Annotated in this window: 45 protein-coding genes (2 of these 45 cut by a window edge); 20 read left to right on the top strand and 25 right to left on the bottom strand. The window is 44.9% G+C overall.

The window, feature by feature from the left end:
- Positions 1-1,861: the 5' portion of a methyl-accepting chemotaxis protein gene (locus J4N37_RS18780; RefSeq protein ID WP_038886693.1), read on the bottom strand. Its footprint begins 56 nt before the window's first position; only the first 1,861 of its 1,917 coding nucleotides appear in the window; it begins with the start codon at positions 1,859-1,861; the stop codon falls past the left edge of the window.
- A 319-nt stretch (positions 1,862-2,180) separates the two neighbouring features.
- Here J4N37_RS18780 and J4N37_RS18785 point away from each other — a divergent pair, with 319 nt between their 5' ends.
- Genes J4N37_RS18785 through J4N37_RS18810 form a run of 6 tightly spaced genes read left to right on the top strand, consistent with a single transcriptional unit; the run spans position 2,181 to position 9,311 of the window.
- Positions 2,181-3,137, top strand: coding sequence for an AAA family ATPase (locus J4N37_RS18785; RefSeq protein WP_005432145.1), 957 nt, complete (start codon positions 2,181-2,183; stop codon positions 3,135-3,137).
- A 14-nt stretch (positions 3,138-3,151) separates the two neighbouring features.
- Entirely contained in the window at positions 3,152-4,078 is a 927-nt protein-coding gene (locus J4N37_RS18790; protein WP_252043094.1) for a DUF58 domain-containing protein, read from the top strand.
- Between the two features lie 43 nt (positions 4,079-4,121).
- Complete coding sequence (locus J4N37_RS18795; protein WP_020197346.1) at positions 4,122-4,598, top strand: DUF4381 domain-containing protein; 477 nt, start codon at positions 4,122-4,124, stop codon at positions 4,596-4,598.
- Positions 4,591-5,595, top strand: a complete 1,005-nt coding sequence (locus J4N37_RS18800) for a vWA domain-containing protein (RefSeq protein ID WP_252043095.1) — start codon at positions 4,591-4,593, stop codon at positions 5,593-5,595. The genes J4N37_RS18795 and J4N37_RS18800 overlap by 8 nt, the downstream gene beginning before the upstream one ends.
- On the top strand, positions 5,588-7,660 hold the full coding sequence (locus J4N37_RS18805) for a vWA domain-containing protein (RefSeq protein ID WP_252043097.1): 2,073 nt from the start codon (positions 5,588-5,590) through the stop codon (positions 7,658-7,660). Before J4N37_RS18800 ends, J4N37_RS18805 begins: the two co-directional genes overlap by 8 nt.
- 4 nt (positions 7,661-7,664) lie before the next feature.
- Complete coding sequence (locus J4N37_RS18810) at positions 7,665-9,311, top strand: BatD family protein (RefSeq protein WP_252043098.1); 1,647 nt, start codon at positions 7,665-7,667, stop codon at positions 9,309-9,311.
- 185 nt (positions 9,312-9,496) lie between these two features.
- On the opposite strand, the gene J4N37_RS18815 is transcribed toward J4N37_RS18810, so the two are convergent.
- The 5 genes from J4N37_RS18815 to J4N37_RS18835 form a co-directional block, all read right to left on the bottom strand.
- A complete protein-coding gene (locus J4N37_RS18815; protein ID WP_029561057.1) occupies positions 9,497-11,572 on the bottom strand; it encodes a sensor domain-containing diguanylate cyclase in 2,076 nt (691 codons plus the stop codon).
- Between the two features lie 377 nt (positions 11,573-11,949).
- A complete protein-coding gene (pstB, locus tag J4N37_RS18820) occupies positions 11,950-12,699 on the bottom strand; it encodes a phosphate ABC transporter ATP-binding protein PstB (protein WP_010451074.1) in 750 nt (249 codons plus the stop codon).
- A gap of 60 nt (positions 12,700-12,759) precedes the next feature.
- Entirely contained in the window at positions 12,760-13,623 is an 864-nt protein-coding gene (gene pstA / locus J4N37_RS18825) for a phosphate ABC transporter permease PstA (protein ID WP_005441059.1), read from the bottom strand.
- Between the two features lie 22 nt (positions 13,624-13,645).
- The gene (gene pstC / locus J4N37_RS18830; protein ID WP_009704934.1) at positions 13,646-14,578 is read right to left on the bottom strand and encodes a phosphate ABC transporter permease subunit PstC; all 933 of its coding nucleotides are present in this window, start codon (positions 14,576-14,578) and stop codon (positions 13,646-13,648) included.
- 98 nt (positions 14,579-14,676) lie between these two features.
- Complete coding sequence (locus tag J4N37_RS18835) at positions 14,677-15,498, bottom strand: phosphate ABC transporter substrate-binding protein (RefSeq protein ID WP_010451068.1); 822 nt, start codon at positions 15,496-15,498, stop codon at positions 14,677-14,679.
- Positions 15,499-15,831: 333 nt separating this feature from the next.
- Between J4N37_RS18835 and J4N37_RS18840 the strand changes: the two genes are divergently transcribed.
- Positions 15,832-17,475: a methyl-accepting chemotaxis protein gene (locus tag J4N37_RS18840; protein ID WP_252043099.1), complete on the top strand. Its 1,644-nt coding sequence runs from the start codon at positions 15,832-15,834 to the stop codon at positions 17,473-17,475.
- Between the two features lie 92 nt (positions 17,476-17,567).
- Here the strand turns inward: J4N37_RS18840 and J4N37_RS18845 are convergent, their stop codons facing one another.
- The 6 genes from J4N37_RS18845 to J4N37_RS18870 form a co-directional block, all read right to left on the bottom strand.
- Positions 17,568-18,137, bottom strand: coding sequence for an Lcl C-terminal domain-containing protein (locus tag J4N37_RS18845; RefSeq protein ID WP_045391094.1), 570 nt, complete (start codon positions 18,135-18,137; stop codon positions 17,568-17,570).
- Position 18,138: 1 nt separating this feature from the next.
- On the bottom strand, positions 18,139-19,572 hold the full coding sequence (locus J4N37_RS18850) for an Lcl domain-containing protein (protein WP_252043100.1): 1,434 nt from the start codon (positions 19,570-19,572) through the stop codon (positions 18,139-18,141).
- A 25-nt stretch (positions 19,573-19,597) separates the two neighbouring features.
- Entirely contained in the window at positions 19,598-21,850 is a 2,253-nt protein-coding gene (locus tag J4N37_RS18855; protein WP_252043101.1) for a proprotein convertase P-domain-containing protein, read from the bottom strand.
- Positions 21,851-21,859: 9 nt separating this feature from the next.
- Complete coding sequence (locus tag J4N37_RS18860) at positions 21,860-24,001, bottom strand: TonB-dependent hemoglobin/transferrin/lactoferrin family receptor (protein ID WP_252043103.1); 2,142 nt, start codon at positions 23,999-24,001, stop codon at positions 21,860-21,862.
- Positions 24,002-26,014, bottom strand: coding sequence for a prolyl oligopeptidase family serine peptidase (locus J4N37_RS18865; protein WP_252043104.1), 2,013 nt, complete (start codon positions 26,012-26,014; stop codon positions 24,002-24,004).
- A gap of 743 nt (positions 26,015-26,757) precedes the next feature.
- Positions 26,758-28,101, bottom strand: coding sequence for a DEAD/DEAH box helicase (locus J4N37_RS18870; RefSeq protein WP_010451048.1), 1,344 nt, complete (start codon positions 28,099-28,101; stop codon positions 26,758-26,760).
- A 422-nt stretch (positions 28,102-28,523) separates the two neighbouring features.
- Here J4N37_RS18870 and J4N37_RS18875 point away from each other — a divergent pair, with 422 nt between their 5' ends.
- Complete coding sequence (locus J4N37_RS18875; protein ID WP_010451046.1) at positions 28,524-28,778, top strand: Lpp/OprI family alanine-zipper lipoprotein; 255 nt, start codon at positions 28,524-28,526, stop codon at positions 28,776-28,778.
- A 26-nt stretch (positions 28,779-28,804) separates the two neighbouring features.
- Here J4N37_RS18875 and J4N37_RS18880 read toward each other — a convergent pair whose 3' ends face one another.
- Genes J4N37_RS18880 through J4N37_RS18895 form a run of 4 tightly spaced genes read right to left on the bottom strand, consistent with a single transcriptional unit; the run spans position 28,805 to position 32,920 of the window.
- Positions 28,805-29,731 carry a L,D-transpeptidase family protein gene (locus J4N37_RS18880; protein WP_082038777.1) on the bottom strand — a complete coding sequence of 309 codons (927 nt, stop codon included), beginning with the start codon at positions 29,729-29,731 and terminating at the stop codon, positions 28,805-28,807.
- 6 nt (positions 29,732-29,737) lie between these two features.
- Positions 29,738-31,153, bottom strand: a complete 1,416-nt coding sequence (phrB, locus tag J4N37_RS18885; protein ID WP_252043105.1) for a deoxyribodipyrimidine photo-lyase — start codon at positions 31,151-31,153, stop codon at positions 29,738-29,740.
- A 23-nt stretch (positions 31,154-31,176) separates the two neighbouring features.
- Positions 31,177-31,980 (bottom strand): MerR family transcriptional regulator, encoded by an 804-nt coding sequence (locus J4N37_RS18890; RefSeq protein ID WP_252043106.1) that lies wholly within the window; start codon positions 31,978-31,980, stop codon positions 31,177-31,179.
- Positions 31,970-32,920: a YbgA family protein gene (locus J4N37_RS18895; RefSeq protein WP_010451039.1), complete on the bottom strand. Its 951-nt coding sequence runs from the start codon at positions 32,918-32,920 to the stop codon at positions 31,970-31,972. The genes J4N37_RS18890 and J4N37_RS18895 overlap by 11 nt, the downstream gene beginning before the upstream one ends.
- A 397-nt stretch (positions 32,921-33,317) precedes the next feature.
- Between J4N37_RS18895 and deoD the strand changes: the two genes are divergently transcribed.
- The 4 genes from deoD to J4N37_RS18915 all read left to right on the top strand — a co-directional run bounded on the left by deoD (position 33,318) and on the right by J4N37_RS18915 (position 38,767).
- Complete coding sequence (gene deoD / locus J4N37_RS18900; RefSeq protein WP_005375140.1) at positions 33,318-34,028, top strand: purine-nucleoside phosphorylase; 711 nt, start codon at positions 33,318-33,320, stop codon at positions 34,026-34,028.
- A gap of 68 nt (positions 34,029-34,096) precedes the next feature.
- Positions 34,097-35,566: a hypothetical protein gene (locus tag J4N37_RS18905; RefSeq protein WP_010451034.1), complete on the top strand. Its 1,470-nt coding sequence runs from the start codon at positions 34,097-34,099 to the stop codon at positions 35,564-35,566.
- A 150-nt stretch (positions 35,567-35,716) separates the two neighbouring features.
- Positions 35,717-37,183 (top strand): tetratricopeptide repeat protein, encoded by a 1,467-nt coding sequence (locus J4N37_RS18910; protein WP_045391355.1) that lies wholly within the window; start codon positions 35,717-35,719, stop codon positions 37,181-37,183.
- The gene (locus tag J4N37_RS18915; RefSeq protein ID WP_045391071.1) at positions 37,184-38,767 is read left to right on the top strand and encodes a diguanylate cyclase; all 1,584 of its coding nucleotides are present in this window, start codon (positions 37,184-37,186) and stop codon (positions 38,765-38,767) included. It abuts the gene before it with no gap.
- Positions 38,768-38,871: 104 nt separating this feature from the next.
- Here J4N37_RS18915 and J4N37_RS18920 read toward each other — a convergent pair whose 3' ends face one another.
- Positions 38,872-39,762 (bottom strand): DMT family transporter, encoded by an 891-nt coding sequence (locus J4N37_RS18920; protein ID WP_005432205.1) that lies wholly within the window; start codon positions 39,760-39,762, stop codon positions 38,872-38,874.
- Between the two features lie 146 nt (positions 39,763-39,908).
- Between J4N37_RS18920 and J4N37_RS18925 the strand changes: the two genes are divergently transcribed.
- From J4N37_RS18925 to J4N37_RS18945, 5 genes are all read left to right on the top strand, one after another.
- Entirely contained in the window at positions 39,909-40,295 is a 387-nt protein-coding gene (locus J4N37_RS18925; RefSeq protein ID WP_252043107.1) for a DUF3302 domain-containing protein, read from the top strand.
- The gene (locus J4N37_RS18930) at positions 40,295-41,425 is read left to right on the top strand and encodes an HlyD family secretion protein (protein ID WP_038891523.1); all 1,131 of its coding nucleotides are present in this window, start codon (positions 40,295-40,297) and stop codon (positions 41,423-41,425) included. Before J4N37_RS18925 ends, J4N37_RS18930 begins: the two co-directional genes overlap by 1 nt.
- A gap of 310 nt (positions 41,426-41,735) precedes the next feature.
- Positions 41,736-42,284 (top strand): ECF-type riboflavin transporter substrate-binding protein, encoded by a 549-nt coding sequence (locus J4N37_RS18935; RefSeq protein WP_005432209.1) that lies wholly within the window; start codon positions 41,736-41,738, stop codon positions 42,282-42,284.
- Between the two features lie 6 nt (positions 42,285-42,290).
- A complete protein-coding gene (locus J4N37_RS18940; protein WP_252043109.1) occupies positions 42,291-44,072 on the top strand; it encodes an ABC transporter ATP-binding protein in 1,782 nt (593 codons plus the stop codon).
- Complete coding sequence (locus J4N37_RS18945; protein WP_252043110.1) at positions 44,069-44,908, top strand: energy-coupling factor transporter transmembrane component T family protein; 840 nt, start codon at positions 44,069-44,071, stop codon at positions 44,906-44,908. Before J4N37_RS18940 ends, J4N37_RS18945 begins: the two co-directional genes overlap by 4 nt.
- A 104-nt stretch (positions 44,909-45,012) precedes the next feature.
- Here J4N37_RS18945 and J4N37_RS18950 read toward each other — a convergent pair whose 3' ends face one another.
- From J4N37_RS18950 to napG, 3 genes are all read right to left on the bottom strand, one after another.
- Complete coding sequence (locus J4N37_RS18950; RefSeq protein ID WP_252043111.1) at positions 45,013-46,194, bottom strand: MFS transporter; 1,182 nt, start codon at positions 46,192-46,194, stop codon at positions 45,013-45,015.
- A 165-nt stretch (positions 46,195-46,359) separates the two neighbouring features.
- Complete coding sequence (gene napH, locus J4N37_RS18955) at positions 46,360-47,214, bottom strand: quinol dehydrogenase ferredoxin subunit NapH (protein ID WP_143693737.1); 855 nt, start codon at positions 47,212-47,214, stop codon at positions 46,360-46,362.
- Positions 47,214-47,984: a ferredoxin-type protein NapG gene (gene napG, locus J4N37_RS18960; RefSeq protein WP_010451011.1), complete on the bottom strand. Its 771-nt coding sequence runs from the start codon at positions 47,982-47,984 to the stop codon at positions 47,214-47,216. The genes napH and napG overlap by 1 nt, the downstream gene beginning before the upstream one ends.
- Before the next feature lie 405 nt (positions 47,985-48,389).
- Here napG and J4N37_RS18965 point away from each other — a divergent pair, with 405 nt between their 5' ends.
- On the top strand, positions 48,390-48,890 hold the full coding sequence (locus J4N37_RS18965; RefSeq protein WP_071234176.1) for a GNAT family N-acetyltransferase: 501 nt from the start codon (positions 48,390-48,392) through the stop codon (positions 48,888-48,890).
- A 59-nt stretch (positions 48,891-48,949) separates the two neighbouring features.
- Here J4N37_RS18965 and J4N37_RS18970 read toward each other — a convergent pair whose 3' ends face one another.
- Positions 48,950-49,933 (bottom strand): phosphotransferase, encoded by a 984-nt coding sequence (locus J4N37_RS18970; RefSeq protein WP_252043281.1) that lies wholly within the window; start codon positions 49,931-49,933, stop codon positions 48,950-48,952.
- On the bottom strand, positions 49,933-50,208 hold the full coding sequence (locus tag J4N37_RS18975; protein ID WP_252043112.1) for a GNAT family N-acetyltransferase: 276 nt from the start codon (positions 50,206-50,208) through the stop codon (positions 49,933-49,935). The genes J4N37_RS18970 and J4N37_RS18975 overlap by 1 nt, the downstream gene beginning before the upstream one ends.
- 127 nt (positions 50,209-50,335) lie before the next feature.
- Between J4N37_RS18975 and J4N37_RS18980 the strand changes: the two genes are divergently transcribed.
- The gene (locus tag J4N37_RS18980) at positions 50,336-51,079 is read left to right on the top strand and encodes a flagellar brake protein (RefSeq protein ID WP_038887458.1); all 744 of its coding nucleotides are present in this window, start codon (positions 50,336-50,338) and stop codon (positions 51,077-51,079) included.
- 47 nt (positions 51,080-51,126) lie between these two features.
- On the opposite strand, the gene J4N37_RS18985 is transcribed toward J4N37_RS18980, so the two are convergent.
- From J4N37_RS18985 to J4N37_RS18995, 3 genes are all read right to left on the bottom strand, one after another.
- Complete coding sequence (locus J4N37_RS18985; RefSeq protein WP_252043113.1) at positions 51,127-52,722, bottom strand: methyl-accepting chemotaxis protein; 1,596 nt, start codon at positions 52,720-52,722, stop codon at positions 51,127-51,129.
- A 272-nt stretch (positions 52,723-52,994) separates the two neighbouring features.
- Positions 52,995-54,623 (bottom strand): methyl-accepting chemotaxis protein, encoded by a 1,629-nt coding sequence (locus J4N37_RS18990; protein ID WP_045391040.1) that lies wholly within the window; start codon positions 54,621-54,623, stop codon positions 52,995-52,997.
- A gap of 225 nt (positions 54,624-54,848) precedes the next feature.
- The gene (locus J4N37_RS18995) at positions 54,849-57,209 is read right to left on the bottom strand and encodes a Lon protease family protein (RefSeq protein WP_010450984.1); all 2,361 of its coding nucleotides are present in this window, start codon (positions 57,207-57,209) and stop codon (positions 54,849-54,851) included.
- A gap of 197 nt (positions 57,210-57,406) precedes the next feature.
- Here J4N37_RS18995 and J4N37_RS19000 point away from each other — a divergent pair, with 197 nt between their 5' ends.
- Positions 57,407-57,671, top strand: partial view of a hypothetical protein gene (locus tag J4N37_RS19000; protein ID WP_045391037.1) — the 5' portion only. It continues 233 nt past the right edge of the window; only the first 265 of its 498 coding nucleotides appear in the window; the start codon lies at positions 57,407-57,409; its stop codon lies beyond the right edge, outside the window.

A 57,671-nucleotide genomic window follows, 5' to 3' on the forward strand; every position in this document is an offset into this window, starting at 1 on the left:
CCTGACTAGCATTAGCAAGCTCTTCAGCGGTTGTTGTCGTCGCTTCATTAATTGCGTTTATCTCTTCGATATTTTGATTGATCGTATGAACAACTGTTGATTGTTCTTCGGTTGCCGTTGCTACTTGCGTGTTTCGGTCTGAAATATCTGCAATACGCTCAGAAATATTCATCAGCACTTCAACAGCTTCATCTGTCGATGCTACACCTTCAAACGTTACTGCTTTACCAGCTTCCATTGCGGTTACCGCATCTTGCGCGTCGCTCTGAAGTTGATTGATCATCTTCTGAATTTCTTCTGTCGAGTCAGCTGTACGTGAAGCTAGGTTTCGAACCTCATCAGCTACTACTGCAAAACCACGACCTTGCTCACCAGCTCGCGCCGCTTCAATCGCTGCGTTAAGTGCAAGTAAGTTAGTTTGCTCAGAGATATCACGAATTACATCAAGGATAGAACCAATATCCTTTGTGGTCGTTGCAAGTTGAGCCACAACCATGCTTGTAGTCTCTACGTCACCAGCTAGGCGGCTGATTACTTCTTTTGCCTGAGTAACTACTTGTCTACCAGTTTGGGTATTGTCAGATGCTTGATTAGCTGTGTCCGCGGCCGTCGCAGCATTGGATGCAATCTCACTGATCGTCGCACCCATCTGGTTAATAGCAGTTACAACTTGGATCGTTTGATCTCGCTGTTCTTGGCTATTATCATGAGTCGTCGTCGCTTTATGAGAGACGCCTTCAGCCGCTTCACTCAGTGAGTTGCTTGTCAAAGACACTTCTTTCATCGTTGCATGGATTTTCTCAATAAAGCCATTAAAGCCTTTTGACAACTGGGCTATCTCATCATTGCCTTTGATCTCGATACGTTGGGCCAAATCACCTTCGCCTTGTCCCAGATCGGTAAATCGGTCTGCAATCAATTTAATTGGATTCGTAATGCTATTCGCTAGCAACACACCCATAGCAATAAAGATTAGCGCCACAATTGCCGTCGTCAACATCATTTTTTGACCAGTTGCATTTAGATCAGCGAACACTTCATTAACCGGTACAACACCAACAACAAACCAGTCCATTGAAGGTACATACAAGCTAGACACAAACATCTCTTGACCTTCAAATTCGGTCGTTACAAGATTGAAATTACCTTTGTTTAGCAGTTGAGACGCCTGACTACCGAATAGTTGATTAATAGAAGACTTGTTTTTACCTTGCTGACGATGAATTTGGATATCGCCTTTACTGTTTGTAAGGAACACATAGCCAGTATCTTCAATTTTGAAACCATTCAGCAGTGACACCATATCATCCATTGACTTAGATAAACCTGACATCGAAGTACCGGAAAGATCCTGATAGTTCGCGAACATTTTTACTTCGCCATTTGCCTCTTGGAATACACTTACCGACGTTTCTTGGCCAGATGAAGTAAAACCAAAGAACCACCCGTCTTGTGAACGGTTTAGTTGACGTAAGAAACCATTTTGGTTCCAGTAGTATGCTGTATCACGGTTCGCAACCGATGCATCATTCAGCTTATATTGAGATTTCACATTGTTTAACTGCTGAACTAATTTCGATTCAACTTGTGAGTTGCGATCAGTCGTCGAAACCGCTTCAACTACAAACTCATTCGTAGCCAATTGCTTGGCTGCCTGTTGCATCTGAACAACTTCACGGTCTATTTCCGTGTTAATTTGTTGCAACATTGCTGGCAATTCAATATCAATAAGTCGATGACTTAAAACTTCTTTGGCATGACGTTGTGCCATCACACCAACAATAATTGTAGAGGCAAGTACAGCAAATGTAATACCAAGTACAACCTTTTGTTTAATACTCAATGAACTAAATTTAAGCATTTATGGACCTTCAATAGAATCACTCATTATGTGCTGATATTTTATAAAATCAGCTATGGGGGACTGCCTTTACAAGCAAATATTCACGCAGGTTATATCGACATCACAGCAGAGAACTAGAGGTTTTTCTCACATTTTTTTGAAATTGCTGTGCAACTCAATATTTAGTGACAAAAGACACAACTACCAAGCGGTTGCAATTATTATATGCATCCCAATATTGGAAAGATAAATTGTGTGTCCAGGCCGGAACTTTTCTCGACAATCCAAGGACAAATACACACAACAAGAATCATATGGATACCAGAGAGTCCAAAAAATGCACAAAACAAACTTCGAAACTCTTCAAAGCTACTTAGAGTCTCAGATCATTGGTCAGCATGATCTCGTTAAACAGCTTCTCATTGCTCTACTTGCCGATGGGCATATCTTGGTTGAAGGTCCTCCAGGATTGGCTAAGACCCGTGCGGTGAAATCTCTATCGGATTGTGTAGAAGGTGATTTCCACCGTATTCAGTTCACACCAGACCTACTGCCAGCCGATTTGACGGGTACCGATATCTTCCGTCCAGAAACCGGCGAATTTACCTTCCAGTCTGGTCCTATTTTCAACTCACTGATCCTTGCTGATGAGATCAACCGTGCGCCAGCTAAAGTGCAAGCCGCGATGCTTGAAGCCATGGCTGAGAAGCAAGTGACAGCGGGACGAAACACATACGCACTCCCAGAGCTATTTTTGGTGATGGCGACTCAAAACCCAATTGAGCAAGAAGGTACTTACCCGCTGCCAGAAGCGCAGCTTGACCGTTTCTTGCTGCACCTTGATGTGGATTATCCAGATGCGGAACACGAGTTGGCTATCTTGCGCATCAACCGTGGTGAGGCAAAAGGCGAAGCGACGATTGAGCGTCCAAGCTTGAGCCAAGAAGACATTTTCACCGCTCGCAAAGAAGTGCTCAACATTCACATGGCAGACGCGATTGAGCAATACATCGTTCGTCTTGTGATGGCCACTCGACAACCAAGCGATTACGACTCAGAGCTTGCGAAATGGCTATCTATGGGTGTAAGCCCGCGTGCAACGATTGCCCTTGACCGTTGTGCTCGTGCTCATGCGTGGTTGGCAGGTCGTGACTTCGTTTCACCAGAAGATGTTCAAGCCATGGCTTACCCTGTGCTACGTCACCGTCTGCTGCTTAGCTACCACGCTCAGGCAGAAGGCATTACAGCAAATCAGGTTATCGACAAGCTTCTTAACCTTGTAGGTAGCGCATAACGTAGGTAGGTGACATGTCTGCATCATATGCATTGCCACCTCATGCGAATGGGGTGACATTAACCCTTGAAGAGCTGCTTCAATATCGCACTCAATCGGTTCGTTGGTTGCCACCAGCCCAGAGTATTTGGTCTCAAATGAGCGGTAACCATACCAGTCGTCAAAAAGGGCGCGGTATGGACTTCATGGAAGTGCGCCAATACCAAGCGGGTGATGATATTCGCAGCATCGATTGGCGAGTCACGGCTCGAACGGGAAAAGCGCACACCAAGTTGTTTGCTGAAGACAAAGAGCAAGCGGTGATCTTATACATCGACTTGAGCCCAAGCATGCACTTTGGATCGCAATATGTATTGAAGTCGGTTCAACTGGCGCATTTCGCTAGCGTCTTGATTTGGCTGACATTAGCCAAGAAAGACCGCATCGGCGCGGTGATAGATGATGGTTCCCAGTGTATTGAGCTCCGCCCTTCTTCTCTTCAAAAGCAAGGGCTGAGAATCCTTGACGCGATAGTGAATACTCACAATCAATTACTTGCGAATCAACAAGCTGACAGCACACGCACATTGCCTTATATGAGCGCAATTGAAACGCTACACAACCTGATGCCGAAAGGGAGTGAGCTCATTCTACTGAGCGACTTTGCTCAAGTGGAAGAGAAAGAGCTGGTTCAACTGCGTCGGTTAAAGCAACACAACAGCGTTCGTGCGGTTCAATTCTATGATCCCTTAGAGCGAGGCGAAACCGACTTCCGAGGCCAAGCGAAAGCATCCGATGGTCATCGAAGTCAGTGGTTCAACTTCGGCTCTAAAGGGGAACGTCAGGAATTGGAGTCTCACTTCGTTAAGCATCAGCAAGCCATCAAGCAGCAGTGTCATTCGATGGCAATTCCATTTAACAGTCTGTCGAGCGGGTTACCGCTGGTTCTGCAGTTAAGCTAATCAAAGCAACAACATACAAATCATTCAAGCAGTAGTAATAATAATGACAACGAATAATCAAAGCCTAAACCTTGAACCTTTAATCCTACCGAATGCACCTGATTGGTTCCCACTAGCTTGGGGATGGTGGGCTGTTCTGGGCGGTGTAGTTCTATCTATCTTAATCGTCGTACTGTACTTAAGATGGCGTACAAAGCGTCTTGTTGCTAAGAAGACCGCATTGAAATTGTTGACCAATCCGATCACACCACACACACCGTCTTCTGCATTAGAGGTTCTTCGTCAAGCGGCTTTGAGTTACTTCCCTCGTGAAGAAATCGCGCCATTAACAGGCTCTGCTTGGTACGAGTTTCTTGATAGCTACACCAAAGAAACTCGATTTGTCGACAAACAACAACAGTGGCAAGCGGCGCTGTATCAAAAGTCTGGTCAAGAGCAGCATCAAGCCTTAATTGATGATTGCGCTTTCTGGATTGAAACCGCATTGCCACCAAAGAAAAAGGCAAAAACTCGTGACTGAGGCAACTCTCGTTTCGAGCCTCTCTCAGTGGTTGAACATTGAGTTTGTCTGGTGGTGGGCGTTGTTGTTACTGCCCCTACCTTGGCTGATTTATAAGTTCTTCCCTGAAGAGGCTCAGCAAGCTGAAATTAAGCTGGCGTACCTGCCAGACAACAAACACAGCAGCAAACCAAAACAGGTCGTCCAAAAATTCCTGTCTATTGGCGTATGGGCTCTATTAGTTGTCGCTTGTGCTCGCCCAGTTTGGTACGGCGATCCGGTTGAGTTCCAACCGAAATACCGCGACATGATGTTAGTGGTCGACTTATCTGGCTCTATGCAGAAAGAAGACATGAACGACAACGGTGAATACATAGACCGTCTAACCGCCGTCAAAAGAGTCTTATCTGATTTCGTAGAAAAACGCCAAGGCGACCGCTTAGGTGTGGTTCTATTTGGTGATCATGCTTATCTACAAACGCCGCTGACCGCTGACCGTAAAACCGTGATGCAACAGATCAATCAAACCGTCATTGGCTTGGTTGGCCAGCGCACCGCAATTGGAGATGGTATCGGCTTAGGCACCAAAACCTTTGTAGACAGTGACGCACCACAACGTGTGATGATCTTGCTCAGCGATGGTAGCAATACAGCTGGTGTCCTTGATCCGCTTGAAGCCGCTGAAATCGCTAAAAAATACAACGCAACCATCTACACCGTAGGTGTGGGCGCTGGTGAAATGATGGTGAAAGACTTCTTCATGACTCGCAAAGTCAATACCGCCTCAGATCTTGATGAGCAAACGCTGACCAAGATTGCAGAGATGACAGGTGGTAAATACTTCCGAGCACGTGATGCTAAAGAACTTGAAACGATCTACGACACCATTAATCAACTAGAGCCAGTTTCTAGCGATACGCAAACTTGGCGTCCTCAGTCGGAATGGTTCCCTTACCCACTAGGTGCTGCACTTGTGCTTTCCGTGTTCCTGTTTGTTCTAAGGAGAAAACATGGCTGAGTTTACTTTCCTAAATCCTTATTGGTTGTTGGGTTTGCTCGTCATTCCTGTCGTTCTTGCGATTAACAGCCAATACAGAACCAAAAAGTCATCGTTGATTGCGCCCCATTTAGCCAAAATGCTCGGTCATTCAGTGAATACCAAGCACTACTTCGCCATTTGGGGATTAGCATGGGCTATCGCTTGTATTGCTCTAGCAGGCCCAAGTTGGCAATCCAACACTCGCCCAAGCTTTGAACTAAGCCAAAACCGAGTGTTAGTTCTGGATATGTCGCGCTCTATGTACGCAACGGATGTGAAGCCAAATCGCCTGTCACAAACCCGCTATAAAGCGTTAGATTTATTGCCGAAATGGAAAGAAGGCTCAACAGGTTTGGTCGCGTACGCGGGCGATGCTTATACGTTAAGTCCACTGACGACAGATTCCAGTACACTCGCTGGCATCATCGAAAACTTATCCCCTGAGTTAATGCCTTATCAAGGCTCCAACTTACCATCAGCGATTGAAACCGCGCTTGGTCAGTTTACTCAAGCGGGTGTCAATCAAGGTGACATCGTCGTGCTGGCAGATGATTTGGATGACTCTGAATTGTCTCGCTCATTAGCGCTATTAAACGGTAAAGACATTCGTGTGTCAGTGCTTGCTATCGGCACATCAACTGGCGCACCAATTGCTCTTCCGGATGGTTCTTTGATGAAGAGTCGACAAGGCAACACCGTGGTAGCGAAGACTAACCTGAAAAACTTACAGAAGTTAGCCAAAGAGACCGGCGGATTATTTGTGCCAATTCAACACAATAACCGTGATGTTGAGAACATTGCCGCGTTTACTAATAACGCGAGTAACAACCTTGCCGCCAAGCAAAGTAACGACGTGAAAACCGACTCTCGCTTGAATGGTGGTTTCTGGTTGTTACCTCTGCTGTTGATTCCTGCAGCCCTACTCTTCCGACGCGGCATGATTTGGGTACTGGTCGCGGCCGTATTACCGATGAGTTGGACACCGAAAGCAGAAGCCAATGCGTTCTTGAATCAAAACCAACAAGGCGAACAGCTTTATCAACAAGGTGAATACGAAAAAGCCCAAAGTACCTTTACTGATCCTAACTGGAAAGGTGCAGCAAGCTACCAAGCTGGGGATTACGAAAGCGCGATCGAAGCATTCTCCAATAATCCAAGCCTTGATGGCCGTTACAACTTAGCGAACGCACTTGCCAAGAACGGGCAGCTTGAGGATGCGGCAGAGCTCTATAAAAACGTAATTCAAGAAAAGCCTGACTTTGAAGCTGCGAAAAAGAACCTGTCGGTTGTAGAGGAGAAACTGAAGCAACAGCAGCAACAGCAGCAACAGCAGCAACAGCAGCAACAGCAGCAACAGCAGCAACAGCAGCAACAGCAGCAACAGCAGCAACAGCAGCAACAGCAGCAACAGCAGCAACAGCAGCAACAGCAGCAACAGCAGCAACAGCAGCAACAGCAGCAACAGCAGCAACAGCAGCAACAGCAGCAACAGCAGCAACAGCAGCAACAGCAGCAACAGCAGCAACAGCAGCAACAGCAGCAACAGCAGCAACAGCAGCAACAGCAGCAACAGCAGCAACAGCAGCAACAGCAGCAACAGCAGCAACAGCAGCAACAGCAGCAACAGCAGCAACAGCAGCAACAGCAGCAACAGCAGCAACAGCAGCAACAGCAGCAACAGCAGCAACAGCAGCAACAGCAGCAACAGCAGCAACAGCAGCAACAGCAGCAACAAAAGTCTCAGAGTGATGCTAAACAAGAGCAAGGGCAGCAGTCACAAAACCAGCAAGAACCTGAAAATAAAAAAGAAAACCAGAAAGCTGAGCGACAAAAAGCCAAGCAAGAGGAAGAGAAACAGGGCGAGCAAAAAGGCGAACCTATGCAGGCTCAAGCTCAGCCAGAGAAAACGCCTCAGGATGATCCTGAGTTCCGTCGCTTAGAAGCAGTAGAAAGCGCGCGTGACCCTAGTTTCTTGATTCGAGCTCAAATGCAGCTTCAAGCTCAACAAAAACAACGTCCACAACAATCTAATAAGGAGTGGTAAGTCCATGATGAAAAAAGGCGCAAAACTGGTCTTTGTTCTGATGGCCAGCCTACTGACTAGCTTTTCGGTTTTTGCACAAACCCTACAAGCTAGCGTAAACAAAACTCAGGTGGCGAAGAACGAAGTGATCAACCTAAGGATCATGGCAGATACCGAGCTTGGCTCAGATGCGATTGACTTCGATGCATTGAAACAGGACTTCTTTTTAGGACAACCTCGCTACGGCCGTTCAAGTAATAACATTAACGGCCACAAAACCGTTCGCACAGAATGGAGCATCTCGATTGCCCCGATGAAAGAAGGCGTCGTCACCATACCGAGCTTTTCTGCAGATGGGATGAAAACTGAGCCAATTAAGCTTCGTGTGACAAAAGACAAAGGTGAGCCAAACCTCGACGATTTGTTTAGCTTCAACATGAGCGTGGATAGCCACACTTTGTACCCACAGCAGTCAGCAACACTTCGCATGCAGTTGGCGATCAAAGTAGACCCTCGTCGTTTGGATAATCCACAAGTCGTGCCGCCAAGCATTGAAGGGATGAAAATTGAGCCAGCCAGCGATATGAAGCAGGCACAACGCATCATTGATGGCTTAGAAGTAACGGTCGTAGAACAAGCTTTCCGCATTACAGCGGAGCAACCTGGCACCTACACGCTAAATGGTCCTAAATTGACGGGGTCTTACATCTATGGTGACAGCCTCACTGGCTCAACCAAGATCATGCCAATCAATACTAAAACTGAGCAAATGCCGATTACTGTAAAGCCTATCCCTAAAGACTTTAAAGGTAACTGGCTGCCAGCTTCTGCTTTAGAATTGACGCAAAGCTGGCAAGATGAGCAAGGCAATCCGCTATCAGCAAATGCTGTCAGCACAGTGAAACAAGGATCTTCAATTACTCGTACGATTCGTGTTCGAGCTCGTGGTACACAAGCGGAATATCTACCTCGTATTGGTATTGTCTACCCAAGTACACTGCGTGTTTATCCTGAACAACCTCAGTTCGAGACATCGCGTGATGGCACTGTCACCATGACAGTGAAGCAGGTTTTGATTCCCACAGAAGCAGGTGATCTCACCCTGCCGGGCTACAGCCTAAATTGGTGGGACAGTAATCGTGACCAAGCGAGAAAAGCCGATATTTCAGCGTTAAAGCTTAAGGTAGATAAAAGTGACAGTGGCTTAATCACGCTGCCAGAAAGTGCGTTGCCAGCACAACCAGCGACAACCCCAGCACCTGTGGTTCAAAGTGGTGTGGATACTATCTGGAAAACACTGACGTTCGTGTTTGGTGCACTTTGGCTTGTCTCATCAGCAATTGCGTTTGGGCTTTGGAAAAAGCGCGGAACCGTAAAGTCTGAGAAAGTCGAGACTTCAACGCACGGCTCATCTCTGCAAGATTTGGAGAACATCATCAAACAAGGTGATAGTGCCAAAATTGAAAGAGCGGTTAACGACTACTTAAACACACATCACTTCAACCGTGAATCCGAAGCGACAAAAGCCGTGAAAGAAGAATTGAATGTGATGAATCACGCTCGCTTTAGTGCCGCTCAGCAAGAATGGAAAACAGATTCTCTGCTCGCTAAGATCAAACAACTGGCTAAAGAGAAGAAGAGTAAGCCTCGCCACCAGCTAGAGAAACTTTAGTTAACTCCTTAAAAGCTAAATAAAAAATGGCGGCTCACATCGAGCCGCCATTTTTATCCTAATTACAATAAGTTATGAATCTGATTTAGAAACAGCGATGCACTTGATAACAATACGGGGCTTTCAATATGTACAGAAGCTACAATCAGGTTATTTTTCAGCAGCTGATTCATAGCGAAATAGTACTAACTCGCACCGATTTGATTGGTCGCCTGCTCATCAATACCTTTTACACAATTTCGACCGTTATGTTTGGCCTCATACAAAGCTTGGTCCGCCAACTGATATAAACGATCAAAATTGAATTCTCGACAAACGCTTTTTGAACAAGAATAACCTATAGAAACCGTCAAATACTCTCCTTCTGGATTGTGGGCATGACGAATGTTTTCATCTTCAATACACTTTCGTATACACTCAGCTCGATTAGCAACTCTTTCCGATCCTGCCCCAACCATAAGTAAGACAAACTCCTCACCACCAATGCGACAAAATACTTCATCTTCATTGTGTGTATGATGTTCGAGAATATTGCCAATTCGAATTAATGCTATATCGCCCTCTAGATGACCATAATGGTTGTTAAACAAACCAAAATGGTCAATATCCAATAGAATGACACCAAAACTCATATACTCTTCGGTATCAACGGAACAGTATTTTTCCATAACATGCTCCAGCATTCGTCGGTTACCTAATCGAGTCAGGGGATCAAGTTTGGACAAAATCTCGAGCTGACGGTTCGCTTCCTCTAATTCTTTGGTTCTGTTTTTAACTTCTAGCTCTAGGTTCTCATTTAGCTCTCTAATCGCTTCTTGGGCTTGAGTACGTTGCAGTACTTCAGCAAGACTTGAGGCAAACATTCGGATAACTTCTCGAAGCTGTGAAGTCAATGGCGCTCGAGTAAGGAGGTTATCGACAGAAATAAAGGCTATCGGACCACTGCTATTCGAAGTCAGAACCGTCATTGCCGCCCAACCAAATCCAACAATATTGCAGTCATGATAAATGGGAACAGACTCCTCAAAAGCAACTTCATTTGGCATAGATCGAGCGAGGTTAATCAACGAGAAATCTTGAGTTTCACCAAAAAAATAAGATTCATCGACCACATTACCTTGGATATCTGTCCCCCAAGTGCCCTGCATGTAAGAACAACTTTCATCTGTTAAGAAAACTGCCATCCGATCAATACCTAGATTTTGAATAGCAAAAGTCACCGCAGATTTACACACATCACTGACTGTTGTGCAGCGAGACAGTTCTACCATACTTGAATGCAGCATGCGGACGTTCTGCTCTTGACGTTTTCGAATGTAAATTTGAGAAAACAACGAACCAAAAGATTCAAGCATCTGTTTTTGATAGGCTGTAATGGGTTTGCGGTGAATAAAATTATCAAGAGCAAACCATCCAAAAGGCTCGTTTCCATCACGCAGGATAAGCATTGCATTCCAGCCTTGCCCAACCACTTTACCTGCCGTATATATTGGAGTGTCTTCCACGATGACTAGATTTCGCTCAGTACCTGATAGTGCAGCAATGTACTCTTCCCCCAACTGGTGAAGGTCATATTGAGTGTGAAATTCATCAACAGTTTTACAGTGCTCATTGGTACCATACGTACCACTAAAGCTGCGCTTTTTCATATCGAGCAACATCAAGGTTGAACGATCAAAACCTAACCTCACTCGAAGTGCTTCAACCGCTTTTAAGTAAAGTTCTTTCAGGGAATCTGGGTTAGAGATATCGAGTGCTACTTGCTGCACGAGCTTCATATTGTCAATAAATCGCTCGCGCTGATTTATCTCATCGACATATTGAGCTTCACGTATATCTCGATTTTTAACTTCTAACGATGCATTTTTCTCAGCCCGAATACACTGCCAGCGTGAAGCCGCGAGTTGCATGACATCATAACTTTCTTCGTAGATATTATGCGCAGTTCCAGACTTTACCCCTTGAATCAATAAGTAAGTTCGTTTTAGTGGCGCATTATCGAGCATCATTATGTAACTATCTCCACCGTGGTCTTCGACAAAAGACCAACTGCAAGTGTTAATAGCTAAAGGAATAAGACTCTCCGATGTATCAAACTGTTCGGCCCAAGTCCAAAAATCTGAAGGGTAGTTTGCAAGCGGACTGATTTCTCCTATCGAGAATCGAATATTATCCGATGGCTTTGTAAGCGGGTCGTCGAATATAACGATGGCCTGAGGAGAAATGAGGTTCTGTATGTATTCAAAAATGGCTTCAGCCAAAAGCCTGTGATCTCGCGTAGCAGAGACTTTTCTTATAAAACTTTTTAGATTCACCTTATCAACCCAGCCTGCTTACTTTTTTCTTTTCAACAAAAAACTAACCGTACGGTGATATGCAATCAATGGAGTCAAAGTTGAGCTGTTAAGTCTTTCGCAAAAAAAATGGACTTAATATCACAATCGAGAACCTTTCAACATTTTTAGACATATGTTTCATCTAGGTTACATAACGTGCAAGTTTTCATTTTATAAAACACTCTAGAAAACTCCATAAAAATAGCCTCAAAATCTAGCCAAAAATAAAAAAGCCCCTCTTAAAGAGGGGCAAAAGTACCATCGCTTATAGTTATTTTTTACATACCAGCATGGGTAATAAATTAACCAAAATCACCGTTTACATAACCTTGAGTGCGGTCGTCTTTTGGTTCACTAAAGATCACTTGAGTGTCATCGTGCTCAACCAGTTCACCCATTAGGAAAAATGCAGTGCGGTCTGAGATACGACGCGCTTGTTGCATTGAGTGAGTCACGATAACGATGGTGTAGTTCTTCTTCAGCTCTTCCATCAATTCTTCGATTTTGTGTGTTGCAATTGGGTCAAGTGCCGATGTAGGTTCATCCATCAGAATCACATCAGGTTCCATCGCGATTGTACGTGCGATACATAAACGTTGCTGTTGACCACCAGATAGACCAAATGCATGTGACTTAAGACGGTCTTTCACTTCGTCCCAAAGCGCTGCGCCGCGAAGTGAACTCTCAACCACTTCATCAATGTGCTTCTTATCTTTGATGCCTTGAGCGCGCAGACCGTAAGCCACGTTCTCGTAGATGCTCATCGGGAATGGGTTTGGCTTTTGGAATACCATGCCAACCTTGATGCGAAGGTCAGCAACGTCAATGTTGCCGTAAATGTCTTCGCCATCCATTGACAGCTTACCCGTGATCTTTACGCCTTCGATTAGATCATTCATGCGGTTCAAACAACGTAGTAGTGTTGATTTACCACAACCAGACGGGCCGATAAGCGCCGTCACTTGGCGAACTGGAATAGGCAGGTTGATTGATTTCAGTGCTTGGTTGTCACCGTAAAACAGGTCTAGGTTTTCAATATCAAACTTGTTCATTTTCTTAATCTCTTAAATCTTGAATTCGTGTCTTTTAACGTGCGTTCTTAATTCGTTTTGTTAGTAAGTTGCGGTGTTAAAACGTCGTGCAATCAGTTTTGTAAACATGTTGATTAGTAGAACAACAACAATCAGAACCGTCGCCGTACCGTAAGCCTGATTCCATTCTTCAATGGTAAACAGTTCGGTAGTCAGTTTGTATAGGTGAACGGTTAGCGTACGACCTGAATCCAATAAAGAATCCGGAATACGTGCAACCATACCTGCTGTCAGGAACACTGGAGCAGACTCACCAATGACACGACCAATACTTAGAATGACCGAGGTTAAGATACCTGGCATTGCGCTCGGAAGAATCAAACGCCAGATAGTGTAAATCTTAGATGCACCTAGGCCGTATGAGCCTTCACGGTACGTTTGTGGTACTGCCATCAACGCTTCTTCCGTGGTGCGGATGATAACTGGCAGGATTAGGATACTTAGCGTCAATGCACCCGACAGAATCGAGAAGCCAAGGCCAAGAATCGCCACGAAGAAAGTCATACCGAACAGGCCGAAGATGATCGACGGGATACCCGCCAATGACTCGGTACAGAATCGGATGATTTTCACCAAACGACTGCCCACTTTCGCATATTCGGTCAAGTAGATTGCCGTCATGATACCGAGTGGTGCTGCCACTGCGATAGATGCGATAACCATGTAAATTGTCGCCACAATCATTGGGAAGATACCGTGCTCTTCACCTGTGCGCGTGTAGTTATCAGTAATAAAGTTCCAATCTACGTGTTGTAGACCGTTTGATAGGATGTACCAGATAATCCAGAACAAGAAACCTACCGTCAGTGCTGCCGAGATCCAGACAAATGCATTAAAGACATTATCTTTGAACTGGCGTGCTTTTTTCAGTTTTGCGCGATCCATAATAGTCACCTTTAACGAGCGATTACTTCGCTTTTTCTCGGTTTAGGTACAGTAGTACAGCGTTCAACGACATGATGAAGACCAGAAGTACCACACCTGTAGCGTAAAGTGCGTTCGCGTGAACACCACTTGCGTAAGACATTTCAATAGCGATGTTTGCGGTTAGCGTACGTGCCGAATCAAGGATGCCTTCTGGCATTGCCGGTGCGTTACCCATTACCATGATGATCGCCATAGTCTCACCCAACGCACGACCGATACCCAGAATCACACCTGTCATGATGCCTGAGCGAGCCGCCGGAACGAGCAATTTAAAGATGGTGTAAATTTTCGATGCACCCAGTGCCAAAGAACCTTCTTTATACGTACGAGGAACAGCGCGGATAGAAGTTTCAGATACCGTAATTACCGTTGGTAGAATCATCACGCCAAGAACAATAATACCGGCCAGGATGGTGTTACCTGCTGGTACATCAAATACGTTCTGAATCAATGGCACGATAATAACCAGACCAAAGAAACCGTAAACCACCGAAGGAATACCGGCTAGCAGCTCAACCGCAGGGCGGATGATGTCAGCTAAACGCTTTGGTGCGATTTCAGCGATGAAGATAGCGGTTAAGACACCGACTGGAACACCCACTAAAACAGCGCCTGCTGTCGAAACGATAGAAGCAACAATCATGGTTGCAACACCGTACAGTGCCGGTGGTAGCCAGTTTTGGCCTAGAACGATGCCCGAGACGCCCGCTTCCTGGAATGCTGGGATACTCTCTCGAACGATGAAGTATGCGATAACTGCTAATGATACGATGCCGATTACAGCACTCGTTAGGAACAAGCCGTGGAAGATGCGCTCTTTCCAGTCAACGCGGCGTTTTTCACGTAGGCCTGGCTTGCTGATCGCTTTAGCGTCAGTAGTCATAAGCTTTTCACTATTTGTTGCGATGGTCATAAAAATCTCACGGTTCTTGGCAATGGCGTCGAACACAATGGATAGAAAAGGCTCAGCCCGAAATGGTGGGCTGAGCAAACTTTAGAGTCCCTATGGGATTAGTTAACTGAGATGTAACCTTTTTGGTCAACTAGCGCTTGCGCTTCTTCAGTTAGCATCCAGTCTAGGAATTTTTGAGTTTCAGCTGATGGCTTGCCTTCTTTGTAAAGAACAAGGAATGGACGAGCAACTTTGTAAGAACCGTTCTTCACGTTGTCTACAGAAGCTTGGATGCCATCAATTGGAAGTGCGTTTACAGAGCCATCGACTGTACCCAGAGAGATGTAGCCGATTGCGTATGGGTTAGAAGCAACCATTGTCTTCAATGCGCCGTTACCGTTAGCAACTTGAGCACGCTGAGAGATTGCCGATACTTTCTTACCAGAAATTTTCATTTTTAGCTTCATGATGTCTTCGAATGCACCACGAGTACCAGAAGCCGTATCACGAGTGATTGCAACGATTGGCTTGTCTGCACCGCCAACATCTTTCCAGTTTGTTACTTCGCCTTTGTAGATTGCTGTAACTTGTTCAGCAGTTAGACCAGAAAGCTTGTTTTTTGGGTTTACAACAACTGCGATACCGTCTAGAGCAACTGCTTCTTCTTTTAGCGTTGGCTCTTTTTCAGAATCTTTTAGGTTACGAGAAGACATACCTAGGTCAGCAGAACCGTTCTTCGCTGCTTTAACACCCGCTGATGAACCCGGGCCTTGAACTTCGATAAATACATTCGGGTTTGTCTTCATGTATGTTTCAGAGAAAACTTCCATCAGTGGAGTTACGCTGCTAGAACCCACTGCAGAGATAGTTTCTTTAGCAGAAACAGGAGTCACTGCCATTGCGCCTAGAAGTGCGATTGCACCGATTACTGTCTTTTTCATCACAATTTCCTTTAAGTGGCTTTATTGCCGTTGTGTTTCACTTGAACGGTGCTCACTTTAGAATTTGAATATGACAGTTGTGTTTCACTTAGTTGAAGCATCTATGACACGTTAAGTCATCTGCTTAATTTTACGCCTACTGGTTAAAAATAAAACTTTTCTAACTGGCTCACCTCTCATTCTATAAACTTGCTTCGTTTAACCAACACATATTTGATATATCTCATAACAATTTGACTACCATAACTGATTGAATTGACGGCTTTCTTCATTAAACTCATCAAGTTTAATTTATTAAAACGATAATTATTATTTGTCTATTGAGGGTCACACATGCGTCAATTACTCAGCGCGCTTTCCATCAAACAACAAGTACTCACACCTGTTGTTTTCACAATCATATTGCTCGTTATTGGTCTAACAACCGGGATCAGTAAGCTTGAACACGCTTTTGATAAAGTCACATCATCAACCAATAACTTAATCGTTCATAAAGAAGAACTTAGTTCTATTGTGGATAATACTTATGCTATGCGTATTAAGGCGATCTACAGTTTATTCAGAGCGGATGATCTAAAAACATTGAATCAAGATCTCGCCCAACGTCAGAATCAGAACGAACTATTTTTGAACTCGATCAGCCAACTAAGCGGCATCGAAGATGACGTTAAAGCCATGAAAAAAGCGATGAATCATTACGTTGACTTTACCCGCGACACCATGACTCCTCTGCTACAAACAAAGCACAATGCTAGCTACGCACCACCGAATTTTGATCAGGAATATAATAACGCAATGGCAGCCTATCGTGTTGCTGGCGATGCGATGATTGGTGCGATCGATAACTTGTCCCAAAAGCTCAATCTAATCGTTTCTCAAGAAGTTGAGCTTAACGGTCAAATGCACTCATCTACGCTAAATTTGAGCATCGTGGCGCTCGCGATCATTCTGATTGCTGCATCTGTAATCAGTTGGTTACTTGCAAACGCCATTGTTTCACCTATCCGTCGTCTTCAGCAAGCCATGAAGGAGGTTGCAAAAGGCAATTTACAGGTAGAAGCAGAAGAGGTAGGCAAAAATGAAGTGTCACAACTGGCACATGACGTAAACCAAACTATCCAACAACTTCGTGGCACAGTTGGTTCACTAGTTAGAATCAGTGAGGATGTCGCATCAGCATCTACCGAACTTGCAACCGTAATGACGCAAAGCAGTGCTAACTCAGATCAAGAGAAACTAGAAGTCGAGCAAGTCGCTTCAGCAGTCAATCAGTTAGAATCAACTGCTGCAGAGGTGTCATCGAACGCTCAGCAAGCTGACAATGCCGCTGTCGAAGCAAGTGATATCACAGCTAAAAGCTTATCTATGTTTGCAGAGAGTACTCAAGCTAGTGAAAAAATGGCGCAACAACTTAACGATGCAGCCACCGTTGTGACCTCACTCAAAGACCAATCAGAACAAATTGGCAAAGTAATTGAAGTCATTGAAAGTATCTCTGAACAAACCAACCTACTAGCGTTAAACGCAGCAATTGAAGCTGCTCGTGCAGGTGAGAGCGGTCGTGGATTTGCGGTTGTTGCCGACGAAGTTCGAATGCTTGCGGCAAGAACGCAAGAGTCGACCAAAGAGATCCAAGTAATAATTGAGGAGCTGCAGCAACAGTCGGGACAAGCGAACGAGAGCATGAACTCAAGCCTTGAGCTACTGAACGATAATCAAGTGCTAGCAAGTTCAGTAAATCAGTCGCTAAACGACATTCAGCATGCTATTGAAAACCTGAACGGAATTAATACGCAAGTAGCTACGGCATCTGAAGAGCAAAAACAAGTCACGTCAGACATTAACAATAACCTGAGCACCATCTATGAATTAGTGAGTCAGAACGTCACTGGCATCACTCAATCTGCCGCTGCAGCGCAGGAGTTGTCAGGCTTGGCTGAAAATCAAAAGCACCAACTTAAGCAGTTCCAAGTTTAAACATTCTGCTCAACACAATACATTCAAAAAAGAAAAGCTCCGCATCTGCGGAGCTTTTTGATAACAGGACTAGGTAATCAATCACGTGATTATTATTCGTCAGTCACCAACAGAACTGAGAAAGTGTTAGTTGGCTCTGCTGGGTTCCAGTTGTAAACCTCACCATTGAATGAATCAAACACCATCACATTTGAACCATCTCCGTTTGGCGTATTACTCCAGATATAAGCAGCGTAATCCCCCACCTCTACCGTGTAGCCACTTGCAAATGCGGTGCCATTCATAGCGGGGCTATGACAAGCACGCTCTGTCAGTGCCACCAACTCTTTAATGTTTGGTAAGCGCCAGTTTTGCTTACCCGCAAAGCCATGCAACACGTGATTACCCGATTCATTACGAATTTGGTCAGCTGTCATTAGTGCAAGTTGCCAAGTCATTTTGGTCGCATCACCATCACAAGCTTCGTTTGCTGCGTTCCAGGTGGTACCTACAGGACAGCGCATCCAAGCAAGCCCTGTCTTAAGGTCAGTCACAGTGCCGTTATCAGAGTATGTATAACGAGAGTTTGGTGCAGTTTTGCCGAAGTCAGTTGAACACTCTTGTGCAGCCATCGCCACTTGAGAAGCCAAAACAAGAGATAGCGCGGTCATTAATTTCTTCATCTTATTGGCCCTTTACTGCTACTAGACGGATTGGGAATTGGTATGACGTGCCTGTGTCACGCTCCACCTTGTCTGAATAAATTTCAACAAAGCTAACGTAGCCACGGTCAGCGCCTTTAGTTGCAACTACTGCAAACTGAAGCGCACCTTCGTAGTTAAAACTAGAGTAATTGTTAAATGTGAAATCACTTAGCCAAATAGCACCTGATTCAACATCTGGGCTGCCCTTGCCCTGTTGAGGGAAGTAAGCTGTCGTCATACCATAGACATTGCCTTTGGCATCTTTCTCTGTCTCACCTAAGTCGAGAACATCATAGAACTCTTGGTATGTTGGTAGGCGCCAGTCACTAATACCACATAGAGATTGCTTGTTGATATGTTCAACATATTGGCTTGTTGAACAGATATCATCAGCTGCATCCACACAACCAACTACATCCAGATCTTCGTAGTATGGTTTGAATGTTGCTGATTCAAACACAAATGTACGATCTTTAAATTGAACTGAACTCGAGTCTGCACTCTTATTTTCCCAAATAAGGCCAGTACGCTCATCCATAGTACAAGCCCACTCTGTAGCATCCTCCGCCAACACTGAGCCTTGTGTATTAAGCTTAACGAACTTAAAGCCAGCGCTTGTAGACGTTTGTTTATCCTCTTTGTCGAAACCGTATTCTGCATCTTGACCTGGGTAAGACGTTTGCACTTCTGCTACATCTGTATCGCCATCTGCAAAGTGAAGCACTACACCAGTATCGTTGCTGCCGACAGTTTGTTCAGCAACCACTGCAATCTCTTCAGCAAATGCACTCACTTGAGCTTCAGACAGAAGAGCAGAGGCCAACGATTTATCTTGGAAGCTAAGACTTTGAGCAAGCAGAGCCACACCCTTGGTCATTTGTTGTGGTTGCATCGCAGCTAATAGCGCAACCGTGTTTTGCTCTAGCTTGTCTAGCTCGCTGGCTTGTACGTTAGACATCACCGTACCAGACAGAGAAACGCCGGCATCGGTGAGTTGCGCTTTGACGATCTCTTCAGCTTGAGCAACGGTTTTACCGTCAACCACAAGACCTGCGAGCAACGTTGTTACACCATTGACAGTGTTGCCCGTTGCTAAGTTTTGACCCGGAGCAGCAATTCGTAATGTTTGGTTTGAACCTTGTTCAACTTGAGCAAGAATAGTGCTGGTTAATACATTTTTATCGCTTGATGTTAGGCTAAATTTGCCGGCGTTATCCGTCTTAGCACTTGGCTCATTCGTATCACAAACGTAGTTTTGGTTTAAATCGATACATACTGGCGTATCAAGAAGTGTACCTGCGGAAACGACGGTGCCAGCCACATCATATGTCGGTGCCGATGTGTCGCCACCAGAACCACCGCCACAGCCAGCAAGGGCTAGTGACATAGCAACGAAAGAATATTGAAACTTCATAGATTTTATCTTCTTTTGATTTTGATTAACGAGAGCGAATCACTCTCACCATTGAAAGCAGAAGCAGCCCTAGCAAGGCTAAAGGTGAACCACTACCACCCGAACCACCACTACTGCTTCCTTTAGTGGTATCAGCACTACACTGATACTGAGCGAAGTGACTCACACCCCACTCCTTCAATACACCGGAGTTCCCTGACACGCGGTCAGACACTTCAAGACGCCAAGTACCCCAACTCGGTTGACCGACAAGAGCTTGTAACTCCTCATCATACTGAGCTGTAAAGTAACCTTTAAATCCATTGGTATTGCTTGATTGATGGTTGAGTAGCACCACTGATTTACCTTGCGGAGAGATAAGCGCTACTTGCAAATCCTGCAATGAGTCATGTTCGATGTTCAGGTAAACCGCAAACGAATCATCAATCGTATGTGACTTGTCTGATAGCGTTTGAGCAAACAGTCTGTCACCTTGCTCCGGTAGCGCGGTATTCACTGATTGAGGTTGAATGTCTAGCTTTGGCGTACCGTTAACTAACTTCACATTTTCTTCCCACTGGCGCGCTTTCAAACCTTCACTAAATTGGTAATCCAATGAAATAGAAGAGTCGAACTGCGTGCCACACGTCAGACCGCTTGGTAACGCCACATTCATTGAGGTCGAGTCAGAAAGCGTTTCATCAAAATCGAAAACGGATGCGTTATTTAGCAGCCATTGCCCTTTGATGCTTGCTTCGCGGCCAGTTTGGCTCAGGTTAACTCCCACATTTTGGTCTTGTGCGATGTATCGAGCGTCATAGCGAACACGAAGAGGCGCTTTGAGTAAGTTGTGTTTGTTGAAGCTGTTCATCAGGAACTGGGCATAGTCTTTCTCAGGGAACAAGGTGCTTGCAGCAAACACTGTCGATTCCGCAAGGTCATGCATTTTCACGCCGCGACCAATACCGTACATACCTTCCAGTACGATGGCATCAAACTCGCGGAACACGTTATCGGTACCATCACCGTATCGTTCAACCGATGCTTTAAGCGCTTGGAAAAGCGGCGTTGACCATAGCTCGTCGCCTAGTTCACCGCCCACACTAACGTGCGCTGGATACTCTGAGCCCTCGAAGTAACGCGCTCTTTGGTTCCATAAGCTACGAGTTGTTTTGCGTGTTCCGAACACACCGTCCCAGTTGAACACCGTATCTAGCTCGAACTCTTGACCACGACGCGATGCATCCGAATATTGAATACGGTAGCTTGCGCTGCCCGCCCAGTAATCCGCAAAACCTTCTGCGATAGCACCAGTATGACCATATGCCCAGTCCGGTACGATTTGATAATGAATGCCATGCCCAAGCTCATGTATCACAACATCAGCATCGATTGCATCCGGAGAAACACCACCTACCCCTAGCATGAGTGCTTTCGGACCGTAATAGTAAGTAGAGTTATCTTTTGATAAACCGCGAGCATCAAAACGAAGCGGTTCGTCAAACAAGTCGTAAGTCAGGCTTGTCAGATATTGGATCGAGCTATCAAGATGATAAAAAGCCATCAACTGTGGAAACGCATTGTCACCAAACTCGGTACTTTGCATCTCATCAACACTGCCAAATGCTTGAACCCCTTCTGCGCTGAGAAAATCCAACGTATCAAGTACAGGCGCTTCACCAGGTGTTGGGGCTGCAAATAAGCCCGTCGCATCCACTTGCTTCAATCTTGGGTTAGACAAATAGAACTTACCGCCGGACTGTAAAACCTCAATCGACTTGGTGACGTACTCGATCGGCTGAGGGTAATCGGATAGTGCTGACCACGTCGATTCTGGTGCCGCTTGCTGTTGCATGGTGCGAAGATCTGGGTTGAATAAAGAAACCTCAACATCAACCAGACTTCCAGAGCTCAAAGCCGGTGGCTCTTGTGCTTGCAGTTGGCGAGGCGATTCCAATTCCATTGCAACCGTTGGTTTACCGTTGCGAATTATCGTATCTTCAAGGCTCTTAAACACTCGCACAACGTGATGATTTTTATCGGTTGTTACTACTAGGGCACGCTGTGCTTGATATTCACCGTTAGCCCAAATATCAAAATTGTAATGCTCACCAAGCTGAGACTGGGTTTTGTAACGGAACTTAAACTCGCCCGCTTCTGAGTAGTGGCTGTCTAGATAAGTTTTCGCTTGCGCTTCATTCGTTACCACAGAGTCCGTTGCGGGATAATCCCACTCTGCAGACTGCACCGCTGGGGTACATGCAATAAGCAGCGAAAACGCCAATGGTTTTAGCTTCATGATTTCGTCCTAGAATTCGTATTTTGCATTTAGCGTGAAGTAGCGCCCAGGCTCAGTTGAGTAACGCTTACTTTCCTCAGCGATACCCGCTACGTCTTGATATCGGATGTACTCTTTGTCGAACAAGTTGACGATGTTTGCGCTAACACGAAGGTCTTTGGAAACGTAGTAAGTTGCGCCAATATCAAACGTATTCCACGCGCTTGTCTGCGCACACTCTGTCGCTAGGCCAAGCGTGGTCTGACATTTAGGAACGCGATCCATAGCAGCGGCCCAGTTCCAAGCCACGTAAGCATTGAAGTCTTGGTTGGCGTATTTCAGTTGAGCGTTACCTTCGAATGGCGTAATGCTTCGAACGTATTCGCCTTCCGCGTCTTTGCCATCTACGTAGCCAAACTTAGTGCTGATGTCCCATTGCTTGGTGAGCGCGTAACCCGCAGAAAGCTCTGCGCCATAAGTCTCTACGCCATCAAGGTTTTGGTACTGTTTGATGTAATTACCAGTGCTTGAATCAAAGCCTGTGGTCACAACATCGATGAAGTTTTCAAACTTGTTGTAGAACATAGACGCATAGACATACGCACGACCGTTATCGAACTTGTTACCGATTTCAAATGAGTCTGAAGTCTCAGCTTCTAGGTCTAAGTTAGGTGCGATAACAAAAGGCGTCAGCGGCACAAAATCATGGTTCACGAAGCCATATGCTTTGTCGTATTCCGGAGCACGGTAACCGTGGTTGTACGACACATAAACGATGTTGTTGGCAAACATTTCACGAGAAACCGACAGGCTTGGAGATACCTCTGAGCTATCCATGTCTTTTAATGGGAAGCCGCCCACTTCGCCCTCACCGTCCGGCGTTAAACGGTGCGCATCAAAGCGCAGGCCGCCAGTGATGGTCCATTTATCCAGTTCCACCATGTCTCGAACGTACAAACCAATGTTATAAGCACGAGCAGGAGCGAAAGGTTGTTTGGTCGAAGGCGTTACGCCATTCCAATCAATCTTGGAATCGCTATCTGTGCGTTCGTAATAGTCAGTAGAAAGCTCGACACCGTAAGCCAATTGGTGCTCTGCATTTGCTGCATAAATCGTATTGGTGAAGTCACCACGGAAGCCAATTGTCTCGTCAATGAAGGTTTTGTGTTCCAGCTCGCGACGTTTGGTGATCAAACCATTGTGATCCACTTGGCGCATTAAACGGTTGGTGTCTTCCACGACTTCGGTGTGACGCCAGTAAACTTTGGTATCCAACTCTTCGAACCAAGTTGGATTAATCGGTGTCACCTCTGCACCAATGTAAGCGCTGTACTCTTCGGAGGTTTCATCTTCAGCAAAGTCTTCAATATGCCAGATGCCATCAGGTTGAATGGACGGTGAACCCTCCAAACGCTCTTGGTTCTGTGTGTAAAGTTCTCCTTTTGCTTTGAGCATGAACTCTTCATTGAAAAAGTGGTTGATCGTATAAGCACCGCTGTAACCATCTAGGTCGCGGTTATACAAATCTTCATCAAAGTTACGTGTCTCTTGCCCCTGCCAGTATGAAACGTTAAACAAACTCTCAGTATCACCGGAGCGGAAAGCTAGATTACTCGTGCCTTTGTACTTGTTACTGATATCGGTGTAAGTACCGGATACATCGGTGTAGAAGTCTTTGTCTTTTAAGAAATCACCCGGCTGACGGGATTCTAAAATCACCACACCGCCGATTGCGCCAGAGCCATGCACCGAAGAGCTTGCACCCTTAATGATTTGAAGCGATTCAAAATTGGATAAATCAAAAGTATCTCGCCCAACCGCATCATTAATGTCATTCGCACCGAAGCCATCTGCAGAACGAATGCCATCACGAACGATCATAATGCGGTTACCTGTCATACCACGGATGGTAATGTTTTGCGGACGTCCTGCACCGCCCGTCACGCTTACACCAGGTTCGTTACGCAGCACGTCATAAAGCTCGGTTTCGCCTCGTTCTTCGATTTGCTCGTTTGTGATAACCGCGACACTACCTGCCACTTTTGACAATGGCTGATCGATTTTATTGGCGGTTACAACCACCTCTTCCATTGAGAAAACCTTAGATTCGGCGTGCACTTGACTGGCAGCAAGTACCGAAAGTACTGCCGCTGACACTGGGGTAAGCTTCATTTACTGCTCCGCTTTAGATGTTTTAATTAGTGATAGTAGAAATGCGTATTCCTTCGCTTGTTGCTCTCTTGCCTGCCTTGGATCCATGCGGTGGCCAGAGTGAAAATCCGTTTGCAACAAATAAGGGCCTGTCGATTCACTGGTCGACGAAATTTGAGCGAGATACTTCGCGCCTTCCCAATAAGGCACACGTTGGTCGTTTAATCCGACTTGAACCAACATGGGTGGGTAAGCGTCTTTGTGGATATTGAGAATAGGATCATAAGCTTGCATCGCTTTGAGCTGCTCTGGGAGTGTCGGATTCCCCCATTCCCCATATTGTTGTGCGGTAAGTGGTAACGTCGTATCGGACATGCTGGCAACAACATCGACAAACGGAACCTTCATCACCGCGCCAGCAAACAAGTCCGGAGCTTGATTGATCGAGCCGGCAACCAAAGTACCACCAGCACTCGATCCAATCGCGTAGACATCACGTTCACCACCATCAAAGTGTTTAAGCGCTTGTGCAGCCGCCGTGAAATCATTGATAGAGTTGGCTTTAAGAACGCCTCGGCCTTGCTCGTGCCAGTCGGCACCAAAGTAACCGCCACCACGAACATGCGCTATCGCGTAGATAACGCCTTGATCCAGTAAGCTCACGGTTTGAGGCATGAAGTAAGGTTTCATGGTAAACCCGTAAGCGCCATAGCCGTACAGCACAACAGGAGCGTTGTCGCTGAGCTTATCTTTGCGGTAAGCAAGAGACACTGGTACTTGAACACCATGGCTTTCAACCATAATGCGCTTAGAAACATAATCTTGGCTGGAAAAACCTTGGTAAACGTCTTGAGATAAGCTGGTCTTCGTTAGTGTTTTTACATCAAACTCTTCCCACAATGGCGGTGTAGTCATCGACATACTGCGAATACGGATTTTGTTAGAGCGGTAGTCTCCAAGTGTACTTAACCAAGCAACGCGACCTTCAGACTCTAGAGGGATCGCTTTCTTCGCCTTCCCATCATAAGAATACACTGAGATTATCGAGCTGTTGTCTTGCTTGGTTAATGCCACAAGTCCCGCATCGTACAAGTAAAATTGTTCTACGCCATTTTCTGAGCGTAAGAAAGACTTCCAATTAAACTCAGCAGTGTCCGCATGTTTCTCGGGCATCGCAGTTTCAAACAAACCAAACTGACCATTAAGATTGCTGTTGATAAAGACTCTGTCTTGAGCAACATCCGCGTAATACTCCACACCGGATTCCGGTTTACGTAACGAGGCCGTTAGCTCTCCAGAATCAAGGGCTAGGATCTTTTGTTCGGTGGTCGATTCATTGTTACTTTGTACCAGTGCGAAACGCGCGTCGGCTGAGGGATAAAAAGACATGAGCCAATCGGTCTTGTCCTCTTGCCAAAGTACTTTCTGCTCATTGGTTTGAGTATTAATTCGAACGATTTGGTAAGGACGTTGAGTTTTCGCTTCTTTTGAGACAGCGAAAGCAAACTTGCCATTTGGTGAAAGCAGAACCCCACTATCTACGTTGTTGATCAGATAAAGCGCTTTGCCGTGCTTAAGGTCTACCAACACTGCACGGTATTGCTCGCTGCCATCAATGTCTTCAGTAAACAGTAACGAATTAGCTTGAACATGCCATTGACCAATTTGGAAATACTGATGCTCTGCTTGGCGCAAGGAGAAATCATAAACCACATTCTCTTGCGTATTTTTATCTGCTCGTGACAGCAAAGCGAAGTTGCCCTGTCGACGCGCTAGGTTCCATTCTTGTCCATTTTTAATCACCCAAGGCTTATCACCTTTCTCACCCGACATGGTTTCCCATTGAACAAGTAAGCTTTCAGTGATGGTTGCATAACTCTGCTGAAACTCTTCTGTCTTTTGGTTTTGTTGTTTGAGGTAAGAAAGGACTCGCTCATCTTGTCTGGAATCGTCTCTCAGCCAATCAAAGTTATCCGCGGCCACACTGGGCAAAGAGGTCACCAAGAGCCCCAAAAAAACATGACAGAATTTCATATAAATGACACAACTATTTATAGGATTAATGTTATTCTGCGTATTTTGCCCTTAAATAAAAATGATATCAATTATCATTTACACGATTTCGTGATATTTTTATCGGTTTTTATTATGCCAAACGTTTACATCATGGATGAATGCACTGTGAGGTAAGTCTATTGTTAGATAAGTCATCTATTGTTATGCAATGAAGAATTTAGAAATGAAAACGCCACCCGACAAGGTGACGAAAGTTGCTTTTCTTCTTAAGTAGGTGACTCAAGGAAGATAGGTAAACTAAAAAAAGTGACTCGTCACAACCCAAAGTAGAGCAAGAAACCCAACAAAATAAAGCGAGGACACCACAACCGACTTAATCAATTCGCCCATTTGAGATTCTTCAGTGATCATGGGAACCTCCTCGAACCAGCACCAAGGTGCAGCTAACTAATGCCATACACAGAAATGACAACATTTCGGTCAAAACACTGCACCTCAGCCACCCCAATGCGTGACACTGTTTGTCTGTTAGACTCATATCAACTTGTTCTAACCATTGCTTTTCTTGTGACCATCGTTCGTCTTGCTGCATCTTGATTCTCCTCTTCACACCAACCATGCTAAGCAAGAATTCCGTTTAGAAAAATCAAAGACTCTTGAACACACGTTCATTGTTAGTAAACAAAAAGAGGCAGATACAAAAAATCCGAGCTTGAAAACTCGGATTTTCCTAACATTTCAATTAAGCAATACGGTGAAGATTAATCCTCAGCACTTGGCTCCGCTGGCTTTTTCTTAGGGATAAATACGTTATCACCCACCGCCACGTTTTGGTAGAAACCTTTATCTCGCTTAGCTGGCTTCTTCGCCGTTTTCTTCGCTTGAGGACGCGCTTTCTTTGGTGCCGCTTTCTTGTTACGGAAATCTGGCTTACGAGGTTTCAGGCCTTTGAATTTACCTTTTAAATCCTCAAATACAGAGAAACTCAAATCTTGTTGTAAGTAAGTTTCTACACGCTTGAAGCTATCCCAGTCTTTAGGGCCAACCAATGAAATAGCATCACCTTTGTTACCCGCACGACCTGTACGACCAACACGGTGAACGTACTCTTCGGTATGCTTAGGCATATCAAAGTTGATTACGTGTGTCACTGTAGCGATATCTAGGCCACGAGAAGCGACGTCTGTCGTTACCAGAATCTTAAATACTGCACGCTCAAACTGACTCATGATGGTGTTGCGCTGAGTCTGGTTTAAATTGCCGCTTAGCGCGATCGCTTTAAGTTTCTTTTCATTCAGTTTTTCAGTCAGGCGCTCAGTGTCATCACGCGTTGCTGTAAAGATGATTACCTGACGGTATTCTGCTTCTTCAAGCACACGCTCTAGAATCGCTTCTTTGTGATCTAAGTGATCGCACAAGTAGAACTTCTGAGTGATGTCCTTGTGCTCTTCGTTTGATACACCAACGGCAATGCGTTTTGGTGCGTTCAACATCTCAGAAGCAATACCGTTCACTTCTGCGTGATCAAGAGTTGCAGAGAACATCAATGTCTGACGACGACGGTGCTTAGCTGCGTTGTGGATTCGACGCAATTCTGGCGCAAAACCAAGATCTAGCATTCGGTCAGCTTCATCAAGAATGAGGGTTTCTAAACCATCTAAATAAAGTGAACGGTGCTCCAAGTGGTCAGCTAAACGTCCTGGCGTTGCTACGATGAATTTTGGGTAACGACGCAGCGCTTTAACTTGATCGTTAAAGTTTTCACCGCCAAGAATCAAAGCTGCATCATACGTCAAGCCGGCCAACATTGAACGCAGTTCACCATATACCTGCTTTGCTAGCTCACGCGTTGGGGCGAGGATTACTGCTCGCGGGTCTTTCGCTGAAAACGACTTCGTCTTTAATGACTTATGAAGCATCGGCAATACAAACGCCAAAGTCTTACCCGAACCCGTTTTCGAAGATGCCAATAGATCCTTGCCTGCAATCGCCACAGGGATCGCCTGCTTTTGAATGTCAGTCGCTTTTTTGAAATCGTAGTGTTTTAGGTTCTTCAACAATCGGTTGTCTAGGCCTAGATCTTTAAATTGCAAAGTATTCTCCAATAAATAGTCATTGTCTGAGCGCTTTCTTCGTGTCATTTCCGCTCTAACGCAGCAAAAAATAAAAGCCCTCTATAATACCGCAAATCATAGGAGTATAGATAGAGATCACACAATATAAATTTACTACTGGGATAAAGTTTTCATGTATTACCTTTCTTTTATGTAAATATCGTCTAAATTATTGATATCAGGAACGTAGCAAAAAAGGACTGTTGAGAAGGGAGATTATTGGCCATCAATTTACATTCTTGATAATTGTAATCACATGGTCAGCGAAAAAACCGAGGAATATATGAAATCCTTGGATTTTTTTGACTTTTGCTACATCATGTACTGATAAAATGTTCATACATTTTAATTCGCGACTATATGACAAAGAATGTATAGAGCGTAACTTCAACTATAAGCAAGGAGTTCTTAACATGAACAAAACGTTGATCGCAGCTGCTGCAACTTCAGTACTTCTACTAGCAGGTTGTGCTTCATCTGATGATGCAGCAACAGCTAACGCAGCAAAACTAGACGAACTAAGCAACCAAGTTAGCCAGCTAAGCCAAGACGTTCAAGCGCTTCAATCTAACGTTCAAAAATCTGGTGAAGCAGCTATGGCAGCACAAGAAGAAGCTGCACGTGCTAACGAGCGTATCGACAACATCGCTCAGTCTTACACTAAGTAAGATGTGATTCCGCGCTTTAACGTTTGTTAAGGCGCGGTTACTTCTACAGGTACACCATTCTGCGCAGCAATCGCTGCTTTTGCTTTCGCATTCGTCATCCCGTATTCATCCAACCACCAGTCCAACGCTTGTGGAATTTGTAGGTGATCTTTTTCGCCATTACTGCGAGTTAAGGGTTCATGTGCCTCAACAAACACGCTGCGGTCTGGTTCAAGTGCTACTTTTACCGGTTGGTTGATGATCTTCACTTTTTCACCGCGACGCACCTTGTCGAACAACCATTCGATGTCATTAGGATCCATGCGAATACAACCCGCACTGACGCGCATGCCAATACCAAAATCTTTGTTAGTACCGTGGATCAAGTACTCTCCATGACCATACGCCAAGCGCAATGCAAACATACCTAACGGGTTATCCGGTCCAGCAGGTACAACAGCTGGGAGGTCAATGCCCTTCGCTTTATATTCTGCGCGGATGGAAGAAGGTGGTGTCCAAGTAGGGTTGGGACGCTTCTGACTGATGCTCGTTGTCATTTCGGGCGTGTCACGACCTATTCGACCGATACCAACCGGAAAAACGTGAACCACACTTTCCTTTGGCGGGAAATAGTAGAGGCGCAGTTCAGCAAGGTTAATAACTATGCCATCGTGAGGGACGTCAGGCAGAATGAGCTGAGTAGGTATTGTAAGTACGTGCCCTTCTCTTGGTAAAAAAGGGTCTACGCCTTTGTTGGCTGCCATTAACGCCAGCATACCAACATCATATTGCTTAGCAATGTTTGCCATGGTTTCGCCCTGTTCGACCACATGGTTCTCCATGCGACCAATCACCTTCGCCCCGTCTTCCGGCAATTCGTACATCTTTGCGAATGATAAGCCACTCACCAAAGACAACGATACAGACAATAGGGTTCGTTTAGCGACACACATCAGACGCTTCTTACTAGGCATCTCTCTCTATTCCTTGGCGTTTTTAAAGAGCCGTAAGGTTATCTCTCTTTCTACCTTGTGATCAACCATAGGCTTGTGATAATCCAGTAAATTAAAACTGCTCCATAGCCAAGGGTTATGAATAAACTTATTTGGCACTTCTTTAATTTCCGGCACCCAATGGCGAACAAATGTGCCATCAGAGTCAAACTTCTCGCCCTGACTGATTGGGTTAAAAATACGGAAGTAAGGTTGCCCATCGCACCCCGTAGATGCCGACCATTGCCAACCTCCATTGTTGGCCGCAAAGTCTCCATCCACCAGCTTACTCATAAAGTACGCCTCCCCCCAACGCCAATCGATATGAAGATCTTTAGTTAAGAAGCTTGCCACTATCATGCGTAGGCGGTTGTGCATCCAGCCCGTCTCATTGAGTTGTCGCATGGCAGCGTCAACAATAGGATAGCCAGTCGTTCCCGCTTTCCAACGCTCGAACGCCGTTTCATCATAAGACCATTCAATCTTATCTTCCCACGGAATAAAGCCTTTTCCTTTTACTAGCTTTGGTTCAAACACCAATAAGTGCTGGTAGAACTCTCGCCAGATGATTTCGCTCAACCATGTTGCTTTACCTTCAGTAAGCTCAGAATGAGGACTCTCAGCATAAAGCCTAGCGATACATTGTCTTGGCGATAACGCACCAATCGCAAGGTAGGGAGATAGTTGGCTGGTTCCATCAACAGCAGGAAGATCTCTTTCTGCTTTATAAGCATCACTGCGCTCTCGAGCAAATTCTCTTAATCGGTTGAGGATCTCTCCGGTCGAGGCGTGCCATTGCTCACTTGAGTCACGTGGATAAGAAAAAACTACATCAGCATGATATCGATCAGTTTCAACTGGCTTAAGTGCATCATCAGATAGCTTTAATTGCGGTTCTGGTTTCCACACCATTGGCATTTGGAACTTCGCCAGCCAAGCACGTTTGAATGGCGTGAATACCTTGAAGTATTCACCTTGCTTGTTTAACACCGTAGTTGGCGCATGAACACATTTGTCGTGGAAAGCTTCGAACGTGACGTTGCTTTTAGCAAGAACCTCTGAAACCTCTCGGTCTAGCGCTTGTTCATTGACCTCGTAATGGATGTTCGCCATGACGCTTTCTGCGTTCAATGATATTGCCCAACCCTTGATGACCTCAGTCACGTCAGAAAATTTGGGTACTTCTTTATACAGAAGTGGGATATTAAGCTCTGTGAGCTCTTCTTCAAGATGCACCAAACGTCTTGCAATAAGGTCCGCCTGCATGGGTGCCATGTGGTGTTCTTGCCATTGCTCTGGCGTTGCAACAAAACCGGCAACAACAGGCTGCCCAGAATCAAGAGCAGCCTTAAGCGCTGTGTGGTCTAACGTTCTTAGGTCACGTCGAAACCAAACCAGAATCATGTCGTCTCCTTACGAGGGTATTTTTAGGCAGCAAAGTGCAGCTTTTCTATCACTTCAGAAAACCGAACCTTTTCTGGAAGCTGTGTTTGTAAAATGGTTAGCACTTCCACTTGCTTGATAGGTAGTGCTTTGTTTGAGAAGAAGTGGACGAATTGATAACGAGAGAGCACGTCATGGTCAATCAAACCAGAAACGTCTTCTACTTTATCGATCAAAGTAATGTGATAGCCCTGCTCGCACAGTATTGCGGCTTGTACCCAACTTTCTGATTCCCGTGCTTGTTCAAAGCTTATCAATAGACATTTTCCTTTTGATGCAGCTTTATTCTCTGAATCAACCACTAGCGCGAGACGAGTAATCAAACAGGTTTGGAACAAACCAAGTTGTAGTGAACGCAGCGAGACCTTCACTAAATCTAATGCTTCAAATACTGGATTTATCAGCTGTTCAATCACAATATTAAGTGGGTACTCTTTTAATACGTTAGATAAGAGCGTTTCTGTTTTGCCACGATTAAGCTCCGACAAAGCTTTCAGCATCACTTCAACTTCTTCTAGGCGTTGGTTCTCTGTTGTCACATCAACGTCTGATTCTTGTCCCAGTAGCCCTTTCACCTTACCGATAGCAACGCCTTTCGCTAGCCACCCCTGAATCTCTCGGATTACGTCCAGATCCTGTTGGCGGTATAAACGATGCCCTTTTTCCGTTCTTTGCGGTTGAATCAAGTTATAGCGTCTTTGCCAAGCGCGCAGAGTAACGGGCTTTACACCCGTTAACTCAGATACATCTCGAATCGCGTATAGTTTTTCTTCCTGGCTACAATCCATAACGAAGTCTCATCTCCTGTGGGTATGGTTCTAGGTATTTCTGTTTTTGTAAGTACGCATCTGGGTATGCGTTGAGATAGTGCTTAATTAACGTTAACGGGGCAAGTAATGGTAACAAACCAGTACGGTAATCACTGATCACTGTCGCTAGTTCTGCTTTTTCATCACTGTTCAGTGAACGCTTAAAGTACCCTTGTAAATGCATCAACACATTGGTGTTGTTTTTACGGCTCGCGCGGTTTTGTAGTGCTTTCATCAAACCTAGGCGATATTCGTTATAGAACTCTTCAATTTCATAGTTCGCCACATCGGCCACTAAGCGCCCAAGAGAACGGTACGATTCGGGGTGATGCGCCATCAGCGTCAACTTGTAGCGCGAGTGAAACTCGATAATTTTGCCGCGGGTTGGCTCTCCATCCATCGACTCATAAAAATCATTCAAACAGTAAACGCGAGTGATGAAGTTTTCTTTCAATACCGGATCATTCAAGCGTCCATCTTCTTCAACTGGTAGCCATGGCATTTTTTCCATTAAAGTTCGGGTGTACAAGCCAACACCTTCTTTTGCCGCGTTGTTTTTGCTGTACACCTTTACACGTTCCATGCCGCAAGTCGGCGACTTAGCGCAAACGATGTAACCGCACAGCTGCTCACCTTGTAGTTCGTTCACTTTATTTTCTGAGTAAGCGAGCATGTTGTCTGTGTGGTCGTTGTCTGGATTTTTTGTCTCGACCAATGCAATACGTTCTTCATTACTGACTAGGCGGATAGTCGGACGCGGCACAGACATGCCTACACCTACTTCAGGGCAAACTGGCACAAAGCTGAAGTAGCCGTCTAATTCCTTCGTTACGAAGTTGCTGATTTTATGTCCTGAATCGAAACGCACTCGTTGTCCAAGTACACAAGAACTGATACCGACTTTGATTGAAGATTCCATAACGAAGCATCCTATACAAAATGTTTTGTTGTATAACTTATAGCAAGTTAATTTACATTGTACAAGAAAATAAATTGTACAATTTAATCGTTTTACTCACTCTCCTCGAATATCGATCAGAAACTTTGAAGAAAAATTTTTGTGCTTAAAGCCGAGATTTTGTGCGCGCAATCGACAAACTGCTCAAAAGCAAATCGATTGCCTTTTTGCTTTCAACAGATTTAGTTATCAACAGAATGATTGAACACTAAAACCCATGATTTTGTGACTTATCTCTCAAGGGTGTATTGCGTGTCCCGATATTATTACCCCAACGAAAACGAACAAGTTCAACAGAATTGGTAATAGCCTTCTATAATAAAGGCGATTTATCAGAACAAGACTTTGGAGAGCACTTATGGCAACCCCACACATTAACGCACAACCAGGTGATTTCGCTGAAACAGTTCTAATGCCAGGCGACCCGTTGCGCGCTAAATACATCGCAGAAACTTTCCTGGAAGATGTAAAACAAGTTTGTGACGTTCGCAACATGTTCGGCTTTACTGGCACATACAAAGGCAAGAAAGTGTCTGTTATGGGTCACGGTATGGGTATCCCATCTTGCTGCATCTACGTACACGAGCTAATCGCTGAGTACGGCGTGAAAAACGTTATCCGTGTAGGCAGCTGTGGTGCAGTACGTGACGATGTTAAACTAATGGACGTTGTTATCGGTATGGGTGCTTCTACAGACTCAAAAGTTAACCGTATCCGTTTCAACAACCACGATTTCGCAGCAATCGCTGATTACGGCCTTCTAGAAGAAGCTGTTAACCAAGCGCGTGCTCAAGAAGTACCAGTTAAAGTAGGTAACGTATTCTCTGCAGACCTATTCTACACACCAGAAGCTGACATCTTCGAGAAGATGGAAAAACTTGGCATCCTAGGTGTAGATATGGAAGCAGCAGGTATCTACGGCGTAGCTGCAGACCTAGGTGCGAAAGCTCTAACTATCCTAACAGTTTCTGACCACATCATCCGTGGTGAAAAACTAAGCTCTGAAGAGCGTCAAAAGTCGTTCAACGACATGATGAAAGTTGCTCTAGAAACAGCAATCAACATCTAAGAAATACTTAAGTAGTAATTTGCAGCCGGGGCCTGACCGGCTGCCTGAATTATCCCGAGGGGGCGATTGTGTCTAACGGCGAACTGCCAAAAGACGCAGATGGGTTACAACTCAACTTTTGTAAAACATTGGCGTGTGACAACTTTGGATTGAGTGATGCAAAACGTTATGTGTTGCAACATGCTAACCCTAAACGTCCGGCGATGGTCTGCCGTGAATGTGGAGCTTTCCCCCCCTTACTTAACAATCGCGATGTAGTGAATGAACTTCATCGTCTTCGTCACGTACACAGTGATGGCTTACCTGCATGTCGCAACGATGAATGTGACAACTTCGGACTTTCAGTCCACACCCACAAACACCTTTACCATGCTTTTGGCTACAGCGGCGATCGTCAGCGTTACCGTTGTAAAGAATGCCAAAGCACCTTTGTAGATAAATGGTCTGGTGCTAACAAGAAGCTACAGTTTCAAGAAAACCTGATGGGTTTATTGTTTACAGGTTATTCCGTACGTGAAATCTGCCGTAAGCTCAGTATCAATCCAAAAACGTTCTACGATCATGTTGATCATATTGCTAGTCGTTGTCGCCGTAAGCTTGCGACTATTGACGCTCGCTGGGTCAATCATGCTGACCACTATGAACTTGCCTCTAACTTTGTCTCTCTTCAGCCACAAAGCAACAATGGCGTTTATTGGATCGTTTCAGGGGAAGCGCACTCGGGGTACATCCTGTGTCAACACGTAAACTATTCCTCGAATGAAGAGCCTGTTGGCTCTATTGATCATAACCCTTACGAAGACATTTCACGTTTTGTGTCTCAAGATTACACAGCAGAGGCCAGCGAAGCACTACCAGAGCCTTCAACAAAGCTACGTGAACGTATCGACCAAAAATACCAAACCATTTTGGCAAGAGGCAATGTGGAAGATCCTCTTGGTAATTTCTCAGTATTCCACTACCCATCCAAAGGGGCATTGATCAGACCTCCTTATACGTCTTACGCACATTATCTCCACGTTTTGGATATGTGTAGCTCAGAAAAACGCGTGTCTATCTACATGCCACAAGACCCACTGCTCCGCTCTGCAGCGTTGAGCGTTTGTCTATCACGTATTCAACAAAAAAATGTTGATCTTTTATACGTAGAAGAAGATCCAGAATGGGACATGTCGGCACCATTTGGCAAAGTAGATATTGCATATATGAGCTGGTGGCGGGATCGTTGGGCTATTTCATCTCAAAACAGCGCACACAAAGGCATTTGCTATTTAGCAGGGGACAGAAATACTCCTGAATCGTGGTTCAACATTGCAACGACGAAGCATATTCAGTTTTATCAAAACCGTTTTCAATTGTTATTTGAGAGCTTCATCAACGAGCCACGTCGCAAATTGAGACCTGGGGGGCTTTTGCCTCTTTTAGATATTTTCAGAGCTTGGCATAATTTGTGCTATCAGGATAAACAAGGACTGACAGCGGCGCAGCGCTTAGAAGTAACGGATGCGCCACTCACTATCAAACAGCTGTTGTCCTAATTATTTGACATATTACTCAGTTATGAGTGGTAATGTCCCAACGTTTAGGTATACATTACAGTATTCGATACCTTTTCTGTTTACATAATGCACACTCATATGTAGACATCATTAGGCACGTTGTCTGTTCGATAGTCATGGATGTGGACTTTGGATAAAAACCAGTTTCAGTTAGAAGCTGAACTCAATGAGTTAAGAAGGCATATCAAGCCTAGCCCAGCAACAACATTGCAGCTTGCCGAGCAATGTAGAGTGCGTGCGGAACAAATCCTGTTTCCAGAAGGCGAAATCCAGTCCCTTCTCATCATGTCTCACTGTTGTTGGTGCGTGATGGAGTATCGAAAAGGTTTAAAGCTCATCAAGCAAGCCTACAATATACAAAACCAACTCGATACCGACGACTTCCTACCTGAAATCCTCCATGTATTTGCTCTACAGTACTGGGGCCAAGCAAAGTATTACTCAGCACAGCAATACTGGATCAACGCGTTAGAGCAATCAGCCTTGGTTGACGACACCGCAATTCAAATTGAAGCCCTCGTCGGTCTCGGAAATGTATGGCGAATTACCAATGAGCACGACCTTGCCGCCTCCACGCATGAACTTGCCGTCAAAGTGGCAAATAGTGTGCGCAATGCCCCTCTAGAAGGCAAAGCCCGTATTCTACTGGCTTGGGATTACTACCTTCTTAACCAATTTGTTGAGATGCTCACCGTTTTAGACGGGGCCTCTGAAGTCCTTAAAGATCACGACGACAAAACATGGCAGGCAGAGATATGGGACTTTAAAGGGCTAGCACTGTTAGGCCTAGAGAGACTCGATGCCGCAGAAGAAGCAACCCAACGCGCTCATACTCTCGCAATGGAGCATGATCTTGTCTGGATGAAAGCGCATTCTTGTATAAGCCAAGCGCGATTGCAGTTGCTACGCAAAAATACCTGTACTGCAAGCGAATTGCTTAAAGCTGCTGAGCAGTCAGCGCTCGCTTTTGATAACGGTGAGTTACTGAGCCAGATTTGTTTCCAACAGTCTCTTGTAGCAGAAGAACAAGGTGACCACCAAGCGGCATTTCTTGCATTCAAAAAATATCGCAAATACGCCTTAAAAATGCTTAAAGAACAAACTCACCGCCTCAGCATGGACAAAGCGCGCAGCTCAAAACGGCAATTGGAGCAACGGGCTCGCAAATTGATCAATCGAATTCAAGCTCAGTATGAATACAATCCTGAGAAGCAGTTTTCGAACGTGGTATCAGAGACTTACTGGTGGGAGAAGCTCGTTCTGTTTAAGACCGAGTTAGCACGTTCCAACCACGCCGTCATTATGATTGAACATGATGACCCCGTATACCTTGATATTTGCACCGAACTCGTTCATTCACTTACCACGACGAGCGACCTGATTTCTCGATTGAGCACCAATCGCTTAGCAATGTTAGTCGCGGACAAAGGTGATGCCGCTGAGCAAATATTCCATGTCATCCAATCAATGATAAAAATTTACCCTTGGGCAAGAAAAGGCCTAGCTGTAAAGCAACCAATTATGTATCTACAGGATATTCTTACTTTCCCGTTCACATTAGAACAACTTGAAGAAAATCGTGCAGAGGCATCATAGATGGAACAACTATTAAATAAAGTCACTGATGCTGGACTAGACCCAACTTCTGTCAATGGCGAAGAAGCTTTAATTCTCTGGTCTCACGTTCGTCAACACGTTGCATCAACAAATAGAGAAAAAGCTCACTGCTATATTATCAGTGCTGAATACCGAGCCGAAATAAAGCAAGTAACAGAGAGCATTCAGGAATTAAAACTTGCTTTAGACTTGTTGAGTCTGCCTGAAGATGCCGAAGACATCCTAACGATAAAATCCAGTTTGAGTAACAGAATGGTAGAAATCGGTGAGTATGCTCAAGCGCTCAATGAGTACACCACCACCACTACGATTGCGGTGGACTATGGATTTATTGATGAATACGTGAAAGCAGTCATCGGAATGGGCAACTTATGCGATGCGTATGGCGATCACAACCGAGCATTGCGGTACTACCAAAAGATCGACGCCATTGATCATGCTATTAGCAGTCGCTCATTGAGACTGAGATACAAGCTTTATATGCTCGCATGTTACATCAAGCTACGTAGGAGTAACGCAGCAGCCGAGCTTTTGGTTGAGTGTGAAGAGCTGAGTATTCTTGTTAGTGATAAAAACCTAACAGGACAAATTCGCTTGTATCAGGCCAAAATACACCGCTTGAACCAAGAATATGATAAAGCACTGCTCGCTCTCGCTAAAATCCAATACACAGTGGGCAACCTTCACACCCCATGGCTGTCTACAATGGTGAAAATGGAGGTCGCAAGTTGTTTGAGCCATTTTGGTCACAAACAACTTGCAAACATGTTGCTTTCATCGCTCGCTAAGCGTATTCCCACTCAATCGTCACCTATTTTGGCGAAGTATTTTTATAACGCTATGAGCAATGTGTGTGCATCTCAATCTTATTTCAAAGATGCCCTCACATATGAAAAAAAAGCATTCCAAATCGAATCCGATTTGGTCAAACATATTCCTATAAGTGAACTAGGCTCCGCACAACTAAGAAGGCTCTCACGTTTTGAGCTACAGCTTAAACTCATTTTATCTGAAATCGAGAACAAAGAGCTAAAAGAGACAACACAGCAACATAAAAATACCGTGGCTCAGCTTCAACAAGATGTGTTTACCGACCCACTCACATCACTGCATAACCGTCGTTGGTTGGAGGTGAAGCTGAAGGATTTGTTGCTCCACGACACCCCTTTTGCACTTTTGGTGGTTGATATCGACCATTTTAAGTCGATCAATGACGAGCTAAGCCACTTAGTAGGCGACAAAGCGATTCAAAATGTATCAAAAGAACTAGCAAATTATTTCAAATTCCGGGGAGCCTCTTGTGTCCGATTCGGTGGTGAAGAGTTCTTGGTTATTCTTGAAAACCACGAACTCGAAATGGCCGAAATGCACGCTGAAAACTATCGAGAGCGTATTTATCAGTTTGGCTGGCACGAGATCTTGGGGGAACGGGGCTTAACTGTTTCTATTGGCATAACCACTCACCACGAAGGAGAAAATACTCAACGTACCTTCTACCGAGCGGATAAAGCACTCTACCGCGCCAAAGCGAATGGCCGAAACCAAGTGTGCACAGAGCTATAAGCCAAGTCCTCAGCGATAAAAATCTCTGAACAACAAAAACGCCCCAACCGTAACTGGGGCGTTTTTGCACCTTTCTTCAACTTACTAAAGAAAAGCTCAAAAGCTTAAAGGAAGAACAGCGAAATACCACCGAGCGCGACCAATGTTCCAATCACGCTCTTCGCTCCTACCTTTTCACCTTTCATAGCGTAAATCACCAAGATAAACAGCGGGCTAGTGGCGATTAAGGTTTGTGCTATCGCTGGGTTGGCGTATTTCAAAGCGATTTGTTGTAGCCAAAGCGCGAGGAAAGTACCGACGAAAATCGCTAATAACAGCCATCCCATTGCTTTATTGCCCATCTCTTGAATATGTTGCTTGATGCCTTTAAACGGTGCTGGCTCAACGACTTTAATCACCAAACAAACCGCAACCACACCAATGCTGAGTCTGATTAATGCCCCCAACAAAGGTGGAAGATCCCCTGCCACCAATGCATAGTGAGAAATCACCACACCCGTTGCTTGGCATACACTCGCCAACAGACCAAATCCGATACCACTCCAATTGGTCTCTTCACCTGTTGAAGAGGGCTGAAAGACAACAAAAGTGACTGCAGCGGTCGTCACTACCACACCAAGCCAACTTTGTAGCGTCAGCTCCGAGCCAAGAAACACCAACGCAAGCACGCCTGATAACGGTGGAGCAAGAGATTCCAACAATAACGTTTTATTTGGTCCGATACGTTTTAGCGCGGAAAAGTAAGCGCTATCACCAATGGCAATACCAATGACACCGGACACTGCTAATACAGCAAGGTGAATAGGTTCGATTTGGCTTGGCAGACCTTGGGGGAGAAAAGGAATCACGACCAACATCATCATCGAGGCTATCACCCCTTTGACAATGTTAAGTTGCATAGCAGAAAAACGATGGCTGAATTGACTGTATATCCAAGTCGCACATGCCCAAACAATTGCGGCGCTGATCGCTGCAATCTCACCAGAATATAGCACTGTTTACTCCTTCGTATTCCATGCCGTATCTCTCAATAACTGTGAATTGATCTATAAATAACTTGATTCACTTATTGTTCTATCAAATACTTAAACAGTTAATTTACGTAAGTTTTTCTATTTAGCAACAAGCACAGGGAAGTAAGATGTTTCTAGACTATTTTGCACTTGGGTTACTCATTTTCGTTGCTTTGGTTATCTTCTACGGAATTATCGTGATTCACGATATTCCTTATGAAATAGCAAAAGAGCGCGAGCACCCTCACCAAGATGCAATACACTACGCAGGCTGGGTTAGCCTTTTCACACTTCATGCACTTTGGCCATTCCTATGGATCTGGGCAACGTTGTGGCGCAAAGAGCGAGGCTGGGGCTTCAAGCAACTCGAACAAGAAACACATGATATCCATCATCGCCTTGAAGAGCTAATTGATGAAGTCAATGAATTGAAAAAAGAAGTCTCTACGCTGAAAGGCGAAAAGGCAGCATCGAGCACTCCAGAACAAAAAGAACAAGGTAAGGAGGAACAATAATGGATTTACTACTGGTTCTGACTTACGCCGCGCTATGTATCGCGATTTTCAAAATCTTTAATATCCCACTGAACAAGTGGACAGTGCCAACAGCCGTACTCGGTGGTGTAGTGTTGGTCGGTACACTTATCTTATTGATGAACTACAACCACCCGTTTACTCAAATTGGTAACCAAGTGTTCTCAACCACCCCTGTTGTTTCAGGCGTTCGTGGTCGAGTCATTGAAGTTCCGGTTCAACCAAACCAACCGCTACAAAAAGGTGATGTACTCTTCCGTATCGATCCGATTCCATTCCAAGCGGAAGTAGACAAGCTAAGAGCAAAAGTAAAAGAAGCAAGCCAAGGCGCACTTGGTCTTGAGTCTAGCGTTCAAGAAGCAGAAGCAGCGGTCATCAAAGCGCTTGCAGAACGTGATAAAGCACAACGCGAATTTGATCGTTACCAACGTGGTTTCGATCGTGGCGCCTTCACCGAGCAACAATTAGATACTCGTCGCCAAGCGTTCAAGGCCGCACAAGCAGCACTAGAAGTGGCACAATCAAAGCAAGAACAGGCGCAAATCGCGCTCGATTCTGAAGTGGGTGGCGAAAATACTCAAGTGGCATCTTTACTCGCCGAGTTACGCCAAGCAGAGTTCAACCTAGAGCAAACCGTCGTAACCGCACCAACGGATGGCTATGTAACGCAACTGGCACTGCGTCCAGGTGTGATGGCGGTACCTTTACCGCTCGCACCAGTAATGACCTTCGTCCATACCGAAGACAAGCTTTATACGGCAGCGTTTCGTCAGAACTCATTGCAACGTCTAGAGCCTGGGTTTGAAGCAGAGTTTATGTTCCGTGCATTACCGGGCAAGGTGTTTAAAGGTCAAGTGGTCGACGTGCTGCCAGCCATTGGTGAGAGCCAATTCCAAGCGCGAGGCTCACTGCTTGGAACAGAAGCTCTGCGCACCAGCGGTCGCGTGTTCGTGACATTAAAAATCACGGACGACCTAGAAGAGTATCATCTGCCGATGGGTACAGCGGTTGAAGTCGCGGTTTATTCGGATAGCTTTACCCACGTTTCTATCATGCGAAAAGTGCTTATCCGCATGAAGAGTTGGCAAAACTACCTATACCTAGACCATTAATTTAATGGCGAAAAACGCATCAAAAAGTGTAATCAGGGGCTGACAGTCAGCCCCTGTTTTCATTCTAGCCATCCAGACAGATAGCATTCCCACTTTTATCAATATTCTGTATAATGTGCGCCTTATTTTTGATGCTTGCTGAAAAACTAAGCCAGTCAATGAGGTGCGTGAATTCAGTCACACATTTCTTGAAGAAAAATAGAGCAAACAATAAGCAGCTTGGTTGTTTCCAAACTTTGTTACACAATCAGCGCTGCAAAACAAAGCAAGTGAACGTTCTTTAAAATCGACAATTGAACTGAGGTTATCTATGAATCTTTCTGCTAAAACCGTGGTGGTTATTGCAATCGGTGCTGCACTATACGGCATCGGCGGTTTGCCAATGTTTGGCATCCCTGTGTTTGCAAACACGACGCTGAAACCAGCAATGGCGGTATTGGCATTGTTCTCAGTATTATTCGGCCCTCTGGTAGGCTTCTTGGTTGGCTTTATCGGCCACTGGGTTACAGACCTATTTGCAGGCTGGGGCGTATGGCTCACTTGGGTACTTGGTTCAGGTATTGTCGGTTTAATTATCGGTCTTTTCCCTTCTCTGACTCGCAACCGTTTAGAGAAAGGTGACTTCAATATGAAAGACTTCGCGTTGTTCGTGGTGCTTGCTCTATTGGGCAACGTATTCGGTTATGGCTGTTCAGCCTTCCTAGACACCATTTTGTACGCAGAACCGTTCACTAAGGTATTCACACAGCTGTCGATCATCGCGCTGGGTAACACTATTCTTATTGCTATTGTGGGCTTCTTCATTCTTAAGTCTGTCGCAAAACGTAACAAGCAAAGCCGCAACTTAACAGAGGCTTAATGTCGAATGACAATCGAATTTTCTAACTTCTCTTTTAGATATGAGTCGCTGGACAAACCGACGCTAAAAAATATCAATCTAAGGATAGAGAAAGGAGAGAAAATCGTCATTATCGGTCCAAGTGGTAGTGGTAAATCTACCCTTGGCCAATGTCTTAACGGACTGATCCCACACGCTATCAAAGGGGAAACCAGTGGCAAACTGACCATCAATGGTCAAGACACCGCCCCTTTTGACATGCACCAATTCACCGAACAAGTTGGTACCGTACTGCAAGATACGGACAGCCAATTTGTTGGGTTGAGCATTGGTGAAGACATCGCATTCGCGTTGGAAAACCAATTGATGTCTAACATCGACATGTACCCTTTGGTCAAAGCTACAGCCAAAATGGTCGATTTGGAACAGATGTTAGATCGCTCTCCTCACGATTTATCAGGCGGTCAAAAGCAGCGCGTTTCTTTGGCAGGTATTTTAGTGGACGACGTCGACATCTTACTGTTTGACGAACCCCTTGCTGCCCTCGATCCAAAGACGGGTAAGAAGACCATCGAGATTATCGATGAGCTACACCGTGAAACAGGTAAAACCATCATCATTATCGAGCACCGTCTTGAGGATGTACTGCACCGCTCTGTTGACCGTATCATTCTGATGGAAAGTGGTGAAATCATCGCAGATACCACACCAGATGAAATCTTAGCGTCCCCGCTTCTTGAGGAGTACGGTATCCGTGAGCCTCTTTACCTTTCTGCTTTGAAAGAAGCAGGCTGCGCGATTGAAGGCGATGCAAAACCATCGAGCTTAAGTACATTGCCATTGGCGCAATACCAATCCGCCGTCAGCGCATGGTTTGAAGCCTCAAAAGCAACCAATGTTGAAAAGCAAGCCGAGACTCTTCTGGCTGTTCGTAACCTTACCTATTCATACGATGGTGAGAAAAACGCACTTGAAGACGTTAGCTTCGTTGTAAAACGCGGCGAATTCGTTTCGGTTTTGGGTAAAAACGGCTCTGGTAAATCCACCATCACTAAACTTGTGATGGGCGTGATTGAACCAGACCAAGGTTCGATGATCTTGAACGGCCAAGACTTAAACGAGCTAACCATTTTCGAGCGAAGCCAAAAGGTTGGCGTGGTAATGCAAAACCCAAATCATATGATTTCGCATCACATGATTTTCGACGAAGTGGCTTTCGGCCTGCGCAACCGTGGTGTTGAAGAGAAACAAGTCGAAGCGAAGGTATTGGAAGTCCTTGAGCTGTGTGGTTTGAGCAAGTACCGCCACTGGCCAATTGAAGCACTAAGCTACGGTCAGAAGAAGCGTGTGACGATTGCATCGATTCTTGCCCTAGAGCCTGAGCTTTTGATTCTGGACGAGCCTACTGCTGGTCAAGATTATCGTAACTACACATCAATGCTGAGCTTTATCGAGAAGCTTAATCGTGAACTTGGCATTACGGTGATGATCATCTCTCATGACATGCACTTGGTCTTGGAGTACACCACTCGCTCCATCGTGATTGCTGACAGCAAGTTGATTGCCGACGCACCAATGACCGAAGTGTTTAGTTCCCCTGCACTGTTAGACCAAGCGAACTTGGCAACAACTAGCTTGTATGAACTGGCTACTGAGTTAGGCATTAAGAACACGAACGACTTTATGCAGCACTTTATTGACGTTGAAAAAGCGCGTCGAGAGCGTGAAAACAACGCCGATATCCAAGCTTCAGAAGCTCAAGATTCACAAAGTAATGATGCTAAAGACATTGAGAAAGTAGTGGCATGAAAGACAATAAGATGAAGTTTGGTATCAACTACATCGATACCCAATCGCCACTGCACAAACTCAATGGCATCACCAAGTTTTTGATGTTCATTGCATGGGTTACGGTGGTACTTACGACCTTTGATTTGCGCATCATTGCTCTACTGATCGTTGTAGGTCTTGGTTTGTTAAAAATGACCAAAGTACCTTTCCATGTGTACAAGCCTTTACTGATCGGTACAGGCAGTGTTTTGTTGATTAATGCGCTGTTTATGTTCGCATTAGCGCCGCAGCAAGGCAGTGAATACATGGGCTCAACAACGGTATTGTTATCGTTACCGGGTAATTACTCACTCACCCAAGAGACCTTGTTCTATCTGGTCACCGTAACACTGAAATACTTCAGCATGTTCCCAATTGCTTTGGTGTTTGTGTTTACTACGCATCCTACTGAGTTTGCAGCAAGTTTGAACCGCATGGGTGTGCCTTGCAAAATCGCCTATGCAGTAAGTTTGACCTTGCGTTACTTGCCCGAAGTGAAGAAAGACTTCGTAAACATCATGCACGCTCAACAAGCTCGTGGTGTTGAACTGAGCAAGAAAGCGCCGTTGTTTACTCGTATGAAGAACGTTTCTAAGATCTTAGGCCCTTTGATTTTCTCTAGCCTAGATCGCGCCGACCAAATCTCTAACGCGATGACATTGCGTGGTTTTGGTCGTCATTCATCTCGTACTTGGTACAGCCTAAAGCCGCTGACCAAAGCCGATATAGTGTGTATGGCAGGCATCGTCGTGATTGTTGCCGCAGCGATTAGCAAACGCGTGATAGACACTCAACTGTTTTGGTATCCGTTCTAAACGAACCAGTCTCACGTTGAAAACCAAATACAAAAATGGGATGCCTCTGCATCCCATTTTTATAGCCAGCTTTTGCGTTAAGTTATTGAGTAGTAAGTACTAACTTAATTCCATCTCAACACACGTGTTTCGTTACCCTCTCCCGGCTTGGCTGGGATATTTAAAGACAGTAACAAGCTCACTGCGGCCATAGCTGCACCAATGTAAAACACACTTGAAGGCGAAACCAACCAAATGACGCCAAAGGTTACCGGAATCACGACCGCGGCAATGTGGTTAATAGTAAACGCAACCCCCGCCGTTGAAGCCATATCCGCAGGATCAGCAATCTTTTGGAAATATGTTTTGATCGCGAGTGCTAAAGCAAAGAACAAGTGATCAATCACGTATAATGCCGCGGCCCACTCTGCCGTTTGCACTAAGCCGTAACCTACGAAAACAAAAATCAAACCAACGTATTCAAACATCAGAGCTTTGCGCTCTCCAACAGCGCCGATAAAACGGCCAATACGCTTAGCAAATAGGAAGTTGAACAAGTAGTTGATTAAGAAGAGAAGCGTAATATCTGCTGCCGAATAACCAAACTTCTCAACCATCAAGAAACCAGCAAAAACCGTAAAGATTTGGCGGCGAGCACCACTCATAAAAGTTAGGGCGTAATAAAGCCAGTAGCGCTTACGTAGAACCAGTTTTTTATTTTGAGGCACTTCTGTTTTGAATTCAGGGAAAGCAAAGGCCATGACGACGATTAAGACGAAACCGACACCACCAGCCAGCAGATAGACGGTTTTAAAATCTAACTTCAATTGCTCTAACAATACCCAAATTGCACCATAGGTAAACAAAGAAGCAAGCGCGCCTACCGAGATGAACTTTCCTAGCATCTCAGGCGCCTCTTCTTTGGAAAGCCATTGCAAAGACAAAGATTGCTTTAACGTTTCGAAATAGTGGAAGCCAGTCGACATCAACAAGGTAGTAAAAAGAAGTCCAAACAAAGATGGGAAATAACCTGTGATTGCCGTACCCAGTGTCAGCATTGCAAGTGAGACCAACATGAATCGCTGCTCTCTAATAAATAACAATACAAACACTACTGTAAACGCCAGAAACCCAGGAATCTCACGAACACTTTGCAGCAGCCCGATATCTGCGCCATCAAAGTTGGCTTTTTCAATAACAAAGTTATTGAGCAACGCCATCCAAGTAGAGAAAGCAATCGGAACAATAATGGATATCAGTAGAAGAAAGTTTTGCGGCGTTCTCCAGTTTTTCGTTGGCGTGTTCATGGCGAGTCCTTAGAATATGAAGTCGCCATCATACTGCCAAATGTAACAAATTCGCAATATCATTATTACCTCTGCTAAAGAGCAAAAGTACGCAACAGTTTTGTAGCGTACTTCTTTAATCAGCAAAGCAGAAGAAGCTCAGTGCTATCTAGAAAAACCAATGCCTTAATCGATATTTTTCACATTCAATCGGTTGTGGAATTCAAATACTTTTTCAGGGCAAACATCTATGCAACGACCGCAACTTATACAAGTTTGGTCCATTACACGTCGATCCCCCTCTTTGAGTGGTTGACGCAAAATGTCTGGCTCAGGGCAAACGTAATAACAGTCCATACATTTAGTGCAGTCTTCTCGTCGAACAGCGGTGACACGCAATAAACTCTTGCTGCCAATGACACCATAGGTTGCACCTAATGGGCACAGGTGACCGCACCAGCCATGCTCTACCAACAATAAGTCCAATACAAATACGAGCAATATCAGTACCCAGCCCGCCCCCATTCCAAATACTAAACCACGGTGAAGAGCAGCAACAGGATCTAACCATGTCCACAGGACCGATCCAGAAATCGCACTACCTAGCATCAAGGCAGGGATCAACCAATAACGGATATTTGGCGACCAACGGTAGCTCGCTTTAAGGTTGAGTTTTCTCCTTAACCAAGCCGCTAAATCAGTCACCATATTCAATGGACACACCCAAGCACAGAAGGCTCGAGGAGCAAGAATTGCGTAAAACACCAACACAATCGCAACACCTAGCAAAGCGTTAAACTCAGGAACATGTCCTGTGGCCAGCGATTGAAGGACAATCAAAGGATCACTCAGCGGCACCGTATTAAGCAACATACTGGAAGACAAATTCCCTTGAAGAATGCCCCATGTCGGCCCGGCCATAAACAACACAATGATCATCAGCTGGCATAAACGACGCAGAATCAGGAAGCGATGCGCTCGCCACCAGCCCAATTTCTCGATAGCTTCTTTGCCTGCATCTTGCGCTAAGTTCTTGGCCATCATTGACCTCCTTTAAGCGACTCAAGCGCTCCACTTGGAACAGGGGTCTCTTCTGGCAACACGTTCTCTAACGGCTTATCGATTTCTTGCCAGCCAAAGTTGTAATGGCTACCGACTTTACCTTTTGCTAAATCAGTCGGCACCACTTTGATGGCAGCGACATCCAATACACAAGCTTGCTCGCACTTACCACAGCCAGTACACACTTCGGAGTTTACTGTCGGGATCAGTTTCGCGTGATAACCCGTACGGTCATTTCTAATGTTTTCTAATGTAATCGCTTCATCGATTAACGGACAAACACGGTAACAGACATCACAACGCAAACCTTGCCAGTTAAGGCACGTCTCATGGTCGATGAGAACAGCCGTTCCCATTCGCGCATCGTCGATGTCGGTCAAATCATGATCCAACGCGCCACTAGGACACGCCACGACACAAGGAATGTCTTCGCACATTTCGCATGGGATATCGCGAGCGGTAAAGTAAGGTGAACCTGTAGCAACTGGGGAAAGCAAACTGGCAAGTTTTAAGGTGTCGTAAGGACATGCCTGGACACACAAGCCACATCGAATACAGGCTGACTCGAAGTCACCTTCTGGTAACGCGCCTGGCGGACGAATGGGTACACCTTTGGTTTCGCGAGCTTGGCTCTGCAATGACTGCAATCCAAGAACACACGCTGCTGCACCCACACCAGCCGCAGTTCGGGCAGTGTCACGCAAGAATCGACGTCGACCTTGCGAGACTTTTGACTGAGAGGATTTCATTATAGTTTTCCTCAAACACGCTCTAATTGCTCTTAAATAAGTTAAGCATAAATAGCGCTAAAAAGGCGTACTCCCCATACCTCATAAGGGGTAACTCCAACCTGTCTTGATAAAAATCAACTCGTTGCAGATACCAACTTCACACTTTAATAAAAATGGCCTTATTTCTAAAAATCAAAATTCACCATTATTCTCCATAAAGGTGAAGTTCTTTAGTACAAAAATTCAACGAAAAATCACTCTCATTCGTGTTTTCAATGATAATTCACTATAAAAAGTGAAAGTTAGAGATTCATAACATACTAATTTAAAAGCCATTTGAAGAGTAAAGGCAAAAAAATGCTATTCAAAGTAACTTTCTCTGGTTAGATTGAAGTTAATTCCAATAAACCTAAGGAGAGAAGCATGGAAATTATCGTCCGTCCAACCACTGTTGAAGACGCCGCTGCGCTAGTCGAAATTTATTCGCAACCAAAAGCACAACGTGAAACCCTGCAACTCCCTAAGCCATCTCTCGCAATGTGGGTCGATCGATTATCAAACATACCTGCTGGCGTGTATAGCTATGTCGCAGAAATCGATGGCAAGGTAGTGGGTAATATTGGGTTTCATCATTCACAGCGCCCGAGAACATCTCACACTGCTTCATTTGGCATTGGTGTACATGACAACTTCCACGGCTTAGGCGTTGGAAGTGCGCTGATCAGCACGGTGACAGAACTCGCCGATAACTGGTTGAATGTAAGGCGTATACATCTTGAAGTGAATTCAGATAACGAGGCTGCAATAGGCTTGTATAAGAAACACGGCTTTGAGATTGAAGGTGAGCTTATCGATGCCTCTTTCCGAGACGGTGAGTTTATTAACACCTACAGCATGGCCCGCATCAGAAAACCGAAAAACTAACCGCTATCCACCAGAACAAACCTCCCGCTTATTCGCTATTGAAATCCAGCGGGAGTTTTTTATTGCTTCAAGTCCAAATAGTCTAACGCTCGTTTCGTTAACGATTCGGTATAAGGGTTTATTTTCCAGTGGCCAGGACTCCAGCCTTTCACAAAGCGCTGAAAATCCGCCCATGCAACAGCAAACAACGGGCGCCATTCTTGCTCAACGGCTTCACCATCGAGTTGTGGTTGATAGTGATTCAGCGCATTCGTTAGTGCGGCAAAATAGGTATCCAGTACCCAAGATTCCATCTCCGCACACTCGCTCGGTTCTACTGCGCTACTCATAAACAAAGCAACATCTTTCATTGCACAGCCATGACCCACGTACTGAAAATCTACCGCAGCGACCGCCGAACCGTCATCGTTAAAACAAAAGTTTGCCAGTTTTGCATCACCATGTATCAAGGTTTGAAACTGAGCTTGCCGCAAAATGCGATCAATTAACTCAGCATATCGCTTAAGCCTATCATCTTGCAGTACTGCGAGTTCATCTGGTCGTGTATCCAAATGCCAATACGTACCCGTTTGCCATAACGCATCATGACGGCGACCAACATAGCGAGCGTGAAAGTTAGCCAGCCATTCTAAGCAGGCTTGCATCTGGATTTTGCTTGCTTTCTTAACTACGTTTGGAAAACCCGCTTGAGAGAGGTCCTCCATTACAATCAACCACTCAGCTTCGTTTTGATAACATTTAAGCCCTCGAGGGATCCGGCAGCGATCATCTACTGCTTGGCTAAAATCTTGATACCAACTGACTTCAACTTGGTAAGAATGCAACTTACGTTGATGTGAGCGATCGGTGTTCCAGCCTCGAGGATGCTCTGATGGTTTAGGAAGTTGGACATGTTTGACTACGACAGTTTGCTGAGGAAAAGTCAGTTTAACTAACTCACCGTAGCCACCCCATAGCGATTGGATCACAGTGACATGTTCAAGCTGACCTAGCTCTAATTCGTCACCGATGTTTTGATAGAGAGGATTGATCACTAACTCCATTAAGCCAGTAAGTGAGCCCATTGAGGATGCGTTGCCATGTATTTAATCACATAAGGACAAACAGGCACAACGCGATAACCTAATTCTTCTATTTTCGGCAATATCGCTTCCATCATTACGTTGCCATAACCTTGTCCTCGCAGTACTTCAGGTACCAAGGTAGACGTAATATGCATCTCTTTAGCCTTAAGCTCATAAACCACTTTCGCTTTATGGTCTTTCACCAAATCAACCCAAAAGATGGAATTTTCAGCGTCATGTGTCACTTTATGCATCTTTTACCCCCTATTTTTGGCAAACGTTTTATTGATTCAAACTATATCACTGCATAGAATTATTGCTACGTTTCGGCTTTGTAGCAAAACTTGCCGAAGCGCGTTACACCTAGGGACGAATATAATAATGAGAAATACGACGGCTAGTGGAAGGGACAATCGAGCAGCCCTTCATGAAAAGTCTGTACAACAGCGACAGGCAAGTACATTAAATAGTACCGATGCTATGGGGATGGTAGAACATGGTAGTGAAGTGACATTAAACGTCACCACACCAGTAGGAACTAAGTTTATTACTACTAGCCTTTTTATTGGTTGTCATTCCAACAATAGTGCATTGATAGAAATCCCCAATATCTCTGATGACGACCTTAAGTTCTATTTTCAAGAAGGTTTCTGGGTTAACGTGAAAGCACTATCGCATCGAGGCGAAGGTGCGATTATTCCTTTTAGAGCCCAAATAAAGCACCGTCTTGAAGAGCCATTTCCAGTATTAGTTTTGACCTTGCCAAACACGATGCAGGTGTATCAACTTCGTAAAGAAGTCCGTTATGAAGTAAACCTGCAAGCCAAAGTGCATCTTAATGACTATAAAACTGATTGTGAAATACGAGACCTTTCCAAGAGCGGTTGCCGTTTTATAACCTCGCCTATGAGCAGACAAATACAAGTTGGTGAAATGGTTTCTCTTAATATCGTTCTGGGTGAGCGAGGTCCGATGCTCGCGCCGTTGAAAGGAAAGGTGTGTAATTTACAAAAATCTACTCATTATGCTCGTTATGGCGTTCAATTTGACGACTTTGGTAAAGCCAACGCCAAAAACCTGCTGGGGCAACTGAAGTTTAACGGCACAAAACTTATGCTCAAATAGTGTCAAACTACCAATAAAAAATAAGGCGCCAATAGCGCCTTATTTTTTTATATTTTAAAGAAACTCAATTGCTCTTTTTGCTTCTCTGCCAAAAGGGAAAGCTCACTACTCGCGGCCGCACTTTGGCTGATTCCTGCCACGTTTTGGTTGACCAGCTCAGACATGTTCACCACGTTTCGGTTAATGTCTTGAGTGACTTGTGACTGTTGCTCAGCAGCTGTTGCGACTTGAGTATTCGAGTCATTAATATCTGCTACTGATTCCGTAATACCGACAAGTGCATGATTTGCTTGTTGGGCAAGCTCATTGTTTTTTGAAAGCATGTCTAGACTCACTTGCATACTTTCATTCGCCAAACCAGACTGCGCTTGAAGCTCTTCAATGATAGATTTAATCTCTTCCGTTGATTTCTGAGTGCGCGCAGCAAGCATACGCACTTCATCCGCCACAACAGCAAATCCACGTCCAGATTCCCCTGCGCGTGCAGCTTCAATCGCCGCATTTAATGCTAGTAGGTTGGTCTGCTCAGAAACGCCTCGGATTACCTCAACCACATTGCTGATTTGCTCAGATTGCGATTGTAGACGCTGCACAACTTGGGCTGCATCTGTTAGCGCTTGTGACATGTGCTCACTGGCTTGCGCACTTTCTTTAAACACAGCAAGGCCTGACTTTGCTAACCCATCAGCTTCACGAGCTGTTGAATCAGCAGATGTTGCATTGCTACTAACATTGTCTGCTGTGCTAGCCAATTCATTAACAGCCGAGGCGACTTGCTCTATCTCGATTAGCTCTTGCTGCGCATTGGCTTCTGCTTGAGTCATCACCGCTGCCAGCTCAGTAGAGGCCGATGCAACTTCTTCACTAATCCGCATAAGCTGGTCAACAGTGCTACGCAATTGTTCCGCAGTTTGGTTGACATCTTTACTCAACATTGCCAACTCATTTTTACCATCAGACTCTGCTCGAGCATTCAGATTCCCTTGAGCTAACTCACGCATAACTCGTTGTAAGCTGACGATCGGTGTGACAATTTTTCCTGACAGAACCCAAGCGCATAACAGCGAGAATGCGAATACTGACAAAACAATCATTGTCGCATTGCTCTGTACGCGTTGGCTCTCGGCTTCTGTCTGCTTCATACTTGCAGCAGCAACTTCATTGACACGTTTTGAAAGGGCATTCATTACTGCCACCATATCATTGCCTGCTCGACGATAATTAGTGATTACAGCTTCTCGCTCAGCATTGGATAACAACCCTTGTTCAAAGCGCGACACAGTATCAATCACGTCGTGTGCATGCTTAATGTAAGCGTCCACTTTGTCCTTCATTACCATCGCTTGCTGGCGGTACGCTGGATTGGATGCAATTTGATTCAGCTCTTGATGGATGTCTTTAGATATAGAATTGAGCTCAGACACAAATGCCGATCTACGTTCTGGGATATACATGGCATAGATGCCACTAATTCGGAGGGGGTAAACCTGATTATCTATCGTTGCCAAAAGGTCTTTGTAATGAATCACGGACTCGCTATTTTGAGTGCTCTTCTCTAATTCAGCTTGTAAATCATTACGAGCAATACCTAGCGCAACCATTACCGCCAATGCGGTTGCCAAAACTGGCAGCAATACTTGCATTCTAACTGACAAGTTTTTAATAAAGCCTGCATTTTCGCCTCAATATTAATGCATATTGTTTTATAAAAAGGGCAGGCATCGTATAGAAATGTACGTCAAGCGACTATCAAAATCCCACTATCGTCACGACAACAAAATTCTCTCACTAGCAAGAAGAAAGAAAATGTCTATGCCCAAATAACATTGAAGTGCTGGAGTATATTTTCCTAGATTCAAAAAAAATCCCCAAGCCAATGCTCGGGGATTTTTATTATTGCTATCAACAATCGCTATTACAGTTTGAAGAAACTTAGTTGCTCTTTCTGCTTCTCAGCTAAGTGAGAAAGCTCTGTACTTGCACTTGCGCTCTGGCTAATACCAGCAACGTTTTGGTTTACTAGCTCCGACATATTCACCACATTACGGTTAATGTCTTGTGTTACTTGAGACTGTTCTTCAGCCGCTGTCGCTACTTGAGTGTTTGAGTCATTAATGTTTGCTACCGACTCAGTAATACCGACAAGTGCATCATTCGCTTGTTGCGTCAGTTCATTGTTTCGAGCCAGCATTTCTAGACTAACTTGCATGCTGTCATTCGCCAGACCCGACTGTGCTTGAAGCTCTTCGATAATCGATGAGATTTCTTGAGTTGAATCCTGAGTACGAGCTGCAAGCATACGCACTTCATCCGCAACAACAGCAAAGCCGCGACCAGATTCGCCAGCACGTGCTGCTTCAATCGCCGCGTTTAGTGCTAGCAGGTTCGTTTGCTCAGAAACACCACGAATCACTTCAATCACATCGTTGATTTGTACTGACTGGTCTTTCAAGCGCATTACAACTTGTGCAGCGTCGTTTAGTGCTTGCGACATTTGCTCACTTGCTTGCGCGCTTTCTTGGAAGATTGCTAAGCCAGATTGTGCTAGGCCATCCGCTTCACGCGCTGTCGCGTCTGCTGAAGTTGCATTATCGCTTACGTTGTTTGCTGTGCTTGCCAACTCGTTAACAGCTGAAGCAACCTGCTCGATTTCTGCTAGTTCTTGTTGAGCATTCGCTTCAGCTTGAGTCATAACTGCCGCTAGTTCTGTTGAAGCAGACGCAACCTCTTCACTAATGCGAGTCAAGTGGTCAACCGTATCGTGCAGTTGAGAAGCTGTCTGGTTTACGTCTTTGCTCAACTGAGAAATCTCGTTATCACCGTCAACATCGGCACGCACTGAAAGGTCACCGCCTGCCAGCTTACGCATCACTTCTTGCAGTTTTTGAATTGGTGTAACGATCATTCCTGACAAGAACCAGGCACCGACAAGCGAGAATACAAATACTGATAGAACAGTGATCATCGCATTGTTTTGAACGCGAATGTTCTCACGGTTGCTGCTTGCTGTCGCTTCAGTAGCAATTTCGTTAACGCGTTGAGATAACGCATTGATGGTTGATACCATCTCGTTACCTACGCGGCGGTATTGAGAGATAAAGTTACGGTATTCGCTATCCGATACTTGGCCGCGATCATGGCGATTAAAGAACTCTACAGCGCGAGTTGAGTAATCAACATAAGCTTCAATCCCTTTACGAACCTGAACGGCTTCTTTACGGAACGTTTCGCGGGCTTCGATCTTGTCTAGATCAGACTCAATCTCTTTCATGCCTGCTTTTAACTCATTTAAGAAGCCATCTCGACGAGAAACGTCATAGATCGCGTAAACGGCACTGATACGCAATGGGTAAACTTGGTCATCAATATGAGCAAGGGTATCTTTATAAAAGACAAGAGAATCTGAGTTTGAAGCGACAACTTCTTGCTCAGCTTGAAGGTTATTTTTTGTGATCCACAGTGCAATAAACAATGCGAATGCGGTAAAGAGTACAGGGACAAGTACCTGCGTTCGTACTGACAGATTTTTCAATGAAAACTGCATGATTAGCCTCGGATAGATTGGTCTTTGCTTCCATGCCTGTGGGATTATTCCCACATGAATAAACAACGCGCCAATATTAGAGGTAGATCACAATTTTGTCTAGGTAAAAGGCACATAATTTCATAAAGTTAGCGACAATATACCGACATTCCGTCGGAATATTGTCGTTATTTTTATTTATGAAAAATTATGTCTTTATCTCAAAAGATATAGGAATTAATGCAGCTATTTTCGTAGAGAGTTCAGTTTCGCTTGAGCCAAACCGAATATCGTATCAATTGGATATGACCCTTCATCTGTTGGCTCACCAGCGGCTTTCCCTGTAAATAGCTCGATCGCTTCAGTGACGTGATCAATCGCCCAGATGTGGAAGTCTCCCTTCTCTACTGCTTTCACAATGTCAGAACGAAGCATCAAATTGTGCACATTCGAGCGTGGGATGATCACCCCTTGCCCAGCATGACGACCTTTGATTTCACACACATCATAGAAGCCTTCGATCTTCTCATTGACCCCACCGATAGGCTGCGCTTCTCCGAACTGGTTCATCGAACCTGTGATAGCGATGTCCTGACGGTTTGGTTGCTTCGAGAACGCCGATACTACAGCGCAGAACTCAGCCATGCTTGCACTATCACCATCAACGCCGCCATATGATTGCTCAAAGGTAATTGTCGTTGTCAGCGGAACACGCGCTGTCTTCCCAAACACAGACGACAAATAAGCCGACAGGATCATGACCCCTTTTGAGTGAATGCTGCCACCCAGATCCACACTACGCTCAATATCAATCACATCACCGTCACCGTAACAGGTTGTCGCTGTGATTCGATTTGGCGCACCAAACATGTGATCGCTGGTACTCAACACCGATAGAGCGTTCACTTGCCCGATGGCAGAGCCATCAGTGTGAATCAAGGTCGTTCCATTAACGAAGGTTTCCATCACACTATCTTGCAAGCGGCTCACTCGCATTTCCTGATTGCTCAGCGCTTCTTCCACGTGTCCAATGCGAATCATGTTGGAGTTCGCTTGGCGAGCGACGTAGTTCGATTCTCGCAATAAGTTGGCGATATTCGCAGAGTGAAGTGAAAGCTTGGTTTGGTCACCAGACAAGCGTGAGCTGTACTCGATAATACGTGCGATGGCTTTCTTATCGCAATGGAGCATGTTGTTATCGTTTACCACACTAGAAATAAAACGAGCATATTGCAGCTCTGAATCCGGTGTGCGTTTCATCTCGTCTTCGAAGTCAGCGGTAACTCGGAATAGCTCACCAAACTCCGGATCATAGTGCTGCAGCAATTGATAAGTACGATAATCACCGAACAAAATGATCTTGATATCCAGAGGAATTGGTTCTGGATCTAACGACACTGCACCCGTTAGTGTAACTTCCTTCTCTAGCGAGGTGAAACTTAGCTGGCGAGAGCGAATTGCTCGTTTTAATCCATCCCACACATAAGGCTGCTCAAGCACCTTCTGTGCATCCATCAGTAGCACACCACCGTTTGCCTTATGCAGGCTTCCAGCTCGAATCAAAGAAAAATCGGTAAACACTGTACCTTTAAAGGTCGCAGTTTCAATTGAACCAAACAATGAGTGGTAGTTAGGGTTTTCTTCAACAACGATTGGAAATTCAGTGTTGTTACGGCTGACCAGTACGTTCACTTTATAGCGACGTGGTAGTTTTTTATCCAACGACGCCGTTGCGATTTCACCTTGCTCACCACTCTGTTCAAGGAAAATGTCGGCGTTTTCAACAATATCTTTTTGCAGATCGGTTAAGTAAGTTTTGATTTCCGAATAATCAGCGTAATCGACTTTCAACTGTTTGATAAAGTGAGTGATCACGTCTAATGTCACGTCATCGTTCAGCTTCTTGATTTTTTCGCTAAACGTCTCTTCCCACTCAGTCAGTTCACGTATCATATTACGCAAACTCACTTCTAGCTCATCAATGCTGCTGCTAAAGTACTCTTGTTCTTTTTTACTGAGCTCGTCGAACGATTCTTCGGTATGTAACTCTTCACCGTTCATCGCAACAAACTGATAGTCACCCTGAGTAGTGATAGTTAAGCTAATGCCTTTTTCTTTTGCTTCTTTACTGATGCTATCGAGCTCAAGTTGCTGTTTATTAGCCAACTGGTTCTTCAGGCGATCGGCACGGCTGTAGTACATCTCATTGTCAAATGCGAGGGGCAACGCGTTAAGTAATTTGCCCATCAACTTTTCAATGTCCGCTTTCAGCTTATTACCAATACCGCATGGCAATTTGAGCACCTTCGGTATGCGAGTGTCTTCAAAGTTCGCGACATAGCACCAATCAAACAGCGCTGCGTCATCATGCTGATGACGATTTAGATAACGCAAAATCATCGTGCGCTTACCTAGGCCATTCTGACCGATGGCGTAAATATTGTACCCTTTCTCCTTGATTGACATAGCAAACTCAACCGCTTTTTGTGCGCGTTCTTGGCCTACGATCTCATCAATTGGAGGTAATTCCTTGGTCGACTTACATGGCATATTTTCCAAATCAGCTGCTGAATACAGCTGTTTAGGTTCCAATCTTTGTACTGCCATACTTGCCTCCTTTTTCTTATTGTCTTTACCTCAGTGTAGAGATAATTTGTTTAAATTTAAGTGATTTATCTTCCACCGCAGTTCAATTGGACATTTTACGAACAGTTATATGCTTTTAAAATGAAAACAAGTCGCACTTGCAATTGATAATTAATTTCATTTAATATCTACTCAAATCGAATTTTGTGGAGACAAAGATGAATATTGAGCAATGCTGGATGCGCTACTTAAAAGCAGAGCAGCTAATGGAGCAAGGCCACTGGCCAGAAGCTCATCGCTTGTACGAAGATGTGCTCAGTCATTTACCAAGTCATATTCATTCTGCACTCGAAAACGAACAAACCAAGCCGTGTCAGTTCATATGCTTAATTAGTGGTTTGCGCGACGCCAGCGTTGCGCAATCAGAAATACTCAACAAACTGGGACTTCAACAAGAAGCATTTTCAGCACTTAACCAATCTT

Origin of the sequence: Vibrio sp. SCSIO 43153, assembly GCF_023716625.1 — a bacterium.
GTDB lineage: Bacteria > Pseudomonadota > Gammaproteobacteria > Enterobacterales > Vibrionaceae > Vibrio > Vibrio rotiferianus.

What these genes read in the sequence shown, in the direction of transcription:
- J4N37_RS18785 (WP_005432145.1), top strand. Translation starts at nt 2,181, where the DNA reads ATGCACAAAACAAACTTCGAAACTCTTCAAAGCTACTTAGAGTCTCAG.
- J4N37_RS18790 (WP_252043094.1), top strand. Translation starts at nt 3,152, where the DNA reads ATGTCTGCATCATATGCATTGCCACCTCATGCGAATGGGGTGACATTA.
- J4N37_RS18795 (WP_020197346.1), top strand. Translation starts at nt 4,122, where the DNA reads ATGACAACGAATAATCAAAGCCTAAACCTTGAACCTTTAATCCTACCG.
- J4N37_RS18805 (WP_252043097.1), top strand. Translation starts at nt 5,588, where the DNA reads ATGGCTGAGTTTACTTTCCTAAATCCTTATTGGTTGTTGGGTTTGCTC.
- J4N37_RS18810 (WP_252043098.1), top strand. Translation starts at nt 7,665, where the DNA reads ATGATGAAAAAAGGCGCAAAACTGGTCTTTGTTCTGATGGCCAGCCTA.
- pstB (WP_010451074.1), bottom strand. Translation starts at nt 12,699, where the DNA reads ATGAACAAGTTTGATATTGAAAACCTAGACCTGTTTTACGGTGACAAC.
- pstA (WP_005441059.1), bottom strand. Translation starts at nt 13,623, where the DNA reads ATGGATCGCGCAAAACTGAAAAAAGCACGCCAGTTCAAAGATAATGTC.
- pstC (WP_009704934.1), bottom strand. Translation starts at nt 14,578, where the DNA reads ATGACCATCGCAACAAATAGTGAAAAGCTTATGACTACTGACGCTAAA.
- J4N37_RS18835 (WP_010451068.1), bottom strand. Translation starts at nt 15,498, where the DNA reads ATGAAAAAGACAGTAATCGGTGCAATCGCACTTCTAGGCGCAATGGCA.
- J4N37_RS18840 (WP_252043099.1), top strand. Translation starts at nt 15,832, where the DNA reads ATGCGTCAATTACTCAGCGCGCTTTCCATCAAACAACAAGTACTCACA.
- J4N37_RS18845 (WP_045391094.1), bottom strand. Translation starts at nt 18,137, where the DNA reads ATGAAGAAATTAATGACCGCGCTATCTCTTGTTTTGGCTTCTCAAGTG.
- J4N37_RS18850 (WP_252043100.1), bottom strand. Translation starts at nt 19,572, where the DNA reads ATGAAGTTTCAATATTCTTTCGTTGCTATGTCACTAGCCCTTGCTGGC.
- J4N37_RS18855 (WP_252043101.1), bottom strand. Translation starts at nt 21,850, where the DNA reads ATGAAGCTAAAACCATTGGCGTTTTCGCTGCTTATTGCATGTACCCCA.
- J4N37_RS18860 (WP_252043103.1), bottom strand. Translation starts at nt 24,001, where the DNA reads ATGAAGCTTACCCCAGTGTCAGCGGCAGTACTTTCGGTACTTGCTGCC.
- J4N37_RS18865 (WP_252043104.1), bottom strand. Translation starts at nt 26,014, where the DNA reads ATGAAATTCTGTCATGTTTTTTTGGGGCTCTTGGTGACCTCTTTGCCC.
- J4N37_RS18875 (WP_010451046.1), top strand. Translation starts at nt 28,524, where the DNA reads ATGAACAAAACGTTGATCGCAGCTGCTGCAACTTCAGTACTTCTACTA.
- J4N37_RS18880 (WP_082038777.1), bottom strand. Translation starts at nt 29,731, where the DNA reads ATGCCTAGTAAGAAGCGTCTGATGTGTGTCGCTAAACGAACCCTATTG.
- phrB (WP_252043105.1), bottom strand. Translation starts at nt 31,153, where the DNA reads ATGATTCTGGTTTGGTTTCGACGTGACCTAAGAACGTTAGACCACACA.
- J4N37_RS18890 (WP_252043106.1), bottom strand. Translation starts at nt 31,980, where the DNA reads ATGGATTGTAGCCAGGAAGAAAAACTATACGCGATTCGAGATGTATCT.
- J4N37_RS18895 (WP_010451039.1), bottom strand. Translation starts at nt 32,920, where the DNA reads ATGGAATCTTCAATCAAAGTCGGTATCAGTTCTTGTGTACTTGGACAA.
- deoD (WP_005375140.1), top strand. Translation starts at nt 33,318, where the DNA reads ATGGCAACCCCACACATTAACGCACAACCAGGTGATTTCGCTGAAACA.
- J4N37_RS18915 (WP_045391071.1), top strand. Translation starts at nt 37,184, where the DNA reads ATGGAACAACTATTAAATAAAGTCACTGATGCTGGACTAGACCCAACT.
- J4N37_RS18925 (WP_252043107.1), top strand. Translation starts at nt 39,909, where the DNA reads ATGTTTCTAGACTATTTTGCACTTGGGTTACTCATTTTCGTTGCTTTG.
- J4N37_RS18930 (WP_038891523.1), top strand. Translation starts at nt 40,295, where the DNA reads ATGGATTTACTACTGGTTCTGACTTACGCCGCGCTATGTATCGCGATT.
- J4N37_RS18935 (WP_005432209.1), top strand. Translation starts at nt 41,736, where the DNA reads ATGAATCTTTCTGCTAAAACCGTGGTGGTTATTGCAATCGGTGCTGCA.
- J4N37_RS18940 (WP_252043109.1), top strand. Translation starts at nt 42,291, where the DNA reads ATGACAATCGAATTTTCTAACTTCTCTTTTAGATATGAGTCGCTGGAC.
- J4N37_RS18945 (WP_252043110.1), top strand. Translation starts at nt 44,069, where the DNA reads ATGAAAGACAATAAGATGAAGTTTGGTATCAACTACATCGATACCCAA.
- J4N37_RS18950 (WP_252043111.1), bottom strand. Translation starts at nt 46,194, where the DNA reads ATGAACACGCCAACGAAAAACTGGAGAACGCCGCAAAACTTTCTTCTA.
- napH (WP_143693737.1), bottom strand. Translation starts at nt 47,214, where the DNA reads ATGGCCAAGAACTTAGCGCAAGATGCAGGCAAAGAAGCTATCGAGAAA.
- napG (WP_010451011.1), bottom strand. Translation starts at nt 47,984, where the DNA reads ATGAAATCCTCTCAGTCAAAAGTCTCGCAAGGTCGACGTCGATTCTTG.
- J4N37_RS18965 (WP_071234176.1), top strand. Translation starts at nt 48,390, where the DNA reads ATGGAAATTATCGTCCGTCCAACCACTGTTGAAGACGCCGCTGCGCTA.
- J4N37_RS18970 (WP_252043281.1), bottom strand. Translation starts at nt 49,933, where the DNA reads ATGGAGTTAGTGATCAATCCTCTCTATCAAAACATCGGTGACGAATTA.
- J4N37_RS18975 (WP_252043112.1), bottom strand. Translation starts at nt 50,208, where the DNA reads ATGCATAAAGTGACACATGACGCTGAAAATTCCATCTTTTGGGTTGAT.
- J4N37_RS18980 (WP_038887458.1), top strand. Translation starts at nt 50,336, where the DNA reads ATGAGAAATACGACGGCTAGTGGAAGGGACAATCGAGCAGCCCTTCAT.
- J4N37_RS18985 (WP_252043113.1), bottom strand. Translation starts at nt 52,722, where the DNA reads ATGCAAGTATTGCTGCCAGTTTTGGCAACCGCATTGGCGGTAATGGTT.
- J4N37_RS18990 (WP_045391040.1), bottom strand. Translation starts at nt 54,623, where the DNA reads ATGCAGTTTTCATTGAAAAATCTGTCAGTACGAACGCAGGTACTTGTC.
- J4N37_RS18995 (WP_010450984.1), bottom strand. Translation starts at nt 57,209, where the DNA reads ATGGCAGTACAAAGATTGGAACCTAAACAGCTGTATTCAGCAGCTGAT.